This is a genomic window from Mesorhizobium waitakense (assembly GCF_056431085.1).
Genome location: NZ_JBWKME010000194.1, coordinates 1 through 56,173, shown reverse-complemented (window position 1 = coordinate 56,173; position 56,173 = coordinate 1). Strand labels below are relative to the sequence as shown.

The window sequence follows — 56,173 nt, the reverse complement described above, 5'->3', positions numbered from 1 at the left end:
CAAAGAAACTCGCCTGCGACGACACCTACCAGGCCTGGATTCGCGACCCCAACGGCGTGAAGATAGAGCTGTTCGAGTATACCGAAAAAAGTGCGCAATTCGCCGGCGGCGATCGTATCGCCGACTGGTAATGGCGCCTGCCGCCCGATGGCCTTCGCGGTTACTTCAACTCGATCTCGATGAAGGCGTATTCGCCCTCATTGGCGTTGATGACGTCATGTTCGACGCCCTCCTTGCGGAAATAGGGCGCGCCCTTCTTCATCTCGGCGAAGGATTCGCCGCCCTTGGTCAACAGCTTCACCTTGCCGTCCATCAGCGGCACGACGACATAGTCGTGGCCGTGGCGGTGCCAGCCGGTGTTGGCGCCGGGCGCAAAGCGATACTCGGTGACGATGACACGCTCATTGTCGATGAAGACGGTGGCCTTGGCGGATCCGGTCATGGGCGTTCTCCTTGCTTCTCGTGACAACAGAAGACATGGAGTGCGCAGGCGTGAGGGCCAGAACCACCCACCGATGACGCCAACAAAAAAGCCCGGCGCGAGGCCGGGCTTGATGTCAAGAATTTGGGACGGATCAGGCGAGGCTGCCATTGATCCAGTGCGACAGCGCGGTCTTGGGTGCGGCGCCAACCTTCATGTCGGCCACTTCGCCGCCCTTGAAGATCATCAGCGTCGGGATCGAGCGCACGCCGAACTGCGCGGCGAGCTCGGGATTCTCGTCGATGTTCAGCTTGGCGATCTTCACCTTGGCGCCGAGTTCGGTGGCGATGTCTTCGAGCGCCGGAGCGATCATCTTGCACGGACCGCACCATTCCGCCCAGAAATCGACGACGACCGGTACGTTGGCGTTAAGTACATCGGCCTGGAAATTGCTCTTGTCGACCTTGACGGTGGTCATGCGGAAAATCCTTTCGAAAGTTTTTGTCGCACCAAATGTGGTGGTGATCGCGCCCTTCTTCAAGCAGGTGTTGTGTCACGCTCCTGTGAGTCGAGCAAGGGCGTCATCCATGGCACTGGCTGGCAGTTCGATCAGCCGCGGCGCTTCGGTGAACAGCAAGGCCGCCTTCACCGCGCGTCCGGAATAAAGCGGCTGCAGCAGGGCGCGATAGAGCGCGAGTTGCAGGACGTAAGCCTGCGGGACCTCGGCCAGGGAGGCGGGTGCCGGCCGGTTGGTCTTGTAGTCGACGATAGAGACCGCGTCCGGCGTCACCGCCAGCCGGTCGATCTTGCCCGAAATCGAGCGCTTTTTGCCCTTGACCTCCAGGCTGCCCATGATCGCGACCTCGGCGCGCGACGATGGCGCAAACAGCGGACCGAAGCCGGGATCGGCGAGAATGCTGGTGACTGAGGCCAGGGCGTTTTCGCGCTCGCCGGCAGACCATTGCCCTCCGATGCGGGAGAGGTAGCGTTGCGCCGCGCCCTCGCGTTCGCCCTCGGCAATGCCCGGCAACATTTGCAGCAATTTGTGCAAAGCGAGCCCGCGCAGCACGGCAAAGCCTGGCTCGGCATCGGCATCGAACACCGGCGAAGCCTTGTCGACCACCGCTTCCTTGCCTTCGTTGATGAGCGCCGAGGCACCGGATGGCGACAGCGGACGCGGCAAATCCTCGAAAGGCGGCAAGGGCCGGAACAGGGTCGCCGGCAATGGCTGGAAAGTGTGCGCCTGCCGCGCCTGCTCGCTGGAAACCAATGCGACGGGCGGCAGCTTGGTGATGTGAAAACGATGCACCGGATCGCCGCCGGCAGGATGCGGGCGATCCACGCTCTCAGGCGCACCGATCAATGCGCGGCTGACGATCAAGTGCCAGGTGCCGGTGTTCGGCGCCCGCTTGCCGTGGTAGCCGCAGACGATCAGCCGATCCTCTGCGCGGGTCATGCCGACATAGAGCAGCCGGCGGTATTCGTCGTCGGCGAGTTCCCGTGCCCGCACCGCCGCAGCCTTGGAAAACCCATTGGCGACGTCGCTGGCCGAGCGCCAGAGATAGCCCTTGCCGTCCCAGCCCGAGCCTTCGAAAGGCATCAGCCGCGGCAGATGCTGGTCGCTGAACGGCGCCGAACCGCCATCGACCAGGAACACGACAGGCGCTTCCAGGCCCTTGGCCGCGTGCACGGTCATGACGCGGACCTCGTCGCGGGTCTGATCCATCTCGCGCTTGATCTCGGGGCCGGCATTCTCCAGCGTCGACAGGAAGGCTTCCAGCCCGGGCAGGCCGGTTCGCTCCTCGGCAAGGCAGAAGCTCAGGAACTCGTCGAGAATGTCGCCGGCCTCAGGCCCGAGCCGCGCGATCATCCTCTTGCGCACGCCATCGCGCGCCAACAGGCCGGCGTAAAACTCGAACACCGGCTTGAAGGCGGCCTCGTTCGTCCAGATGTCGAGCTGGGTGACGACCGCCGCCAAAGCCTCGCTCTCGCCGGCATGGGCGCGCAGCGATGCAAACAGCGACAGGCCGGTCGGCCTCTCCGCCGCAAGCGCAAAAAGCCCCTCCTCCGGCAGATCGAAGATCGGGCTGCGCAGAACGGCGGCGAGCGACAGATCGTCCTGCGGCTGGATGAGGAGATGGCCGAGCGCGATCAGGTCCTTGACCGCAATGTGTCCGGGCAGGCTCAGCCGGTCGGCGCCGGCGACCGGAATGTCGCGGCGTTTGAGCGCCCGGGTCAGAGCGTGGACGAAGCGATCGCGCTTGCGCACCAGCACCAGCACGTCGCCCGGCCGCAGCCGCTTGCCACGGCCTTCGATGATCTCGCCGGCGCCGATCCAGCCGGCAATGGTCGCCGCGACATGCTCGGCAACGCGCACCGCCGGCGCATGGGCATGGTCGATGGCTTGCGTCCAGTCGTCGGGCTCGTCGACGACGTCGGCACCGACGGACGGCCAGACCTCGACATAGCCCGGCGCATCGGTGCGGATCGCCTGGTGGCGCAGCGGATCAGGATCACGGCTGATGCCGCGCCGCACGACAGGATCGGCAAAGACGCGATCGACCGCGGTCAGAACGTCATCGGTCGAGCGGAACGACCAGGTCAGCTTGAGGTCGGCGAAGGACGCCTCGGCATCACGCACCCGTCCCGCGAACAACAGCCGGCTGTCGGCGAAGGAGTCCGGCGCGGCGCCCTGAAAGGAATAGATCGACTGCTTTTCGTCACCGACGGCAAAGACCGTGCGATGGACCCTGTCACGGGCGCCTAAGCCGGCAAAGAACTCTTCCGCCAGTCGCTTCACCACCTCCCATTGATCCGGGCTGGTGTCCTGCGCCTCGTCGAGCAGGATGTGATCGATGCCCTGGTCGAGCTTGTACTGCACCCAGGGGCCGGCATCGGGCCGCGCCAGAAGATTGACCGTGCGGGTGATCAGGTCGTTGAAGTCGAGAAAGCCGCGGCTGCGCTTCAACACCTCGTAGCGAGCAATCAGCCAGTCGGCGATGGTCAGCGCCGCGCGCGTGCCTTCCAACATCCGGAACAGCGCCAGCCTGTCGACCGTTTCGACGATGGCATTGGCCGTCGAGAGATAGCGTTCCGCCAGATCCGGCAGTCGGTCGACCAGGGCTTTCTTGAAGGCATTGGCCGGATCGTAAGCGCTGCCATCGGTCTTGAGGAAGGCTCTCGCAAGCTGTTGCAGACGGCGAACCGGGTCGGCCTCAGTGAAAGCCTGACGCGTATAGGGCAGGATGTTGTTCAACACCGTCCTGGCATCGGTGACATCCGCAGCCTGGGCGAAGCCGGCAAAATAGTCGGGCAGGAAACCCGGCAACGGCCAGACCGATGCCGCTATGCCTTCGGCGGTCTGACCGGGGCGGAAATGGAATTCATCGAACAACGCCTGGAAACGCGTGCCATCGCGCCCAATCATGTCGATGAAATTGCGCAAGCCGTCCCGCTTTCGCACGATCTCGCCCAGCAAGGCATCGAGCCCGGCTTCGCCGCCACGATCGAGAATGGTCGCAAACGCCTCGGCCAGGTCCATGTCGCCGGCGGCTGTTCCGGAAATCATGTCGCGGCGCGCGGTGGCGAACAGCGACGCCTCCATCGCCGGATCGAGCATTTCGAAATGCGCCGGGATATTGGCCTCCAGCGGGAACTGGTGAAGCACCGATTCGCAAAAGGCATGGATGGTCTGGATCTTCAGCCCGCCGGGCGTTTCCAGGGCCTCGGCGAACAGGCGCCGCGCCCGGCGCATGGTCTCAAGATCGGGCCGGCGGCCTTCCAACGTTTCGATCCTTGCCGCAAGATCAGCGTCGCCGAGTGCCGTCCACTCCGACAGCGTCGAAAACACCCGGTTCGACATGTTGGCGGCGGCGGCGCGCGTATAGGTCAGGCACAGGATCTTCGACGGATCGGTGCCGCGCAGCAGCAGCCGGATGACGCGCTGGGCCAGCACATGGGTCTTGCCGGAGCCGGCATTGGCCGACACCCAGGCGGAATTCTGGGGGTCGGCGGCGCGGGCCTGGCTGGTCGCGGTGTCGCTGGGGATGGGATAGGCCTTCTTCATGCCTCCCCTCCCTCGTCGCCGGCATCGCCGCCGGCCGACCATTCGAGCACGCGGGCAAGATGGTCGTAATCGCCATCGGTCTCGCCTTCGCGAAACGGCAGCGCGCGCGACAGATAGCCGGTCGCCGGGTCGGCATAGTGGATCAGGAGCTTTTCCAGCCGCGCCCAGGCTTCTTCGGCGAGATCGGTGGCGGTGCGCGGCTGGCGATTGTGTTCGAGGATCGATTCCTCGAACACCTCGCCATTCGGCTTCAGGCGCACGAACGCCAGTTGCGAAGGTTCGCGCGTGCCCAGATCCTTGAAGGCGCCGCGCCTGAGCAGCGCGCCCTCCAGCGCCAGTTGCGGCGCAAGCAGGGTGTGCGCCTGCGCCTTGGACGGCGAGGAGCCTGTCTTGTAATCCAGTATGTCGGCCATGCCGCCGGCCAGCAGGTCGACGCGGTCGGCATAGCCGGACAGCGTCACGCCGGACTGGCCGACGACGGTCTTTCCGGCGCGTTCCTCGGCATGCCGCCGTATCACCGCGTCGGCGCGCGTGCGCTCCCACTCGATGATGTTGGCGGCGAGTTTTTCGAAACGCGGCCACCACACCGCCTCGACATCGGCCGGAAGTGCGGCTTCGGCAAAGCAGGCGCGGCCGGCAGCGATTAGGCCGGCGACCGCGTCGGCTGCGCGCGGATCGGCAACGCGCGCCGAGAACAGATGCAGGATGGCGTGAAACAGCGTGCCGCGCTCGGCCGCACCGGGATCGCGAATGACCGGATCGAGCGGCATCAGGCCGAGAATTTTTCGTGCATATACGGCGTAGGGATCACGGCGCAGGGTCTCGATCTCGGTGACCGAGAAATGGCTCGGGCGAACAGACAAAGGCGGCGTCGGCTGCGGCCGTGGCGCGAAATCCTGCCTTGGGCCGGTGTCGAGCGCGCGTGCCCAGGCGAGCAATTCTTCGCCGCGCCGGCGCAGTTCAACCGTCTGGTCGTTGCCTATGAATGTGAGCAGGCGCTGCAGCCACCGCGACGGCACGGCAGGCGCGTCGCCGGCACGCGCCGAGCGGGCCAGCACCACCTTCTTCGCGCCCAAGGCCATCTGGAAATCATGCGCGGCAAGGCCGATGCGCCGTTCGGGTGGTTCGAGATCGATGCCGGTCTTCATTAGCCGCGACATGAAGCGGTCGCTCTCGGGCTTGCGCGGCCACACGCCCTCGTTGAGCCCGCCGATGACCAGCGTGTCGACATCCTGCAAGCGCGCTTCCAGCGCGCCCCAGATGGCGATGTTCCTGTCGGTTCCCTGTGCCGGCTTGACCGTTTCAGGCGCGATCAGCGCCGCCATCACGTCGGGCCACTCGTCCGCGGCGAATGAGAGCGGCGCGGAAGCCGCGACCAGCCCACGCAGCAATTCGGCAAGCTTCTCGCCGGCGTCACCCGCATAGAGCAAGCCAAGGCCGCCATCGGCGGTGCGGCCGAGACTTTCGAGCGCCACGACGCTGGCTCCGACCAGCGCTGCAAGGTCGGCGTCCGCCTGGCCGCGAAACCCCGCGAGCGGCGCCAGCGCCTGTGTGAGACGTTCGAGCAAATTCTTCGCGGCTTCGATGGAGCGCAGGGTGAGACGGGAAAACCAGAAGGGCTGCCGGCTGCCGCTGGCAAGGCCGGTGAGACGGGTTTCGAACAGTTCCGGAAGCGAAACGATGTCGGGGCGGCCGGTGCCGCCGCGCAGCGCCACCAGTTCGACCAGCTCCGCCGCGTGGCGCACATCGGCCCGTTCGAGGCCAAGCCCAAGCAGCGGATGTTTGAGCAGCGACAGCAGGCCGACCGGATCGCCTGGCCGGTACACCGCCTCGAGCGCCAGGCCGAGCAGGCTGGCCGCCGGGGTGTTGGCGAGCGGCGTGCCACCGGAATCGTCGGCGACAACGCCGAACCGCAGGAGCTCGACCGAGACGCGCCGCGCCAGCGCGCGGTCGCCGGTGACAAGAGCCGCCCTTTGGCCCGGCTCTTCGACCGCGCGCTTGAGCGCAACAGCGATCGCGACGGCTTCATCGCGTTCGCTGGCGGCTTCGAGCAGCGTCACACCGGCAAAAGCCCCGGCAATGTCGGAGGCTGAAAAGCCCTCGCGCGTCTCGGCCCACAATTCGGTGGTTTCGGCCGGCCGCAGCGCTTCGCCGACCAGGGCGGCGCGGAGCGCAAGCCGCGGCTCGGCCGTGCCGATCTCCTCGACATCGCCGCGCAGCACGCCGATCTTGCCGATCAGCCTGGCGAGACCGTATTGCGGGTGGCCGAGCACGGCCGGACGCGCGCCGGGCGCCGCGATTGCCTGGAACGACGCTTCGTCCAGCGTCCGGTCGAGACCGGGCAACACGATGGCGCCACCGGGCAAGCGGGCAATCGCGGCAAGCAACTCGGCCGTGGCCGGTATCGAGCCGGTCGAGCCCGCAGCGATGACCGGCCCGGCTGGCGGATTGCGCTGCAGCCGTGCGGCTTCAGCGCGGATCAGCGCGCTGCGATGTGCGGCCGGGTTGGAGCGATCGCGTTCTTCAAGGAATTTCGGCCACGCATCGGAGACGATGCCGAGAAATTCAAGCGTCACCTGCCACCATCCGGCAAGGTTACCGGTCACCAGGCCGGTGAGCTTGGCCCAATCCGTGCCTTCCATCTCGATTTCGTCCATCAGCCGGGCGAGATCGCGCGACAGCCAGATCGCGTCGGCGGTAGAGGCAGGGATGACGATCTCCTCGGCGAAGAGCGCCGCGACATGCGCCGGCAGCCGGCGTTTCCAGGCGCGGACCAGCGGCGCCAGCAGCAACAGGCGTTCGCTTGCCGAAATCGGCGGCGCGAGGTCGATGGCGGCGGACGCCTCGGTTTCGAATGCAGCCTCATCCTCATCGAACTCGCCGAGCGGACGGATGACCGGCAGGATCGCCGACCCGCCGCCGCCGCGTGCCGCCAGGCTGTCGACGAAAACACCCCGCAAGGCGCGCGCCGCGCGCCGCGTCGGCACATAGATGGTGACGTCGGCCAAAGCGAGCGGGTCGCCGTCAAACCGGAACCCCGGAACAAGGCGCCCGGCTAGCAGCGCCTCGGCAAGCGTCGGCAGGAACGGCGCTCCGGAGGGAATTGAGAAAACACGGCTTGAGCCGCTCATTTCAACTCGGCTAGCGCGCCAGCCACGGCCGCTTCGGCGAGCGGAATGGCATCGGGCGTGCCGACGGTGATCCAATGACCCTGCATCGGCATGCCGAACAGCCGGCCGGCAGCAATGGCGGTGTCGAAATAGGCGTTGAGCGAGTGCGGCCCGGACTGCGCATCCTCGAACAGGCGCGGATGGACGATCGCCGCTCCGGCATAGATCAGTCCGGCCGGATCACCTTTTGATCGCCGCAAGCCACCATCCGGCGCCACCAGGAAATCGGTGCTGCCGCAGTGTCCGGTCGCCTGATGGAGATCCGCCAGCATCAGCAGAATATCCATTTTCGCCGCGTCCCACGCAAGGGCAAGACGGCCGAGATTGAGAGGACCCTGGTCGATCCAGAAGGTATCGGCGTTGAGGATGTAGAATGGTTTTCCGCCCAGCTCGGGCAGCGCCTTGACGATGCCGCCGGCGGAATCGAGCAGCTTTTCGCTCTCATCGGAGATGATGATTTTTGGCCTGCGGCGAGCCGCGACATGGGCAATGATCTGTTCGGGAAAATAATGGACGTTGACGACGGCCTTGCCGACACCGGCGGCGGCCAGGCTGTCGAGCCCCCAGTCGATCAAGGTCTTGCCGGCGATCTTGACCAGCGGCTTGGGAATGGTGTCGGTGATCGGCCGCATACGCTTGCCAAGCCCGGCGGCGAGCACGATGGCTGTGTCCGGTTTTGCTGTCACAGTGCCCGCTCCTCCAGCAAGCCGTTGGCGTTGTAGAACTCCCGCAGGCTGGCCAGCCCCGGATGAGACAGCGCCCGACGCAGATAATCGCGAATGCGCGGCAGGTGCTTCAGATAATATGGCTTGCCGTCGCGCTTTTCGAGGCGGACGAAGATGCCGAGGATCTTGGAGTTTCGCTGCGCCGCCATGATCGCGTAGGATTCCACGAAGCTTTCTTCGTCGAAAGTGCCGGCTTCGTGGCGCGCCGCGAGATAGGCGTCGAGCGTCCCTTTCTCGATCTCGGGCGACATCGTAACACGCGCGTCCATCGCGAGCGAGGCGACGTCATAGGCACACGGACCGATCAGTGCGTCCTGGAAATCGACGATGCCCAGCCGATCATGCTTGGCTCGGTCGCCGCGCCAGATGATGTTGGGCGAATGGAAATCACGCAGCATCAGCGTGGTTTCGCCGCCTTGCAGCCGGTCGAGGAGCGCGTTCCATTGCTGGTGGTAACCGGCACGCAAGGCATCGCTAGCCGGGCTGCCTGATATGGCCGGCACGTACCAGTCGACCAGCAGATCGGCCTCGACCATCATCGCATCACGGTCGAAAGGCGGCACGTCGTGGAAGCCGCCCTGCCCCGTTGCCAGGCGCTGCGGCCAACTCCTGCCATGCATCATGGCCAGCAGTTCGGCCGCCGCCGCATAACGCTCGGCCACCGGCTGGCCATCGCCGTTGAGAAATCCTTCCGAACCAAGATGCTCGAGCAGCAGGAACCCCTGATTCTGGTCCTCGGCATGGATTTCCGGAACGCTCACCCCACCCGCCTTCAAAGCCCGGTCGATGGCGACGAAGGCGGAGACCGACTGCGCGGTGTGAGCGATCTCGGCATAGGGCTTGCCGTCGCGGACCGGCGGCCCGAGAACCAGCCGCGGCGAGTTCATCAATACCTGCGGCTTTCGGCCGGCAAGCGAGACAATCTCGTAGGAGCGGGCCGAGGCATCGCCGATGAAATGGCGGCGCCTTGCGTCGCCCCAGCCGGCAGTTTGGAGAAAGTCGCGCATGGCCAGCGATCGCGCCACGCGGTCGAAGGCGGCGCCCTCGCCCGACAGCCGGGCCAGCCGTCCCTCGCCATGCTGGATGAGTTCGATCAGAACCGAGGTTTTCGGCAGGTAGCCTTCGGCTCGTTCGGGCCATTCAACCAGGGCAGCGCCTTGCGCCAGGGCTTCGTCGAAACCAAGTTCGTCAATCTCAGCCGCCGAGGACAGGCGGTAGAGATCGAAATGATGGACAGGGATGCGGGTGTCGTAGCTCTGCACCAGCGTGAAGGTTGGGCTTGGAACATCGAGACCGGCATCGTCGGCCAAAGCCCTGATCAACGCTCGCGCCAGGGTGGACTTGCCGGCGCCGAGGTCGCCCTTGAGCGCCAGGACGTCTCCTGGTCGCAAAGACAACGCCAGATCCTCGCCCAGCAATGCTGTCTGTGTCTCGTCGGCGAGTAAACGCTCCAGCACCAATCCCGTCATCGAGCGCGCTACTCGGCCGCGGCGCGGATGCCCGGCATGTCGGGAAAGGTGCAGATGACGGTCGTGCCCTTGTCCTTGCCGGTTTCGATGCGAACGCTGCCGCCATGCAGCTCGACAAAGCTCTTGACGATCGACAGGCCGAGACCGGCACCGCGCCGGCGGCCGCCATTGGCACGCGGCTCAAAACGGCGGAACACCGAATCGAGCAGATCCGGCGGCATGCCGGGGCCGTCGTCATGAACCGAGAATTCCACCCCGTCCGCCAGATGGCGGCAGGTTAGCCGGATGGTGCTGGCTTCCGGCGCATAGTTGGCGGCGTTGCTGAGCAGATTGTAGAGGATCTGGCGGACACGGATCTCGTCGCCGTGGAACGTCTTCGGCGCAGCAGTGGCGTCAATCTCGAGCCTGATCGAATGCTCTTCCAGCCGGTCGGCCACCAGTTCGGCCGCGGCCGCGATGGTACGATCGACATGCACCTCTGAAATGTCGAGCTGCATGATGCCGGCGTCGACCGTCGCCAGGTCGAGGATGTCGTTGACGATGGTGAGCAGGACCGAGGAGGACGATCCGACATGCTCGACATATTCGCGCTGCTTTTGCGTCAGCGGACCGGTCGCCGGCAGCGACAGAAGTTCGGTGAAGCCGATGATGTTGGTCAGCGGCGAGCGCAATTCATAGGAGACGTGCTGGACGAATTCGTTCTTGAGCTGATCGGATTTCTGCAGCGCCTCGTTCTTGTCCTTCAGCGCCCGCTCGACGTTGACGCTGTCGGTGACGTCGACGAAGGTCATCATCACTTGCCCGTTGGGCAGCGGGATCATGGCGTAGCTCAGCACATTGCCATTGTTGAGTTCGGTCTGGCCGTGACGGTCACGGCGCTCGTCGTCGAACCCGGTGATGGCGGCAACGAAACCCGGCCAGGGACTGTCCGCCGCCGCCTGCCGGTCGCAAAGGTCGCGGATCGTGGACACGTGCACATTGGGCTTGGCCGCATCGCCGCTCAGGCCCCAGAGCTTGGCAAAGGCAGGGTTCGACAGACGAAGCCTGCCATCGGGGCCGAACACTGCCACGCCTTCGGCAAGATTGTCGAGCGTCTCGCCCTGCACCCGCACCGCTGTCTGGTAGCGGCTTTCGAGGTCCATCTTCTCGGTCAGGTTCTCGAACACCCAGGTCACGCCGCCCTTGGGCTGCGGGTTGGCGACGACGCGGATGGTCTTGCCGTCCGGCAGATGCCACCAATGTTCCTGCGATTCGACCGCGCGGTAAGCGCCGAGCAGGCCTTCCTTCCAGCGCCGCCATTCCGGCTGTTCGGCGATCTTGCCCGAGCTACGCAGCCGGTCGAGCAGCAGGGCATTGTCGGGAGCGCTGTGCAGGAAGCCGCTGTCGAGCCCCCACAGCTTCTGGAAAGCCTGGTTGAAGAACCGCAACTTCTCGTCGGTGTCGAAAATGGCGACCGCCGTGTTGAGCTGATCGAGCGTGTCGGCGTGGCTCCTGACGGTCCGTTCGTACTCGCTGCGAACGGTCTCGATGGCGCTGGTGTCGCAGGCAAGGCCGGCCGAGCCATCCGCACCGGCAAAGTCGGTGACCGCAAACATACGGCGGTCGCCTTCGATCACGGTGGAAAGCGACTGCTCGAAGACCGGATGCGTCTTGTGCTGGGCGGCAATCGCATCGCGTGCCTGGCCGCCGAGGAACTCCTTTGCCTCGCGAACCGCGGCTTCGGCATTGTCGGCTTCGACCGCATCGGCATAGGCCCGGTTGACCCACTTCAGCCGCCCATCCTCGCTGCGAAGCCATGCCGGCATGTTCAACGCGTCGAGCAGGCCGATCATCGTGTCATGGTCGGCCGCCAGCCGCTGGTTCTCGATCTTCAGCCTGGCCTGGCTGCGCCGCGTCTCCGAGAGCGAGACGAAACGAACCAGCACGTGGGCTGCGCTTTTGCGGCCATGCACTTCGAGCGGTGCGCCGGCCTGCGATTCGATGACGAGATCGAAGTGTTTCGCCTTCTCGCGCAATCCCGCGACGGCATGTTCGAGCGCCGCCGCCGAACGCGGCATCAGCCAGCGGCCGAAAGCGAGGAAAGCGGCACGGTCCTCGGGGGCACCGCTTTCCACGGGCAATGTGCCGATGAGTTCGGGCTTCTTGTTTTCCGCGGCCCAGACGACCAGGCGCTGGTCGCGCAGATTGAGCAGCGCCTCCGAGCGGCGCAAGGCCGCGTTGATGTCGGCGAGGCGGCTCCTGAGTTCGACATTGTCCGCCGAGGTGCGGGCTCTTTCGCGGATGAGAACGATGGCCGACAGAAGTGCTGCGCCGGTCACGCCGACAAACACCGCAAGCTGCATGACCTCGATCGCGCTGATCGACATCCCGGCCGTGGTCACGCCGGCGGCTTCGGCATGCGCAACCGCATAGGCCAAGGGGCAGGCAAACGCGGATGTGGCAAGGAACAGTGCCGCGCGAGCACGCCATGACAAGCTTCCGCCTTGCAAGGCAGAGCCAGTAACCCCCGAATCGTCTTGGCCGCCGGAAACGGCCCGTCCCGCTCTGTGCGGGTGTTGCCCCGGCATGTCTTGGTCCTCTCCGCCGCCTGAATGCAAGACCGCCCTGATGCGCGCCTCTCTTGATCCCCTCTCGGGCCGGAAGCGTCGCGAATCACCTGACAATAAACCCTCGCCGAATCGCCGTGAAGGCTGGCGGCGCGCAAAAATAAAGCCGGGCGAAAAGTCAATCGCCCGGCATCAATATCTGGTAGCAATTTTAGCTTTGGTTAATAGCGGTAGTGTTCCGGCTTGAACGGTCCCTGCTGAGTCACGCCGATATAGGCGGCCTGCTCACCGGACAGTTCGGTCAGGCGGGCGCCAAGCTTGTCGAGATGCAGGCGCGCGACCTTTTCATCGAGATGCTTGGGCAGGACATAGACCTGGTTCGCGTACTGGCCGGGCTTGGTGTAGAGCTCGATCTGGGCCAGCACCTGGTTGGTGAACGAGGCCGACATGACGAAGCTCGGATGACCGGTGGCGTTGCCGAGATTGAGCAGCCGGCCTTCCGACAGCAGAATCATCCGCTTGCCGTCCGGGAAGGTGATCATGTCGACCTGCGGCTTGACGTTGGTCCATTTGAGGTTGCGCAGCGCGGCCACTTGGATCTCGTTGTCGAAGTGACCGATGTTGCCGACAATGACCATGTCCTTCATCGAGCGCATGTGGTCGAGGGTGACGACGTCCTTGTTGCCGGTGGTGGTGATGACGATGTCGGCGGTGGGTGCCGCATCTTCCAGCGTGACGACTTCAAAACCGTCCATCGCCGCCTGCAGGGCGCAGATCGGATCGACCTCGGTGACCTTGACGCGGGCGCCGGCGCCCTTGAGCGAGGCCGACGACCCCTTGCCGACGTCGCCGTAGCCGCAGACGACCGCGACCTTGCCGGCCATCATGGTGTCGGTGCCACGACGGATGCCGTCGACCAGCGATTCCTTGCAGCCATATTTGTTGTCGAACTTCGACTTGGTGACCGAATCGTTGACGTTGATGGCGGGGAAGGGCAGCAGGCCCTTCTTCTGCAACTGGTAAAGCCGGTTGACGCCGGTGGTCGTCTCTTCCGTGACGCCGCGGATCGCTGCCTTCTGCTTGGTGAAGAAGCCGGGCGAAGCCTTCAGGCGCTTCTTGACCTGGGCATAGAAGTATTCCTCTTCCTCGCTCTGCGGGTTGGACAGCACGTCCTCGCCGGCTTCGGCACGGGCGCCGATCAGTATGTACATGGTGGCGTCGCCACCATCATCGAGGATCATGTTGGAGGTGCCGCCGTCGGCCCACTGGAAGATCTTGTCGGTGTAGTCCCAATATTCCTCGAGCGACTCGCCCTTGACGGCGAACACCGGGATACCGGCCTCGGCGATGGCCGCGGCCGCATGGTCCTGGGTCGAGAAGATGTTGCAGGAAGCCCAGCGGATATCGGCGCCGAGCGCCTTCAGCGTCTCGATCAGCACCGCCGTCTGAATGGTCATGTGCAGCGAGCCGGTGATGCGCGCGCCCTTCAGCGGCTTCTTGTCGCCGAATTCCTCGCGGCTGGCCATCAGGCCCGGCATTTCGGTTTCGGCGATCTCGATTTCCTTGCGGCCCCAGCCGGCAAGCGAGATGTCGGCGACCATATAGTCCTTGCTACCCGTCATGGCAGTGCTCCGATGCGAATGTTCTTGCTGCGAATTGGTTGCGGATGCGCCCACGCCGGTCGGCGCGTCGAAGGGCGCGAATTGCCGGTCTGACTAGCAGATCGGGGCTCGGACGACAATGGGATATAAAGAAATCTTTATCCCTGCATGTCCATCGGACATGCTTTGGCGATGTAAAGGATCAGCTTTCCTCGCCGAAGCGGGACGCCACCAATTGCTCCAGCGCGTCGATGACCTGCAGCGCCTGCGGCCCGCTGGCGGTGACACGGATCGAGTAGCCCGGGCTTGCCGCCAGCATCATCAGGCCCATGATGGAGGTGCCGCCGACCTTGACGCCGTCCTTCTCGACATGCACCGAAGCGTCGAAGCCGCTCGCCAGCTGGACGAATTTCGCCGAGGCGCGCGCGTGCAGGCCGCGCTGGTTGATGATGGGAAAGTCCCGGACGATCTGATCTTTTTCCGGGGACAGCGCATTCATTTGCTGCTCAAAAGCTGGCTGGCGACGTTGATGTATTTGCGGCCGGCCGCCTGCGCCTCGTCAAGTGCGGCCGCCATGTTGTCGCCCTTGCGGATCGAGGAGAGCTTGATCAGCATCGGTAGGTTCATGCCGGCGATCACCTCTGTGCGGCCGGACTCCATCACCGAAATGGCAAGGTTGGAAGGGGTGCCGCCGAACATGTCGGTTAGCACGATAACGCCCGTTCCGGTGTCGACACGGGCGACGGCGTCGACGATGTCGCGACGACGCTGCTCCATATCGTCATCGGCGCCGATCGCCACGGTTTCGAAATTGTCTTGTGGCCCGACGACATGTTCCACGGCATGTCGGAACTCGGCGGCCAGTTGACCGTGCGTTACAAGCACGAGTCCGATCATTCTTTGGTGGCTCCCGTCATCGCCGCTTCACAGGCGCATATTATGCTCGCCAGCCATTCCAGGCGGCGGGAGCGCTATCTTGTCGACGCGCGGCCGGTTGACAAGCCCCAAATTGCGCCGGCCCATGCCATTTTGACGCATTGCAGCAAAAAATCCGGAGCGGATCATAGAAAAGGCGCGATCGACAGCCGCGCCATCACGGCGGGCAAGGCAGTGGCGGCGTTGCGCTCTGCAAGGTCGATACGCGGCACCGGGCAGCCTGCGACCGGCTCGCTGATTTCCTCCTGGAAACGGGCCATGTCTGCCTTTGGCACCAGCCTCACATGCAGGTCGATCACTCCGCCCGGCTCGAACGGCAGCGGGCGCGGCATGAACCCAGGTACTTCGGCGAGACCGGCGATGGCCGCCGGCACGCGACAGACCAGCTGCCCGGCGCGGGCCGCGGCAAGCAGCCTGTCGTCGCCGATCAGCCGCGAGAACAGCCCGCGCGCGCGGCAATGGTCCAGGAGTGTCAGCGCCAGCGTCGTCTTGCCGGCGCCGGACGGCCCGGTGATAAGGACGCCGCGCTCACCGATCAGGATCGCGGTTCCGTGAATGTTTTCAGGCTGCGCAGCCGGATCAGGCACGATCTTGGCCAATCATGCATTTTGAATGAAGCATGATCCTGTCCGAAAAACGGTTCCTACTTTTCAGGATCATGCATTTTGCGTGAAGCATGATCTTGCCCGAAAACCGCTTCCCACTTTCCGGGATCATGCTTCGGCCGGCAGTGTCACGACGAAGCGCGCACCTTTGATTTCGCCGGGCTTGGTTCCGGGGATGTTCTCGGCGGTCAAGGTGCCGCCATGGGCCTCGACGATCTGCCTGGATATCGACAGGCCAAGACCCGAATTCTGGCCGAACGCCTCGCCTGCGGGCCGGTCGGTGTAGAAACGTTCGAAGATGCGGTCGATGTTGTCGGCGCGAATGCCAGGACCATTGTCGTCGACGGTGACGATGTTGAACTTGCCGGCGCGCGCCAGCGACAGGCTGATGTGGCCATGGTCCTCGGGAACGAAGGAGCGGGCGTTCTCGATCAGGTTGGTGATGACCTGGCCGATGCGCAGATCATGACCGACGACCACATAGCCTTTGACGCCCTGCGGCAGCTTGGCGACCTTGAACTCGATCTCGACGGCCTTCTTGTTGCGCGTGGCTTCACGCGAAACGGCAACGAGATCGGTGATAAATTTCTTCAGGTCGACCGTCCCGGCATCTTCGCGCGCCAGTTCGGCATCAAGACGGGAGGCGTCGGAAATATCGGTGATCAGCCGGTCCAGCCGCCTGACATCATGCTGGATAATGTCCATCAACCGGCTGCGCGAATTGTCGTTCTTGGCCAGCGGCAAGGTTTCCACCGCGCTGCGCAGCGAGGTCAGCGGGTTCTTCAGTTCGTGCGACACGTCAGCGGCAAAGCTTTCGATCGCCTCGATACGGGCATAGAGCGCGTTGGTCATGTCGCGTATGGCGATCGACAGATTGCCGATCTCATCCTGGCGGTCGGAAAAGTCCGGGATCTCCTCGCGGCTCTTGACGCCGCGCCGCACCCGCACGGCCGCCGCCGACAGCCGGCGCAGCGGATTGGCAATGGTGGAGGCGAGCAGCATCGACAGGATGGCGGTGACAAGCGCCGCGATGCCGAAGACGCGCAGGATCGCCTTGCGCTCGGCGGCGACGATCTTGTCGATGTCGCCGCCTTCGGTCGACAGCATCAGTACGCCGAGAACGGCGCGGAAGCGCTGGATCGGCACCGCCACCGAAACGATCTGCTCGCCCTGTTCCGAGATGCGCACGATGGTAGACGGGCTGCCGGTGAGCGCCTTGACCACTTCCGGGAAGGCGGCGCCATTGCCGCCCGGCTGCTCGTGATAGACCGGCAGTTCGGTGTTGCGGAAGAAATCGAAGACGAATTTCTGGATGCGCTCGACCAGATCGGGCTCTTCCTCTTCGACCGGCGGCAGGTCGTAGCGCAGGATCTGGCCGCGCGAGTAGAGATGGCGCGAATCGAGCAGCAGATTGGCGTCGCGGTCATAGATGCGGGCGCGCGTGCGGGTCGGCGAGATCAGCCTTCGCAGCACCGGCGCGACACGTTCCGGGTTGATCGGGAAGTCGAGATTGTCGAGCTGGTCGGAGCCCGGCCCGAGGCTTTCCCCGGCCTGCAGCTCGAGCAGCTTTTCCGGGTCGATGCTGATCGAATCCGTCTCGACCGTCGCCGACGCGGCGATGGCGCCGGCGATGATCTCGCCCTGGGTCATCAGGCTCTCGACCCGGGCGTCGATCAGCCCGTCACGGAAGGTGTTGAGATAGAGGATGCCGGTGACAAGGACGGCCAGGCCGGCGAGGTTGAGGAAGAGGATACGCCGCGTCAGGCTGGAAAAGATATGATGGCCGAGGAAGCGGCGCATCGGCACCGTGATTTTCGAGAGGAATGACGGCATGATACGCGACGGCCGCCTCGCAGCGCCCGCCGGTCTTGCTCGCTGTGCTTCCACTGCCATCGAATAGCAGCTCCCGCCTAGTCTTTGCCTTGATGCATGTCGTTGTCCCAAAACCGGGCCCACTTTTGGGCGACATGCATTACCTTGCTTTGACGCATGTCGTTATCCCAAAACCGGGATCACTTTGGGCGACATGCATCGACTTACGCTTCGCGGAACCGGTATCCGACTCCGTAAAGGGTTTCGATCATCTCGAAGTCGTCGTCGACGGCCTTGAACTTCTTGCGCAGCCGCTTGATGTGGCTGTCGATGGTCCGGTCGTCGACATAGACCTGCTCATCATAGGCCGAATCCATCAGCGCATCACGGCTTTTTACGACACCGGGACGCTGCGCCAGCGAGTGCAGGATCAGGAACTCGGTGACGGTCAACGTCACCGGCTCGCCCTTCCAGGTGCAGGTGTGGCGCTCCTGGTCCATGACCAACTGGCCGCGCTCGAGCGACCGAGCCTGCTGACTGGGCGTCTTTGCCGCAGCCTCGCGGGCACTGGCACGGCGCAGCACGGCGCGCACCCGCTCGACCAGCAGACGCTGCGAGAACGGTTTGCGGATGAAATCGTCGGCGCCCATCTTGAGGCCGAACAATTCGTCGATCTCGTCGTCCTTTGACGTCAGGAATATCACTGGAAGGTCGGACTTCTGGCGCATCCGGCGCAGCAATTCCATGCCATCCATGCGCGGCATCTTGATGTCGAGGATGGCAAGGTTCGGCGGGCGTGCCGCCAGCCCTTCCAGCGCAGACGCACCATCCGTGTAGGTCTCGACGCGATACCCCTCGGATTCGAGGGCGATCGACACCGATGTCAGAATGTTGCGGTCGTCATCGACAAGCGCGATTGTTGCCATTTCAAGCGGCTCCCTCATGAGCTGTCCCTTCTTTCGTAGAGAAGGGGCTTTTGCAGGACAAATTAGGTACAAAATGTGGCATAGGCATTGTCCGCTGTCACGCGCGGCATGCCGGCGGCCACAATCCTACCCCGATATGGATTGGACGAACGAACACCGCCAATCCTTTGGGCAACCACCAAAGTTTTTGCACATATAAACGATTTAAACAACTTTCAAAATTTTTAAATCGATTAATGATTTGATATCATTTGGCTTTTCTGGTTCTGACGATCTCAGCCTGCTAGTGGGCATGCCGGAACATACGCCGGCAAAGATGCGGAAAATCGAAGAGGGACACTTGATGTCGGAAGTCGGAAAACGCAATTCTGCCTGTGCGATCGATCATATCGGCCTGAAGACCATCGGCGTGGTGCGCTATAATTTCGGCGCGGCAGCCCTTTACGAGGAATCGATCCGGCGCGGCGAAGCCCGGCTCACCGCACATGGCGCACTGGTCGCCGAGACCGGCCAGCACACCGGCCGCTCGCCCAAGGACAAATTCGTCGTGCGCGACGGCGCAACCGAGCCGCATATCTGGTGGGACAACAACAAGGCGATCTCGCCGGCCCAGTTCGACCTTCTGCTTGCCGATTTCCGCGCGCATGCCGCGGACAAGGATCTTTACGTGCAGGATCTGGTCGGCGGCGCCGACGCAGGACTGAAACTGCCGACCCGGGTGGTTACCGAACTTGCCTGGCACTCGCTGTTCATCCGCAATCTGCTTATCCGCCCGGATGCCGCCGAGCTCGAGCATTTCGTGCCCGAGATGACGATCATCGACCTGCCGTCGTTCCGCGCCGATCCCGCCCGCCACGGCAGCCGCACCGAAACGGTGATCGCCGTCGACCTGACGCGCAAGATCGTGCTGATCGGCGGCACCTCCTATGCCGGCGAGATGAAGAAGTCGGTGTTCACCATGCTCAACTATCTGTTGCCGGCGAAAGGCGTGATGCCGATGCATTGCTCGGCCAACGAGGGTGCGAGCGGCGACGCCGCCGTCTTCTTCGGCCTGTCGGGAACCGGCAAGACGACGCTGTCGGCCGATCCGTCGCGCACGCTGATCGGCGACGACGAGCATGGCTGGGGACCGCACGGCATCTTCAATTTCGAAGGCGGCTGCTACGCCAAGACGATCAAGCTGTCGGCGGAAGCCGAGCCGGAAATCTTCGCCACCACGCAGCGCTTCGGCACAGTGCTGGAAAATGTCGTGCTCGACGCCGACGGCGTGCCGGATTTCAACGACGGAAGGCTCACCGAAAACACACGCTGCGCCTATCCGCTGGACTTCATCCCCAATGCCAGCAAGACGGGACGCGCCAATCATCCGAAGAACATCATCATGCTGACCGCCGATGCCTTCGGCGTGATGCCGCCGATCGCCCGGCTGACCCCGGCGCAGGCGATGTATCATTTTCTGTCCGGCTACACCGCCAAGGTGGCCGGAACTGAAAAGGGCGTGACCGAACCCGAAGCGACGTTTTCGACCTGCTTCGGCGCGCCGTTCATGCCGCGCCATCCCTCGGAGTACGGCAATTTGCTGCGCGAACTGATTGCCCGCCACGACGCCGACTGCTGGCTGGTCAACACCGGCTGGACCGGCGGCGCCTACGGTACCGGCAAGCGGATGCCTATCAAGGCAACGCGGGCATTGCTTGCGGCGGCACTCGACGGCTCGCTGAAGGCGGCCGAGTTCCGCACCGACCCTCATTTCGGTTTCGAGGTGCCGGTGGCGGTTCGCGGCATCGACAGCGCCATTCTCGACCCGCGGTCGACCTGGGCCGACAAGGCGGGTTACGACCGGCAGGCGGCAAGGCTGGTCGGCATGTTCGCCGTCAACTTCGAGAAATTCGAAAGCCATGTCGACGCTGTGGTGCTGGGTGCCGCGCCACGCATGCAGGAAGCGGCGGAGTAATCACGTCATTGGGCTGAACTCAGCCTGTCGTTGAAAGGCCCGGTTTCGATCGGGCCTTTTCTTTTTCGATCCGCCGCGCCATGACTGCGGCATGGCGAGCGACGACGACATCATCATTGCCGACGATGCGGTGATCCACCCGGGCGACCTGCACGAGGACTTCATCCGCTCGTCCGGTCCGGGCGGCCAGAACGTCAACAAGGTGGCGACGGCAGTACAACTGCGCTTCGACGCGGCCAACGCAGCAGGCCTTTCGGAGCGCGTACGCGAGCGGACGATCAAGCTTGCCGGCCAGCGTGCCACCAAGGACGGCGTCATCATCATCGAGGCAAGCCGCTTCCGCACGCAGGAACAGAACCGGGCGGACGCACGGGCAAGACTCACGGCGCTGGTCGCCAAGGCCGCCGAGCCGCCACCGCCGCCACGCAAGAAGACGCGGCCATCGAAAGGCGCGGTGGAGCGGCGGCTGAAGAGCAAGGCCGGACGCGGCACGATCAAAAAACTGCGCGGCCGGGTCGGCGACGACTAAGCCTTCGGAAGCGTCTGGAGATACGGTTTTCGGGTCGCTGCCGGTGACCCGTCATGGCATCATGTTTTCGCACGACCAATGTGATTGAACAGCCTCATGCTCGTCCTGCCCAAAGGCGTCCGCCACATGCCGGCCTATCTGTCTCGCACCGTGCAGGAAACGCTGGTCGAGGCGGTGAGAGGCATCGTGCAGCAGGCGCCGCTGTTCGTGCCGGCGATGCCGCGCACCGGCAAGGAGATGAGCGTGCGCATGACCAATTGCGGCCCGCTCGGCTGGGTCACCGACAAGGAGCATGGCTATCGCTACCAGCCGACGCATCCGGTGACCGGATTGCCGTGGCCGCCAATTCCGGACGGGCTGGTCGAGCTGTGGCGGCAGGTGTCGGGCTACCCACATCCGCCGGAAGCGTGCCTGATCAATTTCTATACCCCGGAGGCCAAAATGGGCTTGCATCAGGACCGCGACGAGGCCGATTTTTCGGCACCGGTGGTTTCCGTTTCGCTGGGCGACGATTGCCTGTTCAGGGTCGGCCAGACGACGCGTGAGGGCGGCACGAAGTCGTTCAGGCTGAAAAGCGGCGACGTCGTGGTGCTCGGCGGCGAAGGACGCCTCAGCTTTCACGGCGTCGACCGCATCTACCCCTCGACCTCGGCACTGCTGAAGAATGGCGGCCGCATCAATCTGACGCTGCGGCGGGTGACGAAGCCAACCGCCGCCGCGACGAGCGGCGTCCCGGGAGAAGGCCAATAGGCAATTCCAAGAAATTGACGCGCTGGGCGGACGTCGTCACAGCTTCCTGAGCGCCACTTCCTCGATCAGGTGATCGGCGCCCTTGCGCAGGATGAGGTCGGCGCGAGCCCGCGTCGGCAGGATGTTCTCACGCAAATTCTTCAGATTAATGTTGGTCCAAAGGCCTTCGGCGATGGCGCGGGCCGAATCCTCCGAGAGCTGCGAATAGCGGTGAAAGAAGGAATCCGGATTGCGGAAGGCGGTCTCGCGCAGCCGCATGAAACGGGCGGTGTACCATTGATGGATCAGCTTCTCGTCGGCATCGATATAGATGGCGAAGTCGAAGAAGTCCGACAGGAAGGGCACGATCTTGCCGTCCTGCGGCAGCTTGCCGGGCTGCAGGACATTGATGCCTTCGAAGATCAGGATGTCGGGGCGGTCGATGGTGACGAACTCGCCGGGAATGACGTCATAGGTCAGATGCGAATAGACGGGCGCCCGGACATTGCGCTGCGCCGACTTGATGCCGGACAGGAAGCGCAGCAGCGCGCCGACATCGTAGCTATCGGGAAAACCCTTGCGCTCCATCAAATTTTCGCGGCGCAGCACCTCGTTGGGCAGCAGGAAGCCGTCGGTGGTGATGAGATCGACCTTGGGGCTCGACGGCCAGCGCGCCAGCAGCTCCTTCAACACGCGCGCGGTGGTCGATTTGCCGACCGCGACGGAGCCGGCAATGCCGATGATGAACGGCGTCTTTTCCACGTCGACCGCGTTGAAGAAGGCCTGGCGTTGCCTGAACAGCAATTGGCTGGCCTCGACATGCGCCGACAGAAGCCGCGACAGCGAGAGGTAGATGCGCTTGACCTCTTCGAGGTCGACCGGGTCGTTGAGCGAGCGCAGGCGGCGGAATTCATCCTCGCTCAGCGTCAGCGGCGTGTCGGCGCGGAATTGCGACCATTGCTCGGCGGAGAAGAAACGAAAGGGAGAATATTTCTCGGTCGGCGCGAGCTGATCCATCGAAATACCTGCCCTCCCTAGCGGTCAGCCCTTGGGCCGTGACGCCTTCTCGGCAACGCCCGAACGACCGGTGCGGCCTTCGAGTTCCCTGAGCACGTCGCTCAACGGAACCCCTGAGACGCCGAGAACGACGAGCCAATGATATATAAGATCGGCACTTTCCGAAACGAGGGCCTGTTTGTCGCCCTTGACGGCGGCAATCACCGTCTCGACTGCCTCTTCGCCGAGCTTCTGCGCCGCCTTGTCGATGCCGCGCGCAAACAGCTTTGCCGTCCAAGACTCCGGGTCACCGGAATGGGCGCGTTCCCTGACGATTTTTTCCAGATCGGAGAGCGAAAACTCGGTCATGGGCGTTTATCTATCTGCTTGTTTAAGCATGATCTTTCCGAAAACCGGGTCCCATTTTTTGGGATCATGCTTTAGGTCCGATCACCAAGGGAGTCCAGCCGCATCGGCAGGCCGGCCTGGGCCATATGCGCCTTGGCCTGCCCTATCGTGTAGGTGCCGAAATGGAAGATCGAAGCGGCCAGCACCGCGCCGGCATGACCGTCGCGAATGCCTTCGACCATGTGATCGAGCGTGCCGACGCCGCCGGAAGCGATGACCGGCGCGCGCACCGCATCCGCAATCGCACGAGTCAGCGCGATGTCGTAACCGGCCTTGGTGCCGTCCCGGTCCATCGAGGTCAGCAGGATTTCGCCGGCGCCGCGATCGACCATCAGCCGAGCGAATTCGACCGCGTCGATGCCGGTCTTCTCGCGCCCGCCATGGGTGAAGATCTCCCAGCGGTCGGCTTCGCCGGCGCCGGACACTTTCTTGGCGTCGATGGCGACGACGATGCACTGGTTGCCGAACTTGTCGGCGGCCTCGGCGACGAAATCCGGGTTCTTCACCGCCGCCGTGTTGATCGACACCTTGTCGGCGCCGGCCAAAAGCAGCTTCCTGATGTCGGCGACCTGGCGCACGCCACCGCCGACCGTCAGCGGCATAAAGCACTGTTCGGCGGTGCGGGCGACGACGTCGAAGATGGTCTCGCGATTGTCCGATGAAGCCGTTATGTCGAGGAAGCAGAGCTCGTCGGCGCCGGCCGCGTCATAGGCCTTGGCCGCCTCGACCGGATCGCCGGCGTCGATGAGATCGACGAAGTTGACGCCCTTGACGACACGGCCGTTCTTGACGTCGAGGCAAGGGATGACACGGGCTTTCAGCATCACCTTCCCTCTATCGTGGCGATGAGATCGTTGAGCAACTGGCCGACCAGCGGTGGAACATCGCCCTGGGCGTCGAAGGCCGGATCGTAGGCGGAAACGGTGATGCCGACGACCGGCAACGCAAGCGCCATGGTGCAAGCCGCGCCGCGCAGCTGTTCCGGATTCGGCCCGCCCGAACTGACGTAACGGTTGGCCTGCAGTTCCTCCGGATCGTGCACGTCCAGATCGAGATGCATGTGAATGCGTTTGGCGCCGGCGGCCTTCAGCTTTTCGGTCGCCTGGGCCACTCCAGGACATTCCGTTCGAAGGATCGGTAATGTCTCGAGAAGCTGTTTTTCAGCCGGATCGAGATCGCGTGCATTGACGAGCACGCAACGTGACGGATCGATCGGCTGGAAGCCGGGAATGGCTGCCGCCATCGGACGCCAGCACAGGCCGAGCACGGTCGCCAGCGCCATGCCGTCGAGAAAGCCATAGACGGATGTCTCGGGTGTGTTGAGATCGCCATGCTGGTCGGCCCAGACGATCGCATCGGCACCTTCGCCAGCGACCGCGCCGGCGCTGGTCAGGCAATTTCCTGAGAGAACAATGGGAAAGCGGCCGCTGTCGCGAGCAAGGCGAACCTCGGCCGCAACCGCGTTGCAGACTGCAAAGCCGGTGGCGATCTCGCGCTCCTGGGCGTCTCCGACCCTGCCTATGTCTTCGACGACAACGTCATGACCGGCTATGGTCAGGGCTTCGACCAGCCCGCCGGAAATCAACGCATCGGGACCCTGGCCCATGCCGCCATGATAGTGGCCGCTGTCGTAGGAGGCCAGGATGATGGAGATCTTCACCGCTGCGTCTCCACCGCCGGCCTGCCTTGCAGGATCGCCAGCGCCTCGGCCGGATCGATGCGGCCGTCATAGAGCGCCCGGCCTGAGATCGCGCCTTCGAGCTTTTGCGCATCGGGCATGGTCATACGCACGATGTCGGCGATCGAGGCGAGGCCGCCGGACGCAATGACGGGAATGGACACGGCGTCGGCGAGGTCGATGGTGGCATCCCAGTTGATGCCGGTCAGCACGCCGTCGCGGTCGATATCGGTGTAGATGATGGCGGCAACGCCGGCGCCCTCGAATTTCCTCGCCAATTCGATGACACCGAGGCTCGACGCCTCGGCCCAGCCCTCGACGGCCACTTTGCCGCCCTTGGCGTCGATGCCGACGGCCACCTTGCCAGGAAACGCCTTGCAGGCCTGCTTGACCAGATCGGGATCGCGCACCGCCACCGTGCCGAGGATGACACGGGCGAGCCCGCGGTCGAGCCAGTCTTCGATCTGCTCCAGCGTGCGGATGCCGCCGCCGAGCTGGACCGGGTTCTTGGTAGCCTTGAGGATGGCGCCGACTGCCGCGCTGTTGACGCTCTGGCCCTTGAAGGCGCCGTTGAGGTCGACGACATGCAGCCATCCGAAGCCCTGCTGCTCGAAGGCTATTGCCTGGGCGGCCGGGTCGTCATTGTAGATGGTCGCGGTCGCCATGTCGCCGTGCTTCAGGCGCACGCACTGGCCGTCCTTGAGATCGATGGCTGGAAACAGGATCACGTTTCAGGCGCCTTCAACGATGACGAAATGGCCGGTCGAGGCGGCGAGCCGGAACTTCGAGGCGTGCTGATACTCCGGTGAATGATAGCATTCGACCGCCTTGTCGTAGGATTCGAACTCGACCAGCACATGCCGGTTGCCGGTCGGTCCTTCGGGATTCTCGTAGCGACCGGCCCGCACCGGGAATTTCGCGCCGTATTTTGCAAAGGCCACCGCATTCGCCTCGATGTACTGCTTGTACATTTCGGGATCGCGGACATCGATCATAGCCATCCAATAGCCCTTCTTGCTCATGATTCTTCAGGGCCTCCAGCGCAGGAAATTGGTGATCAGCGCCAGGCCCAGCGCCTGGCTCTTTTCGGGATGGAACTGCGTGCCGACGAGATTGTCGCGGGCGACGGTGGCCGTCACCGGGCCGCCATAGTCGGCGACCGCCAGAACCTCGTCGGACTTCTGCGCATCCAGATGGTAGGAATGCACGAAATACGCATGCAGTCCGCTGTTTCCGGTCGGAATGCCCGCAAACAGTGGGTGTTGACGCTTGAGTTCGATCGTGTTCCAGCCGATCTGCGGGATCTTCAGCGCCGGATCGGCCGGCATGATCTCCTTGACGTCGCCGGCGATCCAGCCAAAGCCGTGGGTCACGGTCTTTTCCAAGCCGCGCTCGGACATCAGCTGCATGCCGACGCAGATGCCAAGGAAAGGCCGGCCCTTAAGGATCGCGACTTCCTCGACCGCTTCCCACATGCCGGCGACGCCGCGCAGGCCGGCCGCGCAGTCAGCATAGGCGCCGACGCCCGGCAGGACGATGCGGTCGGCGGTGCGGACCCGTTCCGCGTCGGCGGTCAGGTCGATTTCAGCCGATATGCCGGCCTCACGCGCGGCGCGCTCGAAGGCCTTGGTGGCCGAGCGCAGATTGCCCGACCCGTAATCGATGATCGCAACACGCATCTCAGGGTCTTCCCGGAATGTGGGTCAGCCCCAGCGCCATGCCCGGCTGCGCCGGGCGCGCCAAGGCGGCATCCGGGACCATGCGCGGCGGGGGTACGGCTTGATCGGAAAGTGCTTCCGCCTCCAAGGCGTAGCGCCCGTCGGCATCATCGAGCCGACCGGCCTCGACCACGCCCCATTCATGCCAGCCGCGGCGGCGAAGTGTCGCGATGCGCAGCCCCTGCCCCTCCAACCCGACATAGAGCGAAACCAGCAGCGACAGCAACGAACCGGTCAGGCCGAGGCCGAGCTTTTGGCCAAGCAATGAAAGCAGGGCCGCGACGACGAAGGCGAGCGCAGCTTCGATCCACAGCCGATGCCAGGCAAACCAGAGCGGCGGCACCAGGAATCCGATCCAGGTAAAGCCGTCGCGGACAAAGGCCGTTGCGTCGACCTTCTCGCTGCGGCCGGGCGGTTCCATCACGACATAGATGGCCATGACCTTATCCCTTCAACGATCCCTTGGTGGAGGGAACCGCGTCCGGCTGGCGCGGGTCGCGTTCGAGCGCTGTGCGCAGCGCACGCGCCACCGCCTTAAAGCAGGTCTCGGCGATGTGGTGGTTGTTGGCGCCATAGTGGCTGGTGACGTGCAGCGTGATGCCGGCATTCTGCGCCAGCGCCTGAAAGAATTCACGCACAAGTTCGGTGTCGAACGTGCCGATCTTCGGCGACGAGAAGGAAACGTTCCAGACCAGGAACGGCCGGCCGGACACGTCGATCGCCGCGCGCGTCAGCGTCTCGTCCATGGCAAGGTCGATCGAGGCATAGCGCATGATGCCGCGCCGTTCGCCGAGTGCCTTGGCCAGCGCCTGGCCGAGCGCGATGCCGGTGTCCTCGACGGTGTGGTGGTCGTCGATATGCAGATCGCCCTTGGCCCGAACCGTCATGTCGATCAAGGAATGGCGCGACAGCTGATCCAGCATATGGTCGAAGAAACCAACGCCCGTCGAAATGTCTGACTTGCCCGAGCCGTCGACATGGACCGATACGGCAATATCGGTTTCCTTGGTCTTGCGGCTTGCTTCGGCGGAACGGGGCGACATGATCTTGTCCTTGTCCCAGGGTTTGATGCGTTCCAAGCCTTCGCCGGCTTGAAAACGAAAGCCTTCTAGCAGCATGATCCGGCGATTGCCAGTTGCCATCCGGGTCGCTATCGAGCCGTTTGCAATCACCGGGCCCATGCATACATATGGCCGATCAAGTCACTCGTACCGCGCCAATCGCCTATTGGGATGGCGCGAATCGGAGCCAGGAAATGTCTGATAATCTGACCATGCACGCCACGACCATCGTGACGGTGCGCAAGGGCAACAAGGTGGTGATCGCCGGCGACGGCCAGGTCAGCCTTGGCCAGACCATCATGAAGGGCAACGCCAAGAAAGTGCGCCGCATCGGCAAGGGCGGCAATGTGATTGCCGGTTTCGCCGGCGCCACCGCCGATGCCTTCACGCTGCTGGAGCGGCTGGAAGCCAAGCTCGAACAATATCCCGACCAGCTGACGCGCGCTTGTGTGGAGCTCGCCAAGGACTGGCGTACCGACCGCTACCTGCGCCGGCTGGAAGCGATGATGCTGGTTGCCGACAAGTCGACCTCACTGGCGCTGACCGGCACCGGCGACGTGCTCGAACCCGAATATGGCGTCATGGCCATCGGCTCCGGCGGCAATTACGCGCTGGCCGCTGCGCGCGCACTGATGGACACCGACAAGGACGCCGAGGAGATCGCCCGCAAGGCGATGCAGATCGCGTCCGACATCTGCGTCTACACCAACAACAACTTCGTCGTCGAAACGCTCGATGCCGGTTGATCCGGCCATCCTTTATGATTTTCGGCCGGTGACCGAGAAAGACCTGCCGATGATCGCCGGCTGGCTCGCCGAACCGCATGTCACCCAGTGGTGGGACGACCCCGAGACGGAAATCGCCGAGATTCGCGACCATATCGACAGCATTTCCGTCGAGCCGCTGATCGTCGAGCTCGACGGCAAGCCGATCGCCTATCTGCAGAGCTACGATCCGCATCTGGAAGACGACCACCCCTATGCCGACCAGCCGTTCGGAACGCTCGGCATCGACCTGTCGATCGGCCGGCCGGAGCTGATCGGCCTCGGCCACGGCTCGGCGATCGTGCGGCAATTCGTCGAGCAGCTGTTCGAGGAAGGCGTTCCGCGCGTCATCATCGACCCGCATCCGAGCAATGCACCAGCGATCCGCGCTTATGAGAAAGCCGGCTTTGCCGCCTTTGACACCCGGACAACGGAATACGGGCCAGCCCTGATGATGGCGCGCGAAGCACCACAGGAGGCCGGTTGATCAGCGCTGAAACACTCGACAAGGCAGTCGCAGCAGGTCTGATCTCGCAAATCACGCGGGATCAGCTGGAGGTCATGGAACGCGCGGTCGCTCTCACCCCCGAGGCCAGGCGCGCCGATGACGATGGTGACGAGGAAAACCTGCGGTTGGTCGGCGGCGGCAACGATCTATTCGTCACCGTGGGAACCGTTCTGCTCAGCGCCGGATTCTTCTTTGTCCTCACCACCTTGCTTCCAGGCCAGACATTCTGGATCGCAGGCATCCTCGCGGTTTTCGCCTGGGGGCTCGCCGAAATTGTCACGCGTCAGCACCGGATGAAATTATCGTCGTCCGTGCTTGCCTTGATTTTCATGACCGCCATTCTGGTCGCTTTGGCGCTACAAGTGGAGGCCAGCTTCGGCATACGCAAGCCGGAGACTATCTGGCAGCTATTGGCGTTGCGCCAGACGGCGTCCCGGGCCGGATATCTGTTCCTGGGCGGAGGAATAATTGCGGCGGCGATCTATTTCTGGCGCTTTCGCGTCCCCATCATTGCCGGAGCTATCGCCATCGCGTTCACACTGCTTGCCTTCCTGCAAACGGCGATAATCCTGTATGACAGTGTGACAACGGGCGCGATTGCGCCGCCGCGCCTTGAGGATGTTCCCGAATTGCTCCGCGCGGCACTTTACATGCCGCTGATCTGCGGCCTGATCGTGTTCGCAACGGGTGTAGCTTTTGACATTTACGATAGGGATCGACGCAAGATCTGGTCCGATTGCGCTTTCTGGCTGCATGTCGTCTCGGCGCCCATGCTGGTGCATCCGCTCTTTATCATGGCAACCGGCCAGAACGTCGTATTCGGACATATCGCGCCGGACGCCAATGCAACCATTATGCTGACGATCCTGATCCTTGGCTTCCTCTACGTCGCGCTCGCCATAGACCGCCGTTCGCTTCTGGTTCCTACGTTGGCTTACTTCGGCTCGCTGGGCATCTATTATCTGGTGAATTCCGCCTCCGGTTCGACGGGCGTCCCGCCTTTTGCCTTGATCCTGGTCGTTGTCGGCGCGCTGATTATTCTGTTCGGGGCTGGCTGGCAGCGTATCCGGCGGATTGTCGTCAAACCCACCTTGCCGGCGGCCGTGATCCGCCGGCTACCGCCGCTGAAGGCGTGACGGGCTTTGTGATGGTTGAGACGGCGACGCGGAAGAGAGGCAATAGGGCATGAATGCATCGGGCAACGACAACAGCTACTCGGCCTATGAAGACAGCTGGCGAATGGGGCTGCTGCTTGTGCTGGCCCTGCTCATCTTCCAGGCCGGAGCCCTTTACGGCATGGGTCATCCGCCGATCTGCACCTGCGGTTACGTCAAGCTCTGGCACGGCGTGGTGAATAGTTCCGAGAACTCTCAGCACATTTCGGATTGGTACACGTTCTCGCACATCATCCACGGCTTCCTGTTCTATGCGCTGGCACGGTTCCTGTTTCCGCGTTCGCCGATCGGCTTGAGGCTGGCATTCGCGGTCCTCATCGAAGGCGGCTGGGAGCTGCTGGAAAACAGCCCGTTCATCATCGAGCGCTACCGCGCCGGCACGATCTCGCTCAACTATTACGGCGACAGCATCATCAATTCGGTGTCCGACACACTGGCCATGGTGCTGGGATTTGTGATGGCGCGAAGGCTACCTATATGGGTGATCGTCAGCCTCGCCATCATCTTCGAACTCGGTACCGGCTATCTCATCCGGGACAATCTGACACTCAACGTGATCATGCTGCTGCATCCGTTCGAGGCCATCAAGCAGTGGCAAAGTGGAATTTAGTGATATGAGCACATTCTCCCCCCGCGAAATCGTTTCGGAACTCGACCGCTTCATCATCGGCCAGAAGGACGCCAAGCGCGCCGTGGCCATCGCCCTGCGCAACCGCTGGCGCCGCCAGCAGCTGGAAGGCCAGATGCGCGAAGAGGTGATGCCGAAGAACATCCTGATGATCGGGCCGACGGGCGTCGGCAAGACCGAGATTTCACGCCGCCTTGCGCGCCTTGCCGGGGCGCCTTTCGTCAAGGTCGAGGCAACCAAGTTCACCGAAGTCGGCTATGTCGGCCGCGATGTCGAACAGATCATCCGCGACCTGGTCGAGATCGCCATCGGCCTGGTGCGCGAGAAGATGCGCGAGGACGTCAAGGCACGCGCCCACATCAACGCCGAGGAACGCGTGCTGGAGGCGCTGGTCGGCAAGACGGCGAGCCCGGCGACGCGCGATAGTTTCCGCAAGAAGCTGCGCGACGGCGAACTCGACGACAAGGAGATCGAGATCGAAGTAGCCGACACCGGCAATGGCGGCATGCCCGGCTTCGAGATTCCCGGCATGCCGGGCGCCAATATCGGCGTGCTGAACATCAACGACATGCTGTCGAAGGCGATGGGCGGCAAGAAGACCAAGACGCGCAAGACGACGGTCAAGGAATCCTACGCGCTGCTGGTCGGCGACGAGTCCGACAAGCTGCTCGACCAGGAGGAGGTGGTGCGCCGGGCGCTGGATGCGACGGAGAATGACGGCATCGTCTTCCTCGACGAGATCGACAAGATCGCGTCGCGTGAAGGCGGCATGGGCGCCGGCGTTTCCCGCGAAGGCGTGCAGCGCGACCTGCTGCCGCTGATCGAAGGCACCACGGTGGCGACCAAATATGGGCCGTTGAAGACCGACCACATCCTGTTCATCGCCTCCGGGGCGTTCCATGTCTCGAAGCCGTCGGACCTGTTGCCGGAATTGCAGGGCCGCTTGCCGATCCGCGTCGAATTGCGGGCGCTGGAGAAGGACGATTTCGTCCGCATCCTGACCGAGACCGAAGCCAGCCTGATCAAACAGTATATCGCGCTGATGAAGACCGAGGGCGTTGACCTGACCTTCACCGACGACGCCATCGATTCGCTGGCCGGCATCGCCGTCGACCTCAATGCCAGCGTCGAGAACATCGGTGCAAGGCGGCTGCAGACAGTGATGGAGCGGGTGCTGGACGAGATCTCCTATGACGCGCCCGACCGCAACGGCACTGCGGTCACCATCGACGCCGCCTATGTGGAAAAGCATGTCGGCGACCTCTCCAGAAACACAGATTTGTCGCGATTCATCCTTTAAAGGACGGCGCCGGGTCATTCCGGCGCCGGTTCTTCAAAGTGACACATCGTGCTTTCCAGAAATCGATTCCGATTTTGGGCCGATGCATTGCAACACAGTCCGGCAAACAGAATCATGTGTGGCCAGATGGCACCATCTGGCCACCTTTCGTCTTGCCGGCCGATGGGGCGCTCTCGACTCGATCAAGAGCACTACCTAGTTTGCGCGGCAACATCTGCAGGCGGCGGCGCATGAAAAAACTGATCCTGGGCATTCTCGGCTTGACGCTGGCTGCGACGCTGTTCGCCGCCGATGCGGCGACATTGGTGCCGCCAGGAAACCGCAACGCCGAGCAGCCGGATATTCCCGGCGCTTCGAGCCGGCGCACGCAGGCCACCAACACCACCTTCCAGGCGAAGTATCGCAAGGTCTACGCCTTGCTGCAGAACGACGCCGATCTGCGCGGCAAGATCAAGAAGGCCGCCGCGGCCTACGGCATTGATCCCCTGCACATTGTCGGCGCCATCGTCGGCGAGCACACCTACAATGTCGACGCCTACGACCGGCTGCAGACCTACTACGTCAAGGCGATTTCCTATCTCTCCAGCAAGCTGACCTTCGCCTATGACGGCGAGGACATCACCGATTTCGTGCAGCGGCCGGAATTCAAGAAATGCGCTGGGGTTTCGGACAGCTATGATCTGTGGGAATGCCGCGAGCAGGTGTGGAACCATTCGTTTCGCGGCAAAAGCGTCGGTGGCGAGAGCTTCCCCGACGACCGTTTCGGCGCCACCTTCTTCCAGCCCTATTATGCCGGCCAGACCTTCGGCCTCGGCCAGCTCAACCCGCTGACGGCCTTGCAGATGAGCGATCTCGTGCACAAGGTTTCGGGCTTTCCGAAGCTCGACGTCGCCGACCCCAACTCGGTCTACAAGACCATCATGGATCCCGACCTGACGCTGCCTTACGTCGCGGCGACGATCCGGAAATCGATCGACGCCTACAAGAACATTGCCGGCTTCGACATTTCGGGAAATCCGGGGCTCACGGCCACGCTCTACAATGTCGGCAATCCGGAGCAGCGCGCCGAAGCGCTGAAGGCGGAGAACGACAGGCGCCGCGCCGCCGGCGAGCCTGAAAAGCTGCCCGAGGAGAATTATTACGGCTGGCTGGTCAATGACAAGCTCTCGGAGCTGAAGGCGCTTTTCTAAGGTGCGGTTTCAGGCTTTTAAGCCGGAACCGACGTCCTGCACCAAAGCTTTCGCTACGCCGCCAGCAGCGACTTCAGCTTGACGACCTGTGAACCGAGTGCTTCCGGCGCCGGCTTCGCCCGCTTGCCGATCAGCATTTCGGCGAGCCTGATGTCGCGGGCGACCGCATTGCCGGGACCGATGCCGCTGGCCGCCACCAGCCTGCCGTCTTCGTCCAGATGGAAGAGGATAAAGGCGCCGTCGCCGAGATCGCGGCGCACGACGCTGCGGCCTTCGTCGGAAAGCCCGGCGATCTGCAGGGATAGACCATACTGATCCGACCAGAACCACGGCACCGTGGCATGCGCCTCGCCGGCGCCCAACATGTTCCTTGCCGCCAGAGCGCCCTGTTCCTGGGCATTGCGCCAGGCTTCCAGCCGCACGCGGCGGCCGCCATAGATTGCAAGCGGAAACGAGCAGCAATCGCCGGCGGCGAAGATGTCGGGATCGCTGCTGCGCAGCTCCGCATCGACAGCGATGCCATTGTCGATCGTCAGCCCTGCTTCGGCCGCCAACCGGGTCACCGGCACGGCGCCGATGCCGATGACGGCGAGATCGGCTGATATCTGCTGTCCGCCGGCGAGTGCGATGCGGACCTCTTTGCCGTCGTCGTCGACGGACGCTATGCCGTCTCCACACAAGATGCTCACACCCTCGGCAACATGCGCAGCATGGATGATTTCGGCGATCTCGGCCGGCACGCCACGCATCAGGATGCGCGGCTGCGCCTCGATGACGGCGACCGAAGCCCCAAGTTTGCGGGCCGCGGCGGCGAGTTCGAGGCCGATGAAGCCGCCGCCGACAATGGCGATACGGTTGCCGGCTTTGAGATAGGCGCGAATGGCAAGCGCATCGGCGAAGGTGCGGAGATAGACGCAACGCAAACCCAGTCCCGGCATCGGCAGCTTGCGCGGGGTCGAACCGGTGGCGAGCAGGAGCTTGTCGTAAGGCAGGGCCGAGCCGTCCGACAGACGCACCATATGCGGTGCACGATCGATCGCAACGGCCTGGACGGAATGGATATGGCGGATCGATTTTTCAGCCAGCAACTCATCACTAGCAATCGCCTTGATTTCGGGCGCCTCGCTGGCCATCGCCTCCTTGGACAGAGGCGGGCGCTCGTAGGGCAGATGCGGCTCGTCGCCGACCAGTGTCACCGGCCCCTCATAGCCGAGATCGCGCAACGCCAAGGCTGCCCGGCCGCCGCATTCGCCGGCCCCGATGATGGCCATCCCTCGCGTCATAGCGGTCATCCGATCTGGATGAGGACTTTGCCGGCGTCGACCTTGACCGGATAGGTCCTGAGGTTGACGCAGACCGGCGCGCCGCGGGCGTCCCCCGTCTTGTAGTTGAAGCGGCCATTGTGCTTGGGGCATTCGATGATGTCGTCCATCACCAGGCCGTCGGCGAGATGCACCTTTTCGTGGGTGCATAGACCGTCGGTGGCGAAATAGTCATCGTCCGGGCTGCGATAGATGGCGAAGGTGCGGCCGCCATGATCGAAGCGCATCACATCCTCTTCATCGATATCACCTGCGGCACAGGCCTCGACCCAGTCGCTCATTCAGTCCTCCCGTGGAAATCGGATAGCCGCACGATCACTCCGCCGCCGCGACGGCATCGTTGTGGAATTCCTCGCGATATGGCCTGGCAGTGGGCGGCAGCTCGCGCTTGAGGAAATAGTCTTCGTTGCGCAATTGGCGCAGGAAGGTTGGGATCATCTCGCGATAGCCGGCCAGGATCGACGTCGTCGGCGCCGGCAAATCGTGCTTGATCAGTTCATGCAGCTTCGGCAGCGCGTGGTACGGCACCATCGGAAACATGTGATGCTCGACATGGTAGTTCATGTTCCAATAGATGAATCGGCTGATCGGGTTCATGTAGACGGTGCGGCTGTTGAGGCGGTGGTCGGTAACGTTGTCGGCCAGGCCGCCATGCTGCAACAGCCCGACCATGACGTGATGCCAGGCGCCATAGAGCCTGGGCAGGCCGACCAGCATCAAGGGCAAGAACGAACCGGTATAGAGCGCCAGTGCGATGGTGGTGGCATAGATCGCCGTCCAGATGCGGGCGAAGCGGATCGCCCTTGGCTGCTCCTGCTCGGGAATGAAGGTCTTTTCGGCCGCGCTGATGTTGCCGGCCGCGTTGCGCAGCATGTCGCTCATCGCATGCCAGGCATCGAGCACACCGACAAAGGCCAGGACGACGCGAGCTAGGTCCGGTGGCCGCATGACCGAGATTTCCGGGTCGCGGCCGACGATGATGGTGTCGGTGTGGTGGCGCGTGTGGCTCCAGCGCCAGGTCACCGGATTGCGCATGATCATGAAGCAGGCGATCTGGTAGACCACATCATTCATCCACTGCGTCCGGAAGGCGGTGCCGTGGCCGCATTCATGCCAGCGTGAATCGGTGGATGAGCCGTAGAGCACGCCGTAGACGAAGAAGAACGGCACGCACCACCATGTGCCCCAGAACCAGGCGGCGCCGGCGCCGCTGAGGATCAGGGCGGCGAGCCAGATGATGGTATCGCGGATCGCCGGTCCGTCGGAGCGCTGCATCAGCTCCTTCATCTGCTTGCGCGGGATCTCGGTGTGATACCACTCGGCCGCCGACAGGCCGGTCTCGACGGCGAGCTTGGCGTCGCGGCCGATCAGGCTGTAGTCACGCCGGGACGGCGCTGTGGACATGATTGCCTCCCATCGGCAGGGCATTCGCCAGGCGAATGCCCGATATTCCTACGCTTCGAGGCTGAAAATAACGCCAACGCATGATAGACTCAACATCACAAAGATAGTTTCTATCATTTCCTATCAGGATGATGTAAGATGGGCTTGGCAATCCGATGAGGCAAGCATGGCAAAACGGCCGACCATCACCGACCTGGCGCGCATCTCCGGTGTCAGCGTTGCCACGGTGGACCGTGTGCTCAACAGCCGCCTGCCGGTGCGCGAAGACACGGCGCGCCGCGTCTATGAGGCGGCAACCGAAATCGGGTATCACGCGGCCGGCCTGATCAAGCAGCGGATGCGCCATGAATTGCCGGAGTACCGGCTGGGTTTCCTGCTGCTCAAGGGCAATTATGTCTTCTACAGCGAGTTCGCCCGCGAACTCGAACTCGCCGTGTCGCGGTCGCCGCGTTTCCGCGGTGTCGCCATCATCGACTTCGCGGACTCGCTGGCACCCGATGAAATCGTCGAGCGCGCACGCAAGCTGGCGACCAAATGCAGGGCCGTCGCCTTGGTCGGGCCGGATCACCCGACGCTGACGGTTGCGGTCGAGGAGGTGAAGGCGAAAGGGCTGCCGGTGTTTTCCCTGCTGTCCGACTTCGCCGCCGGCATTCGCGAAGGCTATGTCGGCCTCGACAACCGCAAGGTCGGCCGCACCGCCGCCTGGATGATTTCGAAGGCCGCCAAACGGCCGGGCAAGGTCGCGCTGTTTGTCGGCAGCCATCGCTTCCATGGCCATGAGCTGAGGGAGATCGGCTTTCGCTCTTTCTTTCGCGAGCAGGCGCCGGAATTCACCTTGCTTGAGACATTGGTCAATCTGGAAGCCAACCAGATCACGCAGGACACGCTGCTCGACCTCCTCGGCCGCCACCCCGATCTCGTCGGCTGCTATGTCGCCGGCGGCGGCATGGAAGGCGCGGTCGCCGCGCTCAGGCAAGCAAAGCCGGCCGAAATGCCGGCGGTCATCTGCAACGAGATCACAGCCATATCGCGCTCCGCCCTGGCGGACGGTGTCCTGACGATGGTGATCTCGACGCCGCTGGCAGCGCTTTGCCGCGAACTGGTCGACCTGATGGCACATGCCATCGAAACGGGTGCGGCGAACGCGCCGGGCCAGACCTTCCTGCCGTTCGACATCTACCTGCCCGAGAATATCTAGGCTCTCGACCTTCGGGTTCGACCGAAGTGCCTTTGCCGATGCCGCGAGGGCCCCGGCTGATCGTCGACGCTGGAGAGTAGCGGCAAGCGCCCATCATCCGAAAATCCCGCATCCGGTTTTGGAATCGCCCTTGACGTCCCGAGGCAAAATGGAATAAATATTTCACTAGCTGTGTATTTTGGTTCTTTCGTTCCGGAACATCTGTTTCAAACAGACGGTTTGGCGTTCCAGCAAACGGGAAACGTCACCCGGAACAGAAATGACAATCGGGAGAGATTCCCCGGGGAGATCGGGGATTCCGGATAGATCGGTGCAACCGGACACCAATATGTGGAGGAGAAACACAATGAAGAAACTGATTTTGGGCGTCGCTTTCGCGGCGCTGATGAGTTCATCCGCCATGGCCGCCAAGGTCGGCGTGTCGATGGCCAAGTTCGACGACAACTTCCTGACCGTGCTGCGCAACGGCATGATCGAGCAGGCCAAGGGCATGAGCGGCGTGGAGTTGCAGGTCGAGGACGCGCAGAACGACGTCGCCAAGCAGCTTGACCAGATCAAGAACTTCGCCGCCTCGGGCGTCGACGCGATCATCGTCAATCCGGTCGACACGTCGGCCACGCAAGCGATGTCGGACGCCGCCGCCGCGGCCAAGATCCCGCTGGTCTACGTCAACCGCGAGCCGGTCAATGTCGACAAGCTGCCGGACAACCAGGCCTTCGTCGCTTCGAACGAGGCCGATTCCGGCACGCTTGAAACCAAGGAAGTCTGCCGCCTGTTCAAGGAAGCCGGCAAGAAGGAAGCCAACGTCTATGTGATCATGGGCGAACTGTCCAACCAGGCCGCCGTGCAGCGCACCAAGGATATTGAAGAGGTGATCGCCACGCCGGATTGCAGCTTCATCAAGATCATCGACAAGCAGACGTCGAACTGGAACCGCGACGAGGCCCAGAACCTGATGACCAACTGGCTGTCGACCGGTAAGCCGTTCGATGGCGTCATCGCCAACAATGACGAAAGCGCCATCGGCGCCATCCAGGCGATGAAGGCTGCCAACATCGACATGAAGTCGGTCGTGGTCGGCGGCGTCGACGCCACCCAGGACGCTCTTGCAGCAATGCAGGCGGGTGACCTTGACGCAACCGTGTTCCAGGACGCGGCCGGCCAGGGCGCGGGCGCGCTGGACGCGGCATTGAAACTGTCCAAGGGCGAGAAGGTCGAACACAAGGTCTACGTCCCCTTCCAGCTGGTGACGCCTGCGAACATCGACAAGTTCCTGAAGAAGAACTGAGCAACGGGCATTAGGAGCGGCGCTTCAGCGCCGCTCCCCTTCCCTCAGCGCCGGCAAGGCAGCGAGGGGCGACCGCGGCTGACGGAGGATAGAAGATTTGGCACAGACATCTCATGGCGTCGGCGGGGTCGGCTACGACGCGAAGAAGCGCGCGTGGCCTGCCGAAATCAACGTTTTCCTGGCGCTTGTCATCCTCGTCGTCGTCTTCGAACTGATCGGCCGGATCTTTCTCGGCGACAGCTTCCTGTTCAATACCCGCAGCGACGTCAGCGCGATCTTCAACGAGGCGCGCCTGCAGATCATCATCCTGCAGGTATCGATCGTCGGCATCATCGCCATCGGCGTGACGCAAGTGATCATCACCGGCGGCATCGACCTGTCCTCGGGTTCGATCGTCGGCGCGACCGCGATGATCGCCATGAGTTTTGCCCAGGTGGCGACGGTCAACGGCAATCCCAACCCCAAGGCGATGTTCCTGGCACAAGGCTGGACCGACCTGCCAGTCATCGTGCCGCTGCTGGTCGCGGTCGGCTGCGGGCTGTTCGCCGGCCTGATCAACGGCGCCTTGATCGCCTACACCCGCATTCCGCCGTTCATCGCCACGCTCGGGATGATGGTGACCGCGCGCGGCATCGCCAAATGGTGGTCCAAGGGACAGCCGATCTCGTTTCCCACCGACAGCTTCGCGGCCATCGGCAAAGGCCTGATGCCGGTCATCATCTTCCTATCGTTGGCGGTGCTGTTCCAGCTGATCATGACCTACACGCGGTACGGCAAGCACTGTTACGCGATCGGCTCCAACGAGGACGCCGCGCGCATGTCCGGCATCAAGATCGCCAACCACAAGATCCTCGTCTATGTCATCGCCGGCGTGCTCGCCGCGCTCGCCGCCGTGGTGCTGAGTTCCAAAAACCTCACCGCGCAGTCGGGCATGGGCGTGATGTACGAACTCGACGCGATCGCCATGGCGGTCATCGGCGGCGTCTCCTTGTCGGGCGGCCGCGGCTCGATCGTCGGTACGGTGATCGGCTCGCTGATCTTCGGCGTCATCATCTCCGGCTTCACCTTCCTGCGCCTCGACGCCTACTACCAAGAGATGGTCAAGGGCGTGATCATCGTCGGCGCAGTCGTTCTCGACCAGTGGCGTCAACGCCTTAGGGCAATGAGGGCTTGATCATGGCAGACATCGTCCTGAAGACCGAAAACCTGACCAAGCGTTATGGCGGCGTGCATGCGCTGGAAGGCGCTAACTTCGAGCTGCGCAAGGGCGAACACGTCGCCATCATGGGTGACAACGGCGCCGGCAAGTCGACCTTCGTGCGCCAGATCACCGCCGTCGAGCAACGCACTGACGGCAAGATCTGGTTCGACGGCAAGGAAGTGAACTTCACCGGGCCGATCGCGGCGCGCGAGGCGGGCATCGAGACGGTGTTCCAGAACCTGGCGCTGGCCGACGACCTCGACGTGCCGTCGAACCTGTTCCTCGGGCGCGAAAAGGTGCTGTTCAATCTCGGGCCATTCTCGATCCTGGACCGCAAATACATGCGCAAGGCGACCGAGGCCGCACTGGTCCGCACCGCGGTGAAGATCCCCAATCTGTCCAACACCATCCGCCACATGTCGGGCGGCCAGCGTCAGTGCGTAGCGATCGCCCGGACCGCCACCTTCGCCTCCAAGCTGATCATCATGGATGAGCCGACGGCAGCCCTTGGCGTGCAGGAGACCGCACAGGTCGAAAACATCATCCGCACGCTGAAGGACAATGGCGAGCCGCTGATCCTGATCAGCCACAACATGCGCCAGGTGTTCGACCTTTGCGACCGCATCGTCGTCTTCCGCCGCGGCCGCATCGTCGCCAACCTGCGCAAGCAGGACACCGACGGAAACGATATCGTCTCCTACATCACCGGCGCCAAGACCGGAGAGGCGGAACTCGCGGCCTAGGGCCGGGCAAGGAGGCGGCGGTGGTCATCGCCTTCCTGTCGATGTCGTCTTGACCGGAACATCACCCGCGCCCATGACCGGCGCCTTGCTTCGAACCATCCTCAAAGGACATTCCATGGTACTCCGCTTCGCCCTCCTCGGTGCCGGCCGCATCGGCAAGGTCCACGCCCGCGCCGTCGGCTCCAACCCGCAGGCCAAACTGGTTGCCGTTGCCGACGCATTCGAGAAAGCAGCGACCGAGCTGGCGACCGCCTATGGCGCCGAGGTGCGCAGCATCGACGCCATCGAAAAATCCAAGGACATCGACGCCGTCGTCATCTGCACGCCGACCGACACCCATGCCGACCTGATCGAGCGTTTCGCCAAGGCCGGCAAGGCGATCTTCTGCGAGAAGCCGATCGACCTCGACGTCAAGCGCGTCGAGAAGTGTCTGGCCGTGGTCGAGAAGGCCAAGGCAACGCTGATGGTCGGCTTCAACAGGCGCTTCGATCCGCATTTCGCCGCCGTGCGCAAGGCGATCGACGACGGCGCCATCGGCACCGTCGAGATGGTGACCATCACCTCCCGCGATCCAGGTGCGCCGCCGATCGACTACATCAAGCGCTCCGGCGGCATTTTTCGCGACATGACCATCCATGATTTCGACATGGCGCGCTTCCTGCTCGGCGAGGAGCCCGTGGCGGTCAGCGCACACGCCTCGGTGCTGGTCGACAAGAACATTGGCGCCGCCGGCGATTTCGACAGCGTCAGCGTCATCCTCGAGACCGCTTCCGGCAAGCAGGCCGTCATCTCCAACTCGCGCCGTGCCACCTATGGCTATGACCAGCGCATCGAGGTGCATGGTTCGAAAGGCATGATCGCTGCCGAGAACCAGCGTCCGGTGTCGATCGAACTGGCCAACGAGAAGGGTTATACGCGCCCGCCGCTGCATGATTTCTTCATGACCCGCTACCTCGACGCCTATGCCAACGAGATCGCTGCCTTCATCGCAGCCGCGACGTCAGGCAAGAAGGCGACGCCAAGCGGCGCCGACGGGCTCGTGGCGCTGAAGCTTGCCGATGCGGCGCTGAAGTCGGCCACATCGGGCAGGACCATCCGTCTCGACACGGCAAAGTAAGAACAGAAGGTACAGGAGCCCAGCGATGAGTACATCAGCCGGTCGCAATCATGAAACGCGCGCCATCGTCACCGGCGGCGCGCAAGGCATCGGCTTTGCCGTCGCCGAGGCGCTGGCCGACGAGGGCTGCCGGGCGCTCGCGCTCATCGGGCGCTCGCAGGACAAGGGCGACAAGGCCGTCGCCCATTTCAAGAAAGCAGGCGTCGACGCGATCTTCATCAGCGCCGACGTCTCGAAGGTCGCCGACTGCAAGCGCGCGGTCGCGACCGCAATCTCGCATTTCGGCACCATCAACGCGCTGGTCAATGCCGCCGCGACGTCGGCACGCGGTTCGCTGGTCGAGACGAGCGAAGAGCTTTTCGACCAGATCTTCGACACCAATGTGCGTGGACCCTTCTTCCTGATGCAGGGGCTGGTCGCCCACCTCCTGGAGCGCAAGGCGCCGGGTTCGATCGTCAACGTGCTGTCGATGTCGGCGCATGCCGGCCAGTCCTTCCTGACGCCGTATTCGACCAGCAAGGGTGCGCTGATGACGCTGACCAAGAATGTCGCCAGCTCCTATCGAAAGAACCGCATCCGCTGCAACGCGGTGCTGCCCGGCTGGATGGACACCGAGGGCGAGGCGATCGTGCAGAAGAAATGGCACGACGCGCCGGACGACTGGCTGGAGAAGGCCGAGGCCGCGCAGCCGATGGGGCAACTGGTCAAGCCGGCGCAACTCGCCCGGCTGATCACCTATATGATCAGCCCGCAGGCCGGCGTCATGACCGGGTCGCTGGTCGACTACGACCAGAACATCGCCGGAGTGATCGGCGAGTAGAATCTCGGTTCGATGCATCCATATTGGATCGCGCTAAGCGGCCATCTTGGTGTCGGCATCACTGCCCGGTCGGAAGCCGATGCCCTGCAACTCTTCGCGCATGCCTTCGGGTCCGCCGAGAAAATTGTCAGCATCGAGATCATCAAGGACATGAACGATCTCGAACAAAATCACGCCGTGCCCAATATGGGCGGAGCCAACTGGTTTCGACGCGGCATCTGGTTTCCGCAGGGCCACGAGCACATTTCAAATTGAGGGGGGACGTGACAAGCGCCTCCGCTTCGACTATATGAGCCTCATGATCAACCTGACCGCCACGTATTGGTACTTTAGGAGCTCGCTGGCGGCGGGAGGATTGCGCTCGATCTGAAGATTGCAGCAACAAGATCCGAACAGCCGCCAGACCTGGCGGCTTTTTTGTTTCAGCCGGCAGGTCTCCCAATCAGGAGCAGAAAGCCGTGTTGACCACCACAGATGACCTTCGGGTCAAGGAAATCAGGGAATTGAGTACGCCGGACCAGGTGATGCGGGAGATCCCGCGCACGCTGACGGCGACGCGTACCGTTGCCGCGTCACGCAATGCAACCCACGCCATCCTGAACGGTACCGACGATCGACTGCTCGTCATCGTCGGTCCTTGTTCGATCCACGATCCTGTCGCGGCCGTCGATTATGCCAGCCGTCTGGCGGCGCTGCGCGAGACCCTGTCCGACCGGCTCGAGATCGTGATGCGGGTCTATTTCGAGAAGCCACGCACAACGGTCGGCTGGAAGGGTCTGATCAACGATCCTGACCTCGACGGCAGCTTCAACATCGACAAGGGGCTCAGAATGGCGCGCAACGTGCTCTCCGCCGTCAACAATCTCGGCCTGCCGGCGGCGACCGAATTCCTCGACATGACCACGCCGCAATACATTGCCGACCTCGTCGCATGGGGTGCGATCGGCGCGCGCACGACCGAGAGCCAGATCCACCGCGAGCTGGCATCGGGCCTGTCCTGCCCGGTCGGCTTCAAGAACGGCACCGACGGCAATCTGCGCATCGCCGCGGAGGCGGTGAAATCGGCCGCCCAGCCGCATCATTTCATGGCGGTGACCAAGGGCGGACGCAGCGGCATCGCGACGACCACCGGCAATGAAGACTGCCACGTCATCCTGCGCGGCGGCGTTCAGCCCAACTATGACGCGGCGAGCGTCGAGGCGGCCTCGGTCGAACTCGCCCGCATCGGCGTCGCACCTCGGCTGATGATCGATGTCAGCCACGCCAACAGCTCAAAGAAGCCCGAGAACCAGCCCAAGGTGGCGGCCGATGTCGCGGGCCAGGTCACGGCGGGCGACGAGCGCATCATCGGCGTCATGATCGAGAGCAATCTCGTCGCCGGTCGGCAGGACGTGGTGCCCGGCAAGCCGCTCGTCTACGGCCAGAGCATCACCGACGGCTGCATCGACTGGGCGACCACCGAGACGGTGCTGCACGGCCTTGCCGGCGCGGTCGAGTGGCGGCGCTCGGCACGCCGCGCCATGATCGACAGCCGCCAGGGGGCAGCCTGACAGGCCGGGTATAAGGCGGCGGTGTTTCAGGCTCGGGCCTGGAATTCACGCCGCCTTCAAACCTTGCCAGGCGGTCAGTGCCGACACCGCAACCAGGAGCAGTCCGGCCGCCCGGCCAGCAAATGCGGTCGCCCGGGGATTGGCGACCAGGAGATTGCGGCTGCGCCCGGCGGTGACGGCAAGCCCGCCATAGACGGCAAACTGCACGGCCACCGTCATCAATCCCATGGTGGCCGCCTGTATCCAGATCGGACCGTAGGCGGGCTTGAGAAATTGCGGATAGACCGCAAAGACGAAAAGATAGGCCTTGGGATTGATCAGGCAGATCACCAGCCCCTGGCGAAACGCCCTCCATGCGGAGCGGCTGCCGGCAGGCCCCTCGTTGCCGACCTTGATCGAACTGCGCATCAGCGTCAGGCCGATGAAAGCCATGTAGGCGGCGCCGGCGATCAGCAGCGGATTGTAAAGGATCGGCACGAAATGCATCAGCAGGCCGACGCCAACAGCGCCGTTCAGCGTGTGCACCATGCCGCCCAGCATGATGCCGCCTGTGGCGGCAAGGCCTCTGTTGCCGCCACCGGTCAGCGCATTGGCAAGCACGAAAAGCATGTCCATGCCGGGCACGATGATGATGCCGAACAGCAGGAGGAAGAACAGCCAGAGATTATCCGCATAGTCCATGTCAGTTGCCTGTCGCCTCACCCGGCGAAGCCGCTGAGGAATGTGTTGATTTTCAATTCGATAGGCAGTCGTATAGGTCAGCCCTACTGACGATGTAGTGTCAGTTGTGATCGGAGCGGGTGAGGAAATGCGCAAGGCATCGCGACTGTTCGAGATCATCCAGATCGTGCGGCTGGCGCGGCAGCCGGTGACGGCTGCCATGATGGCTGAAAAGCTCGAAGTGACGGTGCGCTCCGTCTATCGCGATATTGCAGCACTTCAGGCGATGCGCGTGCCTATCGAGGGCGGGCGCGGCATCGGCTACATCCTGCGCCCCGGCTTCGACCTGCCGCCGCTGATGTTTTCGATCGAGGAGATGGAGGCGATCGTTTTGTCGCTGGCGCTGTTGGAGCGCACGGGTGACAGCGAACTCAAACTGGCGGCCAAGCGCGTAAGCGCCAAGATCGCCGGCGCGGTGCCGCCGCCCTTGCGCCAGACGTTCGATGCCAATGCGTTGCATGCGTGGGGGTTCGCCGCGCCCTCGGTCGGTGCGGTCGATCTGGCGCTGGTGCGCCGCGCCATCCGCGACGAGGAGAAGCTCGACCTGTCCTATCGCGACGAGCTCGGCCGTGCCTCCGAGCGCCTCATCCGCCCGATTGCGCTGATCTATTACGCCGAAACCGCCAACATAGTCGCCTGGTGCGAGTTGCGTCAGGCAATCCGCAATTTCCGCAGCGACCGGATCGAGGATTGCCAGGCGACGGGGCTGCGGTTCAAGGGCGAAGGCGATCGTTTGCGGCAGGTGTGGGTGAACGGGTGGGAGATGAACGCCGCCCAGGCCGCAAGCAACTGAGGCGATTCATCGCGAAGCGGACTATCTCACATCGACCCAGCGCTTTTCGTCGAACGAGCGCGCCATAGCATGCACGGTGCGCTCGATCTCCAGCCCTTCGGCGAACTCAATGATCCGCGCCGGCTTGCCGGCCAGCCGTGTCAACAGTTCGTGGCACTCGATGATCTTGAGATCGTTGAAGCCGAGGCCATGGCCGGGCGCCGGCAGGAAGGCGTCGTAGGGCTTGTGGTGCGGCGCCACCAGGATGGTGCGATAACCCTGTTCGGTCGGGCGATCGGCAGTGAGGTAGAGCTGGAATTCGTTCATCCGCTCCTGGTCGAACAGGATCGACCCTTTCGAGCCGAAGATCTGGATGGCGATGCGGCCCTTGCGGCCCCAAGCCGAGCGGTTGACCAGCAGCGTGCCGGCAATGCCGTTTTCCAGATGCATCAGCACGCTGGCGATATCGTAGGTCTCGACGGCGCGGCGCCCGCCTGCGGCGAGCTTGCGGTCGGCATAGGGCTTGGCCATGTCGCAGATGACGCTGGCGACGCGGCCGAACAGGGCGGAGACCAGCGACAGCGGATGCACAGCGAAATCGTCGAGCGCACCATAGCCGGAAGCGGCTTCGTGCTTCCAGAAGAACAGCGCCTCCGGGTCGGCCATGAAGTCCTCGTCCATCTCGATGCGCAGATGGTTGACCTCGCCGATGACCTTCTCGTCGAGAAGCGCGCCGATGTGGCGGATGACCGGGCTCTGGATGTAGTTGTAGCCGAGGGCGGCGACCTTGCCCGACGTCTTCGCCGCCGCCGCCATGGCTTCGGCCTCGGCGAAGCTCGGCGCCATCGGCTTTTCGCACCACAGATGCTTGCCGGCCTCGAGGATGGCGATGGCCATTTCCGGATGGAACTGGTTGGGCGTGGTCAGCGAGACGATATCGACATCCGGGTCGTTGACGACGGCGCGCCAGTCGCCGGATGCCTTGGCGAAGCCGAACTCGCCGGCCTTGCGCCTGGCGAGGTCCTCATTGACCTCGCCGAGATGGACGAGCCGGGGTTTGGGCACGTCGGGAAAGACTGCGCCGACGGCACTCCATGCGATGGCGTGACACTTGCCCATGAAACCCGTGCCGATGAGACCGACGCCGACCATTTTCGATTTCTCCACTGCCTGAAGCGTTGGATGGATGAATTAGTCCATTTTCTCTTGGAATGGAATGTCTGCCTCATTTTTTATGGCGTTCTTGCGCAGGCTCGCTATGATGGGGCAGAGAGGGTACCCATAGATGAGCCTGGACAGAGCGACGATGGACGAACGGGTACCTCGCGACTTCGAGACGCTGCGCGCCACCATCCTGGACCGCCGCGAAAGCCTGCCCAAGCGCATCGCCCAGATCGCCGCCTACGCGCTCGACAATCCCGACGATATCGCCTTCGGCACAGCCGCCAGCATCGCCGCTTCGGCCGGCGTGCAGCCGTCGACCCTGATCCGCTTTGCCCAGCAGCTTGGCTTCGACGGTTTCACCAGCCTGCAGCAGGTGTTTCGCGAGCGGCTGCGCGAGCGCAACTCGTCCTATGACGAACGCCTGCAGGCGCTGCGTGCTAAGGCCGAGGGCGCCGCCGGTCACCGGGCGATCTTCGACGGCTTCGTCGCCGCCGCCAGCACCTCGCTCAACGACATTTCGCGCACGCTGGACGACGCGCATCTGGAAGACGCGATTTCCCTGCTGGCAAAGGCGGAGACCATCTACGTGCTGGCCAAGCGCCGCTCCTATCCGGTGGCGTCCTACATCGCCTATGCGCTGGGCAAGCTGAAGATCCGCAACCAGCTGATCGAATCGGCCGCCGGGCTGAACGCCGAGATGATCGCATTCGCCACGCCGGCGGACGCCGTCATCGCCATCAGCTTCTCGCCATACGCGCCGGCCACCATCGAGGAGGCGCGCAGCATTTCGGAACAGGGCGTGCCGATCGTTGCCATCACCGACAGCTCGTTTTCGCCGCTTGCCCAGTTCGCCAGCATCTGGTTCGAGGTGGCCGAGGCCGATTTCGCCGGCTTCCGCTCGCTGTCGGCGACGATGGCGCTGGCCATGGCGCTGACCGTCGGCGTCGGCGAAAAACGACGCAGCACGGGCCGCAGGCGCAAGGCCTAGCAGGCACCTCAAAGACAATTTTAGACCGGGGAATGCTCATTCCATATTGACTATGGATTGGAATTATTATTTCATATTCCCCGGCGCCACGCTGCCGCTCGCGCGTGTACCCCAAAACAACAAGGCCGATGGGAGGTTCCAATGAGCGAAGCCGTGGACGCGAAACAGGCACCGCTCGACGTCATCACCATCGGTCGCGCTTCCGTCGACCTTTACGGCCAGCAGATCGGCTCGCGGCTGGAGGACATCACCTCGTTCGCCAAGTCGGTCGGCGGCTGCCCCGCCAACATTTCGGTCGGCACGGCGAGGCTCGGCCTGCGCTCGGCGTTGCTCACCCGAGTCGGCGACGAGCAGATGGGCCGTTTCATCCGCGAACAGCTGACGCGCGAAGGCGTCTGCGTCGACGGACTGAAGACCGACAAAGAGCGGCTGACCGCCTTGGTGCTGCTGTCGGTCGAGGACGAAGGCGTGTCGCCGATGATCTTCTACCGCTCAGACTGCGCCGACATGGCGCTGGCGCCGGAAGACATCGACGAGGCCTTCATCGCCTCGGCGCGATCCATCGTCGTCACCGGCACGCATTTCTCCCGTCCCAACAGCGATGCCGCCCAGCGCAAGGCAATCCGCATCATCAAGGCAAAGGGCGGCAAGGTGGTGTTCGACATCGACTATCGGCCGAACCTCTGGGGTCTCGCCGGCCATGCCGAAGGGTTTGAGCGCTATGTCAAGTCAGACCGGGTCTCGGCCCAGTTGAAGACGGTGCTGCCCGATTGCGACCTGATCGTCGGCACCGAAGAAGAGATCATGATCGCGTCGGGTGCCGATGATTGCCTGAGCGCCTTGAAGACGATCCGCTCGCTGTCCGCGGCGACCATCGTTCTGAAGCGGGGCGCCATGGGCTGCATCGTCTATGACGGGCCGATCAGCGACGATCTCGAGGACGGCATCGTCGGCAAGGGCTTTCCGATCGAGATCTACAATGTGCTCGGCGCCGGCGATGCTTTCATGTCGGGGTTCCTGCGCGGCTGGCTGGGTGGGGAAGACCATGCGACGGCGGCGACCTGGGCCAATGCCTGCGGCGCCTTCGCCGTGTCGCGGCTGCTGTGCGCGCCGGAATATCCGACCTTCGAGGAGTTGCAGTTCTTCCTCAAGAATGGCAGCAAGCATCTCGCCTTGCGCAAAGACGAAGCGATCAACCACATCCATTGGGCAACCACCCGTCGCCGCGACGTTCCCTCGCTGATGGCGCTCGCCTGCGATCACCGCGTGCAGCTCGAGGATGTAGCGGCGAAGGCCGGTGCCGATCCCGCACGCATCCGCGATTTCAAGGTGCTGGCGGTCAAGGCGGCGGCTAAGATCGCCGCCGGGCGCGACGGCTATGGCATGCTGATCGACGAGAAGCATGGCCGCGAGGCGATGTTCGAATTCGCCCGCCATCCCTTCGCCTGGCTCGGGCGGCCAGTCGAATTGCCGGGATCACGACCGCTGCGTTTCGAGTTCTCGCAGGACATCGGCTCGCAACTCGCTGAATGGCCGGTCGACCACTGCATCAAGTGCCTGTGCTTCTATCACCCCGACGATCCGGCGGCCTTGAAGGAAGAGCAGCAGCAGAAGCTGCTCGCGCTGTTCGAGGCCGCACGCAAGGTCGGCAGGGAATTGCTGGTCGAGATCATCGCCGGCAAGCACGGCAAGCTCGACGACAAGACGATCCCGCGCGCGCTGGAGGAACTCTATGCGCTGGGCATCAAGCCGGACTGGTGGAAGCTCGAACCGCAGGCTTCGGCAGCGGCGTGGGCCAAGATCGAAGCGGTGATCCTCAAGCACGATCCGTGGTGCCGGGGGGTCGTACTGCTCGGCCTGGAAGCGCCGCAGGACGAGCTGGAAGCGGCTTTCGCCGCAACCGCAAAGGCGCCCATCGTCAAGGGGTTTGCCGTCGGCCGCACCATCTTCGTGCACGCGGCCGAACAATGGCTGGCCGGCAGGATGTCGGATGACGAGGCGATCGCCGACATGGCCTCGCGCTTCGAACAGTTGACCGAAGCGTGGCTTGCCGCGCGCGGCCGCAAAGCAGCATAAGAAGGCGCGGCATAGGACTGCGGAGGAAAACACCATGACCAAGACAATCCGCCTGACAATGGCGCAGGCGCTGACCCGCTTTCTCAGCAGGCAGATGACCGAGATCGACGGCAAGAAAGTCCCGATCTTCGGCGGTGTCTGGGCGATCTTCGGCCACGGCAATGTCGCCGGCATCGGCGAAGCGCTTTATCAGGTGCGCGACGAGTTGCCGACCTTCCGCGCCCACAACGAACAGGCGATGGCGCATGCGGCGATCGCCTATGCCAAGGCCAATTTCCGCCGTCGTTTCATGGCCGCGACGTCTTCGATCGGCCCCGGCGCGCTCAACATGGTGACGGCGGCGGCACTCGCCCACGTCAACCGGCTGCCGGTGCTGTTTCTCCCCGGCGATGTCTTCGCCAACCGCATTCCCGATCCGGTGCTGCAGCAGGCCGAGGATTTCTCCGACGGCACCGCGACCGTCAATGACTGCTTTCGCCCGGTGTCTCGGCACTTCGACCGTATCACGCGGCCGGAGCAGATCATCCCGGCGCTCAGCCGCGCCATGCAGGTGCTGACCGATCCGGCCGATTGCGGCCCGGTAACGCTGTCGCTGTGCCAGGACGTGCAGGCCGAGGCCTATGACTATCCCGAGAGCTTCTTTGCCGAGCGCGTCTGGCACCAGCGCCGGCCGCGGCCGGACCGCCATGAGCTTGCCGCCGCGGTGGCGGCACTCAAGGGGGCGAAGAAGCCGCTGGTGATAGCCGGCGGCGGCGTGCTTTATTCGCAGGCCTCGGACGAGCTGGCGAAATTCGTGCAGGGCGCAGGCATCCCTGTCTGCGAGACGCAAGGCGGCAAATCCTCGCTGCCGGACGATCATCCGCTCAACATGGCGGCGGTCGGCGTCACCGGCACCTCGGCCGCCAACCGGCTGGCGGAGGAAGCCGATGTCGTGCTGGCCATCGGCACGCGGCTGCAGGATTTCACCACCGGCTCGTGGGCGCTGTTCAAGAACTCCGGCAAGACCATCATCGGCTTGAACGTACAGCCCTTCGACGCCGGCAAGCACCGGGCGCTGCCGCTGGTCGCTGACGCGGCCGAGGGCCTGGCCGAACTCGGCGCGGCGCTGAAGGGCCGGAAAGCGCCGGCAAGCTGGACCGACAATGCGACGGCCGGCAAGAAGGCCTGGCAGGCCGAGGCCGCCAAGGTGACGGCGTCGACCAATGCCGCCTATCCTTCCGACGCGCAGGTGATCGGCGCCGTGCAGCGCGCGATGGGCCCTGGCGTAACCCTGCTGCATGCCGCCGGCGGCCTGCCCGGCGAACTGCACAAGCTGTGGCAAGCTGGCGCGCCCGGCTCCTATCATGCCGAATACGGCTTCTCGACCATGGGCTACGAGATAGCCGGCGGGCTTGGCACCAAGATGGCGAAGCCGGACGAGGAGATCGTCGTCATGATCGGCGACGGCTCCTATCTGATGCTGAATTCCGAGATCGCCACCTCGGTGATGCTCGGCCTCAAGCTGACCATCGTGCTGCTCGACAACCGCGGCTATGGCTGCATCAACCGGCTGCAGATGGCGACCGGCGGCGCCAACTTCAACAATCTCCTGAAGGACTCGCGCCACGAGATCCTGCCCGACATCGACTTTGCCGCGCATGCGGCGAGCCTGGGGGCGGTTGCCGAGAAAGTGCCGTCGATCGCCGGGCTGGAAAACGCCCTGGAAAAGGCAAAGAAGAACAACCGCACCACCGTGCTCGTCATCGACACCGACCCGCTGGTTTCGACCGACGCCGGGGGCCATTGGTGGGATGTCGCGGTGCCGGAAGTGTCGGCCCGGGCCCAGGTGAACGCGGCACGCAAGGCCTATGACGAGAAGCGGCAGATGCAAACCATTGGCGATTGATGCCAACGGCGGGCGATTGATGCCAGCGCCGGGGCGATTGATGCCAATGCTGCCAAGCCCCTGCCTCCCCCTTGTGGGGAGGTCGGTACGAACCTGAAACTGGAGTGACGACTTGAAAGCCAAACTGGGCATGTCCCCCATTGCGTGGTGGAACGACGATCTTGCGGAACTCAGCGATGACGTCTCGCTGGAGGAGTGTTTGCGCCAGTCGCGCTCGGCCGGTTTCACCGGCATGGAAATGGGCCGGCGTTTCCCCAACGATCCCGATGTCATGCTGCCGATCCTAAAGAAGGCCGACGTGACGCTGTGCGGCGGTTGGTTCTCGGGCACGCTGGTCGATGAAGACATGGCAAGGAACAAGGATCGCATCCAGCCGATGATCGATCTGTTCAAGGCGGTGAACGCGCCTTGCATCGTCTATGGCGAGGTCGGCCGTTCGATCCAGGGCGACCGCTCGAAGCCGCTCGCCACCAAGCCGAAGCTTTCGAACGACGAGATGAAGATCTATGCGAAACGCCTCACCGAATTTGGCGAATGGTGCGCCGAACAGGGCATGCCGCTTTCCTATCACCACCACATGGCGGCGGTCGTCGAGACCGAACCGGAACTCGATGCCTTCATGAACCATTCCGGAGCCGGCATTCCGCTGCTGCTCGATGCGGGGCACCTGGCCTTTGCCGGCGGCGACGTCCTGCGCGCCATCGACAACCACTATGCGCGCATCAGCCATGTGCATGTGAAGGACGTGCGCATGGGCGTCATCGACAAGCTCGACCGCACCAAGCAATCCTTCCTCGACGCCGTCGCGCTCGGCGCCTTCACGGTGCCGGGTGACGGTTCGCTGGATTTCGGCGCCATCGTGCAGCGGTTTGCCGACCATGGCTACGAGGGCTGGTTCGTGGTCGAGGCCGAGCAGGATCCGAAGAAGAACCCGCCGCTCAAGATGGCTGAAGTCGGCCACAAGGAATTGATGCGGGTGATGACGGCGGCCGGCTATACGGTCGAGACGCAGGGCTTTCCCAATGCCTAGGGCTTGGGCTTTTCCAATGCCTAAGGCTTTCCAATGCCCTGGGCTCTGCCAGCGCCTGACGCGCTGGTTCTCGGCGAAGCCGGGTTGCTGTAGGTTGGCTGGATGAAAGATTCCGAGCATCCGTTTTTCCGGCCTTTGTGGCGGCGCGTCGCCGTCGTCGCGGTCTGCGTCATCTGGTCGATCATCGAATTCGCCACCGGCACGCCGTTCTGGGGCGTGATCGCGCTCGGCTTTGCCGGTTACGCCGTGTGGCAGTTCTTCTATCTCTACAAGCCGGCCGACGAGAGGCCGGCCGACGAGAGCAAGACAACGGCCGAGGCCGAACCGAAGGAGTAACCGGATGTCGAAACTGCTGGTGAAGGCCGACAAGGGCCATGGCCGCGTCGCCCATGTGACGCCGAAAACCGCCGGCTGGACCTATGTCGGTTTCGACCTGCATCGGCTGAAGCCCGGCGAGAGAGCTGCTGGAAAAACGGACGATCGCGAGGTCTGTCTGGTGTTCATCACCGGCAAGGGCACAGCATCCGCCGGCGGCAAGCCACTCGGCCTGCTCGGCCAGCGCATGTCGCCCTTCGACGGCAAGCCGTGGTCGGTCTATATACCCGAGGGCTCCGACTGGTCGGTTACGGCAGACACCGATCTGGAACTCGCGGTCTGCTCGGCACCGGGCCTCGGCGGCGGCCTGCCGGTGCGCGTGATCGGACCGGACGAGCTCGGCCAGGAGGTGCGCGGCAAGGGCACCAACACGCGCTATGTCACCAACGTCCTTCCGGAGGGCAAGCCGGCCGATTCATTGCTGGTGGTCGAGGTCATCACGCCCGGCGGCCACACGTCGAGCTACCCGCCGCACAAGCACGACCAGGACAATCTGCCGGCCGAATCCTACCTGGAGGAAACCTATTACCATCGCCTCAACCCACCGCAGGGCTTTGCCTTCCAGCGCGTCTACACCGACGCCGACAAGAACGGCCATCGCGCGCTGGACGAAGCCATGGCGATCGAGGATGGCGATGTCGTGCTGGTGCCCAAGGGCTATCACCCCTGCGCCGCCTGCCATGGCTATGACCTCTACTATCTCAACGTGATGGCCGGGCCGAAGCGGACGTGGAAATTCCACAACGCGCCCGAGCACGAATGGTTGATGAAAGCCTGACCGGTCATATGTTTCGGGTGAAGCTGTTGGTCCAGCTTGGGAAAATCGTCGGCTAAGGACCCACCGGGTCGATTTGCCTTCGAAAACCCTTCAAAGCTTCGTCAATCCGTCATGGAAATCGCCTATGGCAGCGGGACCAGTGCATGTCGCCCAAAAGTGCGCAGCGGTTTTGGGATTGCGATATGCGAAAAACCAAGACTTAAAGCGCATCGCAGCATTTCTTCAAACGCGGCGCGCTTTAGCGAGGACTTCTTCTCATGCGCTACGCCATTTATTTCACCCCCCGGCAGGACGAGCCGCTGGCGCGGATCGCCGCCAATTGGCTGGGCCGCGACCCGTTCGGTGGCGCGACAAGGCCGGTGGAGACGGTGGCCGATCTGTCGGCGGCGGAAGTCGCCTTCCACACCGCTTCGGCGCGGCGCTACGGTTTTCATGCGACGTTGAAAGCCCCCTTCCGGCTGGCTGCCAACGAGACGGAGACCTCGCTGCGCGCGGCACTCGACCATTTTGCCGAGGCAACGCCGGTGGTGACGATCCCGCGCCTTGTCGTCAACCAGATCGACAGCTTCTTTGCGCTGGTGCCGGAAGGACCGCTGCCTCCGCTCAACCGCTTTGCCGATGACGTGGTGCTCGGTTTCGACCGGTTTCGCGCGCCGTTGACAGAGGCCGAGATCGAACGGCGCAGCCCGGACTCGCTGAAGCCCGCCCAATTCCGCAATCTGTGCCAGTGGGGCTATCCCTATGTCTTCGAGACATTCCGCTTCCACATGACGCTGTCCGGCCGGGCGGGGCCACAGGAAAGCCCACGTCTTCGCGCAGCAATCGACCGCCTGTTCGCGGAGGTGTTGCAACAGCCGGTGCCGGTGGATGCGTTGACGCTGTTTGTCGAAACCGAACCGGGCGCACCGTTCATGGTGCTCTCCCATCACGCGCTCGGGCGCCGCCCTGCCAGAAAAACCGCTTGAATAACCCAGCCGGAATCAACAAGGACTGCCTGAAATGACCGCCGAAACTGTTCTTACCAACGCGCGCATCGTGCTTGCCGACGAGATCGTCGAGGGTTCGCTGGTGCTGCGCGACGGCTTTATCGCCGGCATCGATGCCGGCACCAGCTACACTGGCGGGAACATGGCCGGCGAGGATATGGGCGGCGACTATATCATTCCCGGGCTGGTCGAACTCCACACCGACCATCTCGAGGGCCACTATGCGCCGCGGCCGAAGGTGCGCTGGAACCCGATCGCCGCCGTGCTCGCCCATGACGCGCAAGTGGCGACCGCCGGCATCACCACCGTGCTCGATGCCTTGCGCGTCGGCATGGACGAGGACGCCGACCTGACATCGGACGACATCCGCAAGCTGGCCGACGCAATCGAGGACAGTGTCCAGCAGGATCGTCTGCGGGCCGACCACTTCATCCATCTGCGCTGCGAGGTTTCGGCGCCGGACTGCTTGAAAGCCTTCGCCAATTTCGACGGTGACGAGCGGGTCAAGCTGGCATCGCTGATGGACCATGCCCCCGGCCAGCGCCAGTTCGTCAACCTCGAAACCTATGCCTATTACTACCAGCGCAAGCTGAAATTGACCGACCGCGACTTCAAGCTGTTCTGCGAAAAGCGAATGGCGGAATCGGCCCGGAATTCGGGACCGAACCGTGTCCATATCGCCGCCGCCTGCCACGAGCGCGGCATCGTTCTGGCAAGCCACGACGACGCCACGACAGGCCATGTCGACGAGGCGATCGAACAGGGCGTGCGCGTCGCCGAGTTCCCGACCACGGAGGAAGCCGCCAGGGCCTCGAAACAGGCAGGGCTCGGCGTCTTGATGGGTGCGCCCAACGTCATGCGCGGCGCCTCGCATTCGGGAAATGTCTCGGCCCGCACGCTGGCCGGCGATGGACTGCTCGACATCCTGTCGTCCGACTATATTCCTTTCAGCCTGATCCAGTCGGCGTTCTTCCTCGGCGACGTTGTCGAAGGCATTTCCCTGCCGCAGGCGGTCGCCATGGTCTCGAAGAACCCGGCCGAAGCGATCGGCCTGACCGACCGCGGCATCATCGAGCAGGGCCGCCGCGCCGATCTGGTGCGCGTGCGTGTCGACGACCATGTCCCGGTCGTGCGCACGGTCTGGCGGCAGGGACGCCGGGTCGCATGATGGTCTCGGCCTTGATCGAGCGCGAATTGTCCACCGAGAGGTTTCCGATCCGCGACGGCGTCTTCGTCGCCGTCGTCGGCCCGAGCGGCGCCGGCAAGGACACGGTGATCGGCTACGCCCGCGCCCGCTTTGCCGACGAGACCCGGCTGGAGTTCGTTCGCCGCGTCATCACCAGGCCGAGCGATGCCGCGAGCGAGGATCACGACACGCTGGCCGACGCGGCCTTCGTCGAAGCCGAAGCGGATGGCGCCTTTGCCATCTCCTGGGAGGCGCATGGCCTGCGCTATGGCATTCCGGCCGATGTCGACTGGTCGGTCGCCAATGGCCATGTCGCCGTCGCCAACGTGTCGCGCGCGATCATCCCGGTGCTGCGCGAGCGCTATGCCAACCTGGCCATCGTCGAGATCATCGCCTCGCCGGAGGTGCTGGCCGAGCGGCTGGCGATGCGCGGCCGCGAGTCGCGCGGCGAAGTGCTGGCGCGGCTGGCGCGCAGCGCCAATGTGACCTTGTCCGGACCTGATGTCACCTCGATCGACAACAGCGGCCCGCGCGAGGCGGCCGGCGAGCGTTTCGTCGAGGTGCTGCGCAAGGCGATGGCCTTCTCCGACATGTCAGGCTTGATCTAGAGCGGGATGAGATTAATTTCGGTCATAGCCTGAGTTTTCGAAGTAGT

General features: G+C 63.6%; 55 protein-coding genes (1 of these 55 cut by a window edge). 27 read left to right on the top strand and 28 right to left on the bottom strand.

All coding sequences use genetic code 11. The features are described 5' to 3' along the window. A protein-coding gene (locus AC07FD_RS36115; protein ID WP_478353711.1) for a VOC family protein crosses the window boundary here: on the top strand, positions 1-131 show its 3' end. The gene continues 289 nt to the left of window position 1, outside the view; 131 of the gene's 420 nt are visible here — the last part of the coding sequence; its start codon lies off the left edge, out of view; the stop codon is at positions 129-131. A gap of 29 nt (positions 132-160) precedes the next feature. Here the strand turns inward: AC07FD_RS36115 and AC07FD_RS36110 are convergent, their stop codons facing one another. From AC07FD_RS36110 to AC07FD_RS36050, 13 genes are all read right to left on the bottom strand, one after another. Continuing rightward, positions 161-442 (bottom strand): cupin domain-containing protein, encoded by a 282-nt coding sequence (locus tag AC07FD_RS36110; protein WP_478353710.1) that lies wholly within the window; start codon positions 440-442, stop codon positions 161-163. Between the two features lie 133 nt (positions 443-575). After that, positions 576-899 carry a thioredoxin gene (trxA, locus tag AC07FD_RS36105; RefSeq protein WP_013891648.1) on the bottom strand — a complete coding sequence of 108 codons (324 nt, stop codon included), beginning with the start codon at positions 897-899 and terminating at the stop codon, positions 576-578. 75 nt (positions 900-974) lie between these two features. Next, positions 975-4,487 (bottom strand): double-strand break repair helicase AddA, encoded by a 3,513-nt coding sequence (addA, locus tag AC07FD_RS36100; RefSeq protein WP_478353709.1) that lies wholly within the window; start codon positions 4,485-4,487, stop codon positions 975-977. After that, a complete protein-coding gene (addB, locus tag AC07FD_RS36095; protein WP_478353708.1) occupies positions 4,484-7,618 on the bottom strand; it encodes a double-strand break repair protein AddB in 3,135 nt (1,044 codons plus the stop codon). Before addB ends, addA begins: the two co-directional genes overlap by 4 nt. Further along, positions 7,615-8,343 carry a nucleotidyltransferase family protein gene (locus AC07FD_RS36090; protein WP_478353707.1) on the bottom strand — a complete coding sequence of 243 codons (729 nt, stop codon included), beginning with the start codon at positions 8,341-8,343 and terminating at the stop codon, positions 7,615-7,617. The genes addB and AC07FD_RS36090 overlap by 4 nt, the downstream gene beginning before the upstream one ends. Next, complete coding sequence (gene tsaE / locus AC07FD_RS36085; RefSeq protein ID WP_478353706.1) at positions 8,340-9,851, bottom strand: tRNA (adenosine(37)-N6)-threonylcarbamoyltransferase complex ATPase subunit type 1 TsaE; 1,512 nt, start codon at positions 9,849-9,851, stop codon at positions 8,340-8,342. Before tsaE ends, AC07FD_RS36090 begins: the two co-directional genes overlap by 4 nt. Before the next feature lie 8 nt (positions 9,852-9,859). Beyond that, on the bottom strand, positions 9,860-12,418 hold the full coding sequence (locus tag AC07FD_RS36080; RefSeq protein ID WP_478353705.1) for a sensor histidine kinase: 2,559 nt from the start codon (positions 12,416-12,418) through the stop codon (positions 9,860-9,862). 200 nt (positions 12,419-12,618) lie between these two features. After that, positions 12,619-14,019 (bottom strand): adenosylhomocysteinase, encoded by a 1,401-nt coding sequence (gene ahcY, locus AC07FD_RS36075; protein WP_477392946.1) that lies wholly within the window; start codon positions 14,017-14,019, stop codon positions 12,619-12,621. Positions 14,020-14,200: 181 nt separating this feature from the next. Further along, entirely contained in the window at positions 14,201-14,497 is a 297-nt protein-coding gene (locus tag AC07FD_RS36070) for an HPr family phosphocarrier protein (RefSeq protein WP_478353704.1), read from the bottom strand. Further along, positions 14,494-14,895 (bottom strand): PTS sugar transporter subunit IIA, encoded by a 402-nt coding sequence (locus AC07FD_RS36065; RefSeq protein WP_056589309.1) that lies wholly within the window; start codon positions 14,893-14,895, stop codon positions 14,494-14,496. Before AC07FD_RS36065 ends, AC07FD_RS36070 begins: the two co-directional genes overlap by 4 nt. 164 nt (positions 14,896-15,059) lie before the next feature. Further along, positions 15,060-15,521: an HPr kinase/phosphorylase gene (locus AC07FD_RS36060; protein ID WP_478353703.1), complete on the bottom strand. Its 462-nt coding sequence runs from the start codon at positions 15,519-15,521 to the stop codon at positions 15,060-15,062. 126 nt (positions 15,522-15,647) lie between these two features. Further along, the gene (locus tag AC07FD_RS36055) at positions 15,648-17,432 is read right to left on the bottom strand and encodes a stimulus-sensing domain-containing protein (RefSeq protein ID WP_478353702.1); all 1,785 of its coding nucleotides are present in this window, start codon (positions 17,430-17,432) and stop codon (positions 15,648-15,650) included. A 143-nt stretch (positions 17,433-17,575) separates the two neighbouring features. Then, entirely contained in the window at positions 17,576-18,277 is a 702-nt protein-coding gene (locus AC07FD_RS36050) for a response regulator transcription factor (RefSeq protein ID WP_013528337.1), read from the bottom strand. A gap of 343 nt (positions 18,278-18,620) precedes the next feature. Between AC07FD_RS36050 and AC07FD_RS36045 the strand changes: the two genes are divergently transcribed. From AC07FD_RS36045 to AC07FD_RS36035, 3 genes are all read left to right on the top strand, one after another. Further along, entirely contained in the window at positions 18,621-20,231 is a 1,611-nt protein-coding gene (locus AC07FD_RS36045; RefSeq protein ID WP_478353701.1) for a phosphoenolpyruvate carboxykinase, read from the top strand. A 91-nt stretch (positions 20,232-20,322) separates the two neighbouring features. After that, the gene (gene arfB, locus AC07FD_RS36040) at positions 20,323-20,760 is read left to right on the top strand and encodes an alternative ribosome rescue aminoacyl-tRNA hydrolase ArfB (RefSeq protein ID WP_478353700.1); all 438 of its coding nucleotides are present in this window, start codon (positions 20,323-20,325) and stop codon (positions 20,758-20,760) included. Positions 20,761-20,856: 96 nt separating this feature from the next. Then, positions 20,857-21,510, top strand: coding sequence for an alpha-ketoglutarate-dependent dioxygenase AlkB family protein (locus AC07FD_RS36035; RefSeq protein ID WP_478353761.1), 654 nt, complete (start codon positions 20,857-20,859; stop codon positions 21,508-21,510). A gap of 36 nt (positions 21,511-21,546) precedes the next feature. Here AC07FD_RS36035 and coaA read toward each other — a convergent pair whose 3' ends face one another. From coaA to hisB, 9 genes are all read right to left on the bottom strand, one after another. Next, complete coding sequence (coaA, locus tag AC07FD_RS36030; protein WP_095083214.1) at positions 21,547-22,506, bottom strand: type I pantothenate kinase; 960 nt, start codon at positions 22,504-22,506, stop codon at positions 21,547-21,549. Between the two features lie 24 nt (positions 22,507-22,530). Next, on the bottom strand, positions 22,531-22,854 hold the full coding sequence (locus tag AC07FD_RS36025) for a phosphoribosyl-ATP diphosphatase (RefSeq protein WP_478353699.1): 324 nt from the start codon (positions 22,852-22,854) through the stop codon (positions 22,531-22,533). 71 nt (positions 22,855-22,925) lie between these two features. Further along, positions 22,926-23,720, bottom strand: coding sequence for an imidazole glycerol phosphate synthase subunit HisF (gene hisF / locus AC07FD_RS36020; protein ID WP_478353698.1), 795 nt, complete (start codon positions 23,718-23,720; stop codon positions 22,926-22,928). Then, positions 23,717-24,553, bottom strand: a complete 837-nt coding sequence (locus AC07FD_RS36015) for an arginase family protein (protein ID WP_478353697.1) — start codon at positions 24,551-24,553, stop codon at positions 23,717-23,719. Before AC07FD_RS36015 ends, hisF begins: the two co-directional genes overlap by 4 nt. Further along, a complete protein-coding gene (gene hisA, locus AC07FD_RS36010) occupies positions 24,550-25,299 on the bottom strand; it encodes a 1-(5-phosphoribosyl)-5-[(5-phosphoribosylamino)methylideneamino]imidazole-4-carboxamide isomerase (RefSeq protein ID WP_478353696.1) in 750 nt (249 codons plus the stop codon). The genes AC07FD_RS36015 and hisA overlap by 4 nt, the downstream gene beginning before the upstream one ends. A gap of 3 nt (positions 25,300-25,302) precedes the next feature. After that, positions 25,303-25,593, bottom strand: coding sequence for a DUF1330 domain-containing protein (locus tag AC07FD_RS36005; RefSeq protein WP_457150065.1), 291 nt, complete (start codon positions 25,591-25,593; stop codon positions 25,303-25,305). 6 nt (positions 25,594-25,599) lie between these two features. Then, positions 25,600-26,250 (bottom strand): imidazole glycerol phosphate synthase subunit HisH, encoded by a 651-nt coding sequence (hisH, locus tag AC07FD_RS36000; RefSeq protein WP_478353695.1) that lies wholly within the window; start codon positions 26,248-26,250, stop codon positions 25,600-25,602. Between the two features lies 1 nt (position 26,251). Continuing rightward, a complete protein-coding gene (locus AC07FD_RS35995) occupies positions 26,252-26,728 on the bottom strand; it encodes a DUF2628 domain-containing protein (RefSeq protein ID WP_478353694.1) in 477 nt (158 codons plus the stop codon). A gap of 4 nt (positions 26,729-26,732) precedes the next feature. Next, positions 26,733-27,332 (bottom strand): imidazoleglycerol-phosphate dehydratase HisB, encoded by a 600-nt coding sequence (gene hisB, locus AC07FD_RS35990; protein ID WP_478353760.1) that lies wholly within the window; start codon positions 27,330-27,332, stop codon positions 26,733-26,735. A 212-nt stretch (positions 27,333-27,544) separates the two neighbouring features. Here hisB and hslV point away from each other — a divergent pair, with 212 nt between their 5' ends. From hslV to AC07FD_RS35960, 6 genes are all read left to right on the top strand, one after another. Then, positions 27,545-28,096, top strand: a complete 552-nt coding sequence (gene hslV, locus AC07FD_RS35985) for an ATP-dependent protease subunit HslV (protein ID WP_095084319.1) — start codon at positions 27,545-27,547, stop codon at positions 28,094-28,096. Beyond that, entirely contained in the window at positions 28,086-28,601 is a 516-nt protein-coding gene (locus tag AC07FD_RS35980) for a GNAT family N-acetyltransferase (RefSeq protein ID WP_478353693.1), read from the top strand. Before hslV ends, AC07FD_RS35980 begins: the two co-directional genes overlap by 11 nt. Next, on the top strand, positions 28,598-29,758 hold the full coding sequence (locus tag AC07FD_RS35975; protein ID WP_478353692.1) for a hypothetical protein: 1,161 nt from the start codon (positions 28,598-28,600) through the stop codon (positions 29,756-29,758). The genes AC07FD_RS35980 and AC07FD_RS35975 overlap by 4 nt, the downstream gene beginning before the upstream one ends. A gap of 49 nt (positions 29,759-29,807) precedes the next feature. Continuing rightward, a complete protein-coding gene (locus AC07FD_RS35970; RefSeq protein ID WP_478353691.1) occupies positions 29,808-30,407 on the top strand; it encodes a DUF2585 domain-containing protein in 600 nt (199 codons plus the stop codon). Between the two features lie 4 nt (positions 30,408-30,411). Next, positions 30,412-31,725 carry an ATP-dependent protease ATPase subunit HslU gene (hslU, locus tag AC07FD_RS35965; protein ID WP_095083240.1) on the top strand — a complete coding sequence of 438 codons (1,314 nt, stop codon included), beginning with the start codon at positions 30,412-30,414 and terminating at the stop codon, positions 31,723-31,725. Between the two features lie 230 nt (positions 31,726-31,955). Then, positions 31,956-32,915 carry a DUF1402 family protein gene (locus tag AC07FD_RS35960; RefSeq protein WP_478353690.1) on the top strand — a complete coding sequence of 320 codons (960 nt, stop codon included), beginning with the start codon at positions 31,956-31,958 and terminating at the stop codon, positions 32,913-32,915. 53 nt (positions 32,916-32,968) lie between these two features. Here AC07FD_RS35960 and AC07FD_RS35955 read toward each other — a convergent pair whose 3' ends face one another. Genes AC07FD_RS35955 through AC07FD_RS35945 form a run of 3 tightly spaced genes read right to left on the bottom strand, consistent with a single transcriptional unit; the run spans position 32,969 to position 35,641 of the window. Then, on the bottom strand, positions 32,969-34,207 hold the full coding sequence (locus AC07FD_RS35955) for an NAD(P)/FAD-dependent oxidoreductase (RefSeq protein WP_478353689.1): 1,239 nt from the start codon (positions 34,205-34,207) through the stop codon (positions 32,969-32,971). Beyond that, positions 34,204-34,518, bottom strand: coding sequence for a MocE family 2Fe-2S type ferredoxin (locus tag AC07FD_RS35950; RefSeq protein WP_095083246.1), 315 nt, complete (start codon positions 34,516-34,518; stop codon positions 34,204-34,206). The genes AC07FD_RS35955 and AC07FD_RS35950 overlap by 4 nt, the downstream gene beginning before the upstream one ends. Positions 34,519-34,552: 34 nt before the next feature. Continuing rightward, positions 34,553-35,641 carry a fatty acid desaturase family protein gene (locus AC07FD_RS35945; protein WP_478353688.1) on the bottom strand — a complete coding sequence of 363 codons (1,089 nt, stop codon included), beginning with the start codon at positions 35,639-35,641 and terminating at the stop codon, positions 34,553-34,555. Between the two features lie 166 nt (positions 35,642-35,807). Between AC07FD_RS35945 and AC07FD_RS35940 the strand changes: the two genes are divergently transcribed. The 6 genes from AC07FD_RS35940 (at position 35,808) to AC07FD_RS35915 (ending at position 42,008) form a co-directional block, all read left to right on the top strand. Beyond that, complete coding sequence (locus AC07FD_RS35940; protein ID WP_478353687.1) at positions 35,808-36,839, top strand: LacI family DNA-binding transcriptional regulator; 1,032 nt, start codon at positions 35,808-35,810, stop codon at positions 36,837-36,839. 346 nt (positions 36,840-37,185) lie between these two features. Beyond that, a complete protein-coding gene (locus AC07FD_RS35935) occupies positions 37,186-38,127 on the top strand; it encodes a sugar ABC transporter substrate-binding protein (protein ID WP_477302569.1) in 942 nt (313 codons plus the stop codon). 97 nt (positions 38,128-38,224) lie between these two features. Further along, entirely contained in the window at positions 38,225-39,301 is a 1,077-nt protein-coding gene (locus AC07FD_RS35930; protein ID WP_478353686.1) for an ABC transporter permease, read from the top strand. A gap of 2 nt (positions 39,302-39,303) precedes the next feature. Further along, the gene (locus AC07FD_RS35925) at positions 39,304-40,071 is read left to right on the top strand and encodes an ATP-binding cassette domain-containing protein (protein ID WP_095083257.1); all 768 of its coding nucleotides are present in this window, start codon (positions 39,304-39,306) and stop codon (positions 40,069-40,071) included. A gap of 115 nt (positions 40,072-40,186) precedes the next feature. Then, positions 40,187-41,188, top strand: coding sequence for an inositol 2-dehydrogenase (iolG, locus tag AC07FD_RS35920; RefSeq protein WP_478353685.1), 1,002 nt, complete (start codon positions 40,187-40,189; stop codon positions 41,186-41,188). Positions 41,189-41,213: 25 nt separating this feature from the next. After that, positions 41,214-42,008 (top strand): SDR family oxidoreductase, encoded by a 795-nt coding sequence (locus AC07FD_RS35915; RefSeq protein ID WP_478353684.1) that lies wholly within the window; start codon positions 41,214-41,216, stop codon positions 42,006-42,008. A 33-nt stretch (positions 42,009-42,041) separates the two neighbouring features. Here the strand turns inward: AC07FD_RS35915 and AC07FD_RS35910 are convergent, their stop codons facing one another. After that, positions 42,042-42,245 (bottom strand): hypothetical protein, encoded by a 204-nt coding sequence (locus AC07FD_RS35910; RefSeq protein ID WP_478353683.1) that lies wholly within the window; start codon positions 42,243-42,245, stop codon positions 42,042-42,044. 221 nt (positions 42,246-42,466) lie between these two features. Between AC07FD_RS35910 and AC07FD_RS35905 the strand changes: the two genes are divergently transcribed. Then, positions 42,467-43,558 carry a 3-deoxy-7-phosphoheptulonate synthase gene (locus AC07FD_RS35905; RefSeq protein WP_477392988.1) on the top strand — a complete coding sequence of 364 codons (1,092 nt, stop codon included), beginning with the start codon at positions 42,467-42,469 and terminating at the stop codon, positions 43,556-43,558. Between the two features lie 45 nt (positions 43,559-43,603). Here the strand turns inward: AC07FD_RS35905 and AC07FD_RS35900 are convergent, their stop codons facing one another. Further along, positions 43,604-44,239 carry a LysE family translocator gene (locus tag AC07FD_RS35900; RefSeq protein ID WP_478353682.1) on the bottom strand — a complete coding sequence of 212 codons (636 nt, stop codon included), beginning with the start codon at positions 44,237-44,239 and terminating at the stop codon, positions 43,604-43,606. Between the two features lie 127 nt (positions 44,240-44,366). On the opposite strand from AC07FD_RS35900, the gene AC07FD_RS35895 reads away from it, so the two are divergent. Next, entirely contained in the window at positions 44,367-45,071 is a 705-nt protein-coding gene (locus tag AC07FD_RS35895) for a helix-turn-helix transcriptional regulator (RefSeq protein ID WP_478353681.1), read from the top strand. 21 nt (positions 45,072-45,092) lie between these two features. Here AC07FD_RS35895 and AC07FD_RS35890 read toward each other — a convergent pair whose 3' ends face one another. Next, entirely contained in the window at positions 45,093-46,202 is a 1,110-nt protein-coding gene (locus AC07FD_RS35890) for a Gfo/Idh/MocA family protein (protein ID WP_478353680.1), read from the bottom strand. A 154-nt stretch (positions 46,203-46,356) separates the two neighbouring features. On the opposite strand from AC07FD_RS35890, the gene AC07FD_RS35885 reads away from it, so the two are divergent. The 9 genes from AC07FD_RS35885 (at position 46,357) to phnN (ending at position 56,126) form a co-directional block, all read left to right on the top strand. Further along, positions 46,357-47,202 carry a MurR/RpiR family transcriptional regulator gene (locus tag AC07FD_RS35885; RefSeq protein ID WP_167392076.1) on the top strand — a complete coding sequence of 282 codons (846 nt, stop codon included), beginning with the start codon at positions 46,357-46,359 and terminating at the stop codon, positions 47,200-47,202. A gap of 141 nt (positions 47,203-47,343) precedes the next feature. Then, on the top strand, positions 47,344-49,278 hold the full coding sequence (locus tag AC07FD_RS35880) for a bifunctional 5-dehydro-2-deoxygluconokinase/5-dehydro-2-deoxyphosphogluconate aldolase (protein ID WP_478353679.1): 1,935 nt from the start codon (positions 47,344-47,346) through the stop codon (positions 49,276-49,278). A gap of 34 nt (positions 49,279-49,312) precedes the next feature. After that, entirely contained in the window at positions 49,313-51,163 is a 1,851-nt protein-coding gene (iolD, locus tag AC07FD_RS35875) for a 3D-(3,5/4)-trihydroxycyclohexane-1,2-dione acylhydrolase (decyclizing) (RefSeq protein WP_478353678.1), read from the top strand. A 112-nt stretch (positions 51,164-51,275) separates the two neighbouring features. After that, on the top strand, positions 51,276-52,193 hold the full coding sequence (gene iolE, locus AC07FD_RS35870; RefSeq protein WP_478353677.1) for a myo-inosose-2 dehydratase: 918 nt from the start codon (positions 51,276-51,278) through the stop codon (positions 52,191-52,193). A 102-nt stretch (positions 52,194-52,295) separates the two neighbouring features. Beyond that, positions 52,296-52,529 carry a DUF3329 domain-containing protein gene (locus AC07FD_RS35865; RefSeq protein ID WP_478353676.1) on the top strand — a complete coding sequence of 78 codons (234 nt, stop codon included), beginning with the start codon at positions 52,296-52,298 and terminating at the stop codon, positions 52,527-52,529. Between the two features lie 4 nt (positions 52,530-52,533). After that, positions 52,534-53,346 carry a 5-deoxy-glucuronate isomerase gene (gene iolB / locus AC07FD_RS35860; RefSeq protein WP_478353675.1) on the top strand — a complete coding sequence of 271 codons (813 nt, stop codon included), beginning with the start codon at positions 52,534-52,536 and terminating at the stop codon, positions 53,344-53,346. A gap of 257 nt (positions 53,347-53,603) precedes the next feature. Next, entirely contained in the window at positions 53,604-54,311 is a 708-nt protein-coding gene (locus AC07FD_RS35855) for a DUF1045 domain-containing protein (protein ID WP_478353674.1), read from the top strand. Between the two features lie 34 nt (positions 54,312-54,345). Next, positions 54,346-55,500 (top strand): alpha-D-ribose 1-methylphosphonate 5-triphosphate diphosphatase, encoded by a 1,155-nt coding sequence (locus tag AC07FD_RS35850; protein WP_478353673.1) that lies wholly within the window; start codon positions 54,346-54,348, stop codon positions 55,498-55,500. Then, positions 55,497-56,126, top strand: a complete 630-nt coding sequence (gene phnN, locus AC07FD_RS35845; RefSeq protein WP_478353672.1) for a phosphonate metabolism protein/1,5-bisphosphokinase (PRPP-forming) PhnN — start codon at positions 55,497-55,499, stop codon at positions 56,124-56,126. Before AC07FD_RS35850 ends, phnN begins: the two co-directional genes overlap by 4 nt. Positions 56,127-56,173 lie beyond the last annotated feature (47 nt).

Bases quoted from the DNA above. Each gene is read 5' to 3' on its own strand.
- addB (WP_478353708.1), bottom strand. From the start codon at position 7,618: ATGAGCGGCTCAAGCCGTGTTTTCTCAATTCCCTCCGGAGCGCCGTTC.
- trxA (WP_013891648.1), bottom strand. From the start codon at position 899: ATGACCACCGTCAAGGTCGACAAGAGCAATTTCCAGGCCGATGTACTT.
- coaA (WP_095083214.1), bottom strand. From the start codon at position 22,506: ATGGATCAGCTCGCGCCGACCGAGAAATATTCTCCCTTTCGTTTCTTC.
- AC07FD_RS36045 (WP_478353701.1), top strand. From the start codon at position 18,621: ATGTCGGAAGTCGGAAAACGCAATTCTGCCTGTGCGATCGATCATATC.
- AC07FD_RS36035 (WP_478353761.1), top strand. From the start codon at position 20,857: ATGCTCGTCCTGCCCAAAGGCGTCCGCCACATGCCGGCCTATCTGTCT.
- addA (WP_478353709.1), bottom strand. From the start codon at position 4,487: ATGAAGAAGGCCTATCCCATCCCCAGCGACACCGCGACCAGCCAGGCC.
- AC07FD_RS35955 (WP_478353689.1), bottom strand. From the start codon at position 34,207: ATGACCGCTATGACGCGAGGGATGGCCATCATCGGGGCCGGCGAATGC.
- phnN (WP_478353672.1), top strand. From the start codon at position 55,497: ATGATGGTCTCGGCCTTGATCGAGCGCGAATTGTCCACCGAGAGGTTT.
- AC07FD_RS35970 (WP_478353691.1), top strand. From the start codon at position 29,808: ATGAATGCATCGGGCAACGACAACAGCTACTCGGCCTATGAAGACAGC.
- hslU (WP_095083240.1), top strand. From the start codon at position 30,412: ATGAGCACATTCTCCCCCCGCGAAATCGTTTCGGAACTCGACCGCTTC.
- hisH (WP_478353695.1), bottom strand. From the start codon at position 26,250: ATGCGTGTTGCGATCATCGATTACGGGTCGGGCAATCTGCGCTCGGCC.
- hisB (WP_478353760.1), bottom strand. From the start codon at position 27,332: ATGTCGCCCCGTTCCGCCGAAGCAAGCCGCAAGACCAAGGAAACCGAT.
- AC07FD_RS35940 (WP_478353687.1), top strand. From the start codon at position 35,808: ATGGCAAAACGGCCGACCATCACCGACCTGGCGCGCATCTCCGGTGTC.
- AC07FD_RS36110 (WP_478353710.1), bottom strand. From the start codon at position 442: ATGACCGGATCCGCCAAGGCCACCGTCTTCATCGACAATGAGCGTGTC.
- iolD (WP_478353678.1), top strand. From the start codon at position 49,313: ATGACCAAGACAATCCGCCTGACAATGGCGCAGGCGCTGACCCGCTTT.
- AC07FD_RS35945 (WP_478353688.1), bottom strand. From the start codon at position 35,641: ATGTCCACAGCGCCGTCCCGGCGTGACTACAGCCTGATCGGCCGCGAC.
- iolB (WP_478353675.1), top strand. From the start codon at position 52,534: ATGTCGAAACTGCTGGTGAAGGCCGACAAGGGCCATGGCCGCGTCGCC.
- AC07FD_RS36070 (WP_478353704.1), bottom strand. From the start codon at position 14,497: ATGAATGCGCTGTCCCCGGAAAAAGATCAGATCGTCCGGGACTTTCCC.
- AC07FD_RS36080 (WP_478353705.1), bottom strand. From the start codon at position 12,418: ATGCCGGGGCAACACCCGCACAGAGCGGGACGGGCCGTTTCCGGCGGC.
- tsaE (WP_478353706.1), bottom strand. From the start codon at position 9,851: ATGACGGGATTGGTGCTGGAGCGTTTACTCGCCGACGAGACACAGACA.
- AC07FD_RS35850 (WP_478353673.1), top strand. From the start codon at position 54,346: ATGACCGCCGAAACTGTTCTTACCAACGCGCGCATCGTGCTTGCCGAC.
- AC07FD_RS35900 (WP_478353682.1), bottom strand. From the start codon at position 44,239: ATGGACTATGCGGATAATCTCTGGCTGTTCTTCCTCCTGCTGTTCGGC.
- AC07FD_RS35935 (WP_477302569.1), top strand. From the start codon at position 37,186: ATGAAGAAACTGATTTTGGGCGTCGCTTTCGCGGCGCTGATGAGTTCA.
- AC07FD_RS35960 (WP_478353690.1), top strand. From the start codon at position 31,956: ATGAAAAAACTGATCCTGGGCATTCTCGGCTTGACGCTGGCTGCGACG.
- AC07FD_RS36005 (WP_457150065.1), bottom strand. From the start codon at position 25,593: ATGAGCAAGAAGGGCTATTGGATGGCTATGATCGATGTCCGCGATCCC.
- AC07FD_RS35895 (WP_478353681.1), top strand. From the start codon at position 44,367: ATGCGCAAGGCATCGCGACTGTTCGAGATCATCCAGATCGTGCGGCTG.
- AC07FD_RS35925 (WP_095083257.1), top strand. From the start codon at position 39,304: ATGGCAGACATCGTCCTGAAGACCGAAAACCTGACCAAGCGTTATGGC.
- AC07FD_RS35950 (WP_095083246.1), bottom strand. From the start codon at position 34,518: ATGAGCGACTGGGTCGAGGCCTGTGCCGCAGGTGATATCGATGAAGAG.
- ahcY (WP_477392946.1), bottom strand. From the start codon at position 14,019: ATGACGGGTAGCAAGGACTATATGGTCGCCGACATCTCGCTTGCCGGC.
- iolG (WP_478353685.1), top strand. From the start codon at position 40,187: ATGGTACTCCGCTTCGCCCTCCTCGGTGCCGGCCGCATCGGCAAGGTC.
- AC07FD_RS35995 (WP_478353694.1), bottom strand. From the start codon at position 26,728: ATGGCCATCTATGTCGTGATGGAACCGCCCGGCCGCAGCGAGAAGGTC.
- AC07FD_RS35855 (WP_478353674.1), top strand. From the start codon at position 53,604: ATGCGCTACGCCATTTATTTCACCCCCCGGCAGGACGAGCCGCTGGCG.
- arfB (WP_478353700.1), top strand. From the start codon at position 20,323: ATGGCGAGCGACGACGACATCATCATTGCCGACGATGCGGTGATCCAC.
- AC07FD_RS35915 (WP_478353684.1), top strand. From the start codon at position 41,214: ATGAGTACATCAGCCGGTCGCAATCATGAAACGCGCGCCATCGTCACC.
- AC07FD_RS35880 (WP_478353679.1), top strand. From the start codon at position 47,344: ATGAGCGAAGCCGTGGACGCGAAACAGGCACCGCTCGACGTCATCACC.
- AC07FD_RS36065 (WP_056589309.1), bottom strand. From the start codon at position 14,895: ATGATCGGACTCGTGCTTGTAACGCACGGTCAACTGGCCGCCGAGTTC.
- AC07FD_RS36025 (WP_478353699.1), bottom strand. From the start codon at position 22,854: ATGACCGAGTTTTCGCTCTCCGATCTGGAAAAAATCGTCAGGGAACGC.
- AC07FD_RS35890 (WP_478353680.1), bottom strand. From the start codon at position 46,202: ATGGTCGGCGTCGGTCTCATCGGCACGGGTTTCATGGGCAAGTGTCAC.
- AC07FD_RS35980 (WP_478353693.1), top strand. From the start codon at position 28,086: ATGCCGGTTGATCCGGCCATCCTTTATGATTTTCGGCCGGTGACCGAG.
- AC07FD_RS35885 (WP_167392076.1), top strand. From the start codon at position 46,357: ATGGACGAACGGGTACCTCGCGACTTCGAGACGCTGCGCGCCACCATC.
- AC07FD_RS35865 (WP_478353676.1), top strand. From the start codon at position 52,296: ATGAAAGATTCCGAGCATCCGTTTTTCCGGCCTTTGTGGCGGCGCGTC.
- AC07FD_RS36055 (WP_478353702.1), bottom strand. From the start codon at position 17,432: ATGGCAGTGGAAGCACAGCGAGCAAGACCGGCGGGCGCTGCGAGGCGG.
- hslV (WP_095084319.1), top strand. From the start codon at position 27,545: ATGTCTGATAATCTGACCATGCACGCCACGACCATCGTGACGGTGCGC.
- AC07FD_RS36050 (WP_013528337.1), bottom strand. From the start codon at position 18,277: ATGGCAACAATCGCGCTTGTCGATGACGACCGCAACATTCTGACATCG.